This window comes from Clostridium sp. BL-8 (assembly GCF_002006495.1).
Lineage (GTDB): Bacteria > Bacillota > Clostridia > Clostridiales > Clostridiaceae > Clostridium.
The window spans coordinates 1-40,688 of record NZ_LZZL01000056.1 but is presented as its reverse complement, the minus strand read 5'-3'; the positions used below and the strand labels follow the sequence as shown (position 1 = coordinate 40,688).

The window sequence follows — 40,688 nt, the reverse complement described above, 5'->3', positions numbered from 1 at the left end:
GAGTAAGCGACCATCATCAAATCATAGATTTGAGATGTCTGCTTAACCGATTCACGCCAAATCATAGATTTGGGTTCTCTGCTTAAGAACCTTTAACAGCTCATTTTTAAATGTTTTCTTCACAAAAATATTTATGATTTCTAGTGAAGATATCAACTTAAGATATAGCATAGATACAAAAATGTTCATTTAATAAGTTAAATATAGAATGAGGCCACTAAAAAATATTAGTAATTTAGATATATCTATATATTATTATAGATAAATTATGTCTAAAAACCGTTACAAGGCTATTTAGAAGACTTTTTTAGTATCAGGTTTATTTTTCTAAACAATTTGTGCAAAGAATATAAAGGATTTTTTATCGACCTCATATAGAATTATGAAAGTAGAATCAAAGGAAAGGAGTTATTATGATGTATGATTATCCATTGTACAGGCCGCCAAGTGAGGCTAATAGTTTAATAATACAAGTTACTTTGGGGTGTTCTCACAATAAATGCAGTTTTTGCAGTATGTATAAGTCTAAGAAATTTATGATAAAATCTTTAGATGATATTAAAAATGATATAAATTATTTTAGACAAGTATATAAATATGTAGAGAGAATATTTTTAGCAGATGGAGATGCTTTAATTATTCCTACGGAGAAGTTAAAAGAAATATTCTCATATATAAAGGAAGTATTTCCTGAGTGCAAAAGAATTACTCTTTATGGATCACCTAAATCAATTTTACTTAAAACCACTCAGGAATTAAAGGAGCTTAAAGCTTCAGGTTTATCCATGATATATATGGGCGTTGAAAGCGGAGATGATGAAGTTTTAAAAGATATAAATAAAGGTGTAGATGGTGAAACTTTAATAAAGGCTGGAAAGATGGTTAAAGATGCAGATATTTTACTTTCAGTAACCGTTATTGCTGGTATAGGTGGAAAAAAATCAAGTAGAAATCATGCAATCAAAACTGGGAAAATAATAACTGAAATGTCGCCAGATTATCTAGGTGTATTGACGCTTATGATTGAAAAGGACACGGTTTTATATAATAAAATTTTAAATAAAGAATTTGAAGTTTTAAGTGATAGAGAAATTTTAAATGAAATCAGGCTTTTAATAGAACAAATTAATGTTAATGAACTAATGGTATTTAGATGTAATCATGCATCAAATTATATTTCATTAAAAGGGAATTTACCGCAGGATAAGGAAATGTTATTAAAGCAAATTGATCATTATATGAGAAATAACAGGTTAAAAGGTGAGGAAGAAAGAAGATTATAAATATATATAACTATTTTAAATAATGTTTTTTATAAGAATATAAGTAAACAGTTTCTAACTTAGAATTAGAAGCTGTTTTTTACTAGAAATTATTAGTATAAGTATTTTTGAAATGTATATATTCTTAAGCTGAGGTTAATATAGTAAAGACTCCGTAAATAAACATATGTAAAGGGGAGCAGGTTATGAATATATTTAATACAAAATTGTTTGATAGCCTTATAAAGCTTATTGAAAAATTGTATTGTATTATTTTTATAGTTATATTAATGGTCGCTTTGTTTAATGTATTTTTCAATTTGGGAATCGTGCCTATAGAAAGTTTTGATGAAGCAAGGCATGGTGTTAGTGCCTATGAAATGATGAAAAGAAATAATTATGTAGTAAATACTTATGCTTATAATAATGACTATTGGAACTTAAAACCTCCAATAAGCTTTTGGATAATAGTCTTAGGGTATAAAATTGCCGGATTTAATCCACTAGGACTTAGATTGTTTTCAGGATTAGCAGCAATGTTAACCATATTAATTATAGGAATTTTTAGTTTATGTAAGTATGGAAGGCTGGCATCATTAATTTCTACAATTGTTATGGCTACAACAATACCATTTATTACAGAACATTGCGCACGTACTGGGGATGCCGATTCTATTTATGTACTATTCTTTACAATGGCAATAGTATCATTGGCATTAGTAGAAAAGAATAGCAAATGGATATATGCTTTTGGAATCTCTTTTGCTTTAGCATTTTTAAGTAAGAGCTGGCATGCAGGTAATATAATTGTAATAGGAATAATTTATTTATTATTGAGTAAGTTTTTATTTAAGCTAAAAGTAAAACAAATATTTTTATTGGTTTTAAGTATCTGTGCACCTATATTTATATGGATGATATTAAGATACATCAATGATGGTATAACCTTTTTCAAAACCATGATAGAATTTGATTTACTGAAAAGAACATCAGAGGTTCTAGAAGGTCATATTGGTGGATACTGTTTTTATTTAGAAGGATTGCAATGGTCGTATTTTTATTGGAATCTTCTTTTTGTTGCAACATCTATGGCATACATAGTTCTTATATATAGATATATAGGAAATAAGGAAACGGTTAATAATGGCTTGATTATAGGTACATGGATAGTTGTACCATTTCTATTGTATACTATGGCGAAAACGAAAATATCATGGTATATGCTTCCGGTATATCCTGCTATAGCCTTAAGTATAGGTGTTACAACAAGTTTTCTATTAAAAGAAAAAAATAGAAATTTAATTACTCAAATTATATTAATTGTGATGATGGCAATATCTATATATAAAAGTGAAGAAGTTATAGTAAGTAGAATTTCAAATCCTGAGCCAGAGCTTAATCAAGAATTAATCAAGGATATTGGAAGTATGCAGCAATATAAAGGAAAAAGAATATATATAAATCACTATGATCAAAGCTACTGGTTAAGTGCTGAATTATATGATGATTTAACTCCAATAGAAGGAGGAGCAGAAGGTTTTTTGGAAGATAATGCAAATGATTCACTTTTATTTATTACAAAAGATGATGTTAATATACTTGGAGATAAAAAGAATGATTTAAAGGTTCTTTTTGAAAATGAATCAGCCTATATATTTACAAAATAAGCTTAAGCAGACGTTTTTTATGTGTGTTTAAGTTTATTTTTTTGGAAAATTTTAATTATCGTGTTCACCTTTGAAGGAGTAAAAAGTTATATATGTGTGGTACCATTAAAAAGTGGACATAAGGGGTGAGTAAAAATTAAGGATGATATATGCAGTTTAATAAAAGAGGATTTAGCTATAATTTACAAATATTTAATTTCAATAGGTTCATCAAAGGAAGATGCAGAAGATATTGTGCAGGAAACGTTCATTAAAACTTATGAAAATATTGATATATTAATTGATGGAAATATAAAAGCATGGATGTTTAAGGTTTCTATTAACAAATTTTATACATTATATAAAAGAAGTAAAATTAATGTGAGTTTAACAAATGAACTATATGCTACTATTGAAAGTGATTTTAAAATAGTACATATAGATAATTCTATGGAGGTTAATAGAATTTTAGCATCAATGAAAGAAAGTGAAAAAAATTTACTAGTTTTAAAATATAGTTTGGGAATGTCTTATAGAAGCATAGGCAATCTACTTAATCTTGAAGAAGGATCAGCAAAGACTTTATGTTATAGAGCGAGAAATAGGTTTAAAGAAATATGGGAAGGTGAAAAATATGAATAAAGATATTGAAGATATATTTTCAAATAACATGGAGAATGAAATCAAGAAGGAAATAAAAAAGAAAAGAAAACAGTTAAATTTAAAGCTAATAACAATTTCAATAATTTCAACGTTAATTATAATTATTTTAGGAATATTGACGCTAAATTTTGCAAGTGATAAATATATAGAAAATGCTTATACCAAGGAGGAAAAGAAACTTGAATTGGAAAATGTAATAATGAATCCAAATGAATATATAGGAAAAGAAACATGTGAAGTGACAGGGTATTTTAAATACATGAGTACTTATGAGTATGGAAAGAGAATTGCAGGCAAAGTTATTTATGCTGGTTCTACTAATTATTTAGGAGGTCTTTTAAAAGATAAAATGTCAAAAGAAAGGTTGGCGATAAGCAACATCCCATTAAATGATAATATAAGTGAAAGATCCAGCGATGTTTATGGACTAAGAAAACTGCAATTTTTATATCCATATGTTAATTATGAAAAAAACATATATGATTATCAAACAGAAAATAATAAAATTACTGATAATACATCATCTTCTGATAAAGAAAATATAATAAATGATTTTCAATACTTGAATGAAATTGATAATGATAAAACAGTTGAAATGGCATTGTCCTTCAATAAAGAATATAGTTATGAAGAAGTAAACAAAATGCTAGATAGCAATTTAATAACATTTTATTGGGTTGATAATAATTCTGAAGATGAAAAAGAACATGCAGTTGAATTAAAGAATCCGGCATTTAATGTTATAGGGATAAAGTCTACTGACGGGGCTGGTGAATTTAGAGTGGATGTTGATAGCAGGATGGAAAATTTCAAAACTGCACTTAAGCAGTTAAAAGAAATAGGAGATACGCAATATATTGAAAATATAGATGAAAAGAATATTAAGATAGCTGGAGCTGTAGTTATAGGAAGTCCAAAGGAACTTAAAGGGATTCAAAATAATCCAATCATAAAACATGCCATACTTGGAACTGTAGTGGATAAATATTAATTTAAGTATAATGTGCTATGAAAAAGTAGTCTCTAATTTAATAATTAGAGGCTGTTTTTATATCGGAATTAAATATATTTAGTGATGAAAAGAATCTTTGAGTATAAAAAAGAAGATTAATAAGAATATAAATTTACATTGAGTAAATAAATAAGTATGGAATTTGTTATATAACATATATTGACTAAATAATGCAAAAAATATAAACTAAGTAAAGCGTTAAATTTAATATGTTATATAAAAAATTAAAAAGGAATGATAATTAATGAATGAGTCAAAAAATAATAAAGAAGAGATTACTAAAGCTAATGGACTCAAAAAGGAGATCGGTTTATTTGAAGCTATAACAATAGTTATAGGAGTAGTTATAGGTTCAGGAATATTCTTTAAAGCATCATCAGTTTTTAAAAATGCAGGCACACCGATGCTTGGAATAATGGCTTGGGTAGTTGGTGGATTAATAACAATAGCATCGGCTTTAACAGTAGCTGAAATAGCTGTAGCAATTCCGAAGACAGGTGGAGTATTTGCTTATATTAAAGAATTATATGGTGAAAAATGGGCATTTTTATTTGGATGGATGCAAACTCTAATTTATGTACCAGGGGTAGCAGCGGCATTATCGATAGTTTTTGTTACTCAGGCAACATACTTTATACCAAATTTAACTCCAATAGCGCAAAAAATATTGGCAATATGTATATTATTTTTTGTAATGATTTTAAATGTTTTATCGACAAAATTAGGAAGCAAAGTACAAGTTATTGCTACAATAGGTAAGCTTGTACCAATATTTTTCATTGTTATATTTGGGTTGATAAATGGGACAGCACATGATTTTACAATACCAGTTTCCTATACAAATACAGTAGGCGCAGCAGGTTTTGGAGCGGCAATACTTGGAACTTTATGGGCTTATGATGGCTGGATAAATGTCGGAAATATGGCCGGTGAGCTTAGAAATCCTAAGAAAGATCTTCCAAAGTCTATAATCATTGGGTTAATAACAATAATTATAGTCTATATATTAATCAATGCAGCTATTATAAATATTATGCCAGTGTCTAAAGTAATTGCTTCTTCTAAGCCAGCTTCAGACGCAGCTGTAATTATTTTTGGAGATATGGGAGCGGCTTTAATTGCAGCAGGGATAATGGTTTCTATTTTTGGTGCATTAAATGGATATTTAATGACAGGTGTTAGAGTTCCTTTTGCAATGGCTCAAGATAATCTTTTTCCGTTCTCTAGATTCTTTGGGAAAGTGAATGATAAATTTCAAACTCCTATCAACACATTTATTTTTGAAGTAGTATTAGCTAGTTTGTATGTATTAAGTGGATCTTTCGATACACTTACTAACCTTGTTGTATTTGTAATGTGGATATTTTTTGTAATGTGTGTATGCGGTATCTTTATATTACGAAGAAATCATAAAGAGCTGGAAAGATCATATAAAGTTCCATTATATCCAGTTGTCCCTTTGATAGGAATTATTGGAGGCTTATATATATTAATAAGTACATTTATAACAGATTACTTAAATGCAATATATGGAATAGGGATAACATTAATAGGACTTCCTATATATTTTTATATAAGTAAAAAGAATAAGAAGTAAGATTAAAGCAAGTGTGGAAAAATATAAGTTTCTATATATTGACAAGTGCTTATTTTATATAGTATGCTTTATGTAGTTACAAAAAGATTTATTATAAAAAATATAATAATGGATCTTATGAAAGGAGAAATGTTATATGAGAGCAAATGTAAAGGTGATGTTAAAATAAAACTAAATATGGGCGAGAGTGTAATTTTTTAAAGGGGAATTATACCCTTTGTTTGTGTTGCATTTCCGCAGAATATTCTAACCTTTCATAAAAGATTGACTATTATGATTAACATTTAAAATAAGTAATATATACTTATTTTATTAATTATTTATCATATTTCTAGGTGAATAGCAAAGCAGAGCGTATATCTGTTTATTAATATTCCCGCAGGTAGTAGCCATTTTAAGGTTAATGTCTGCGGGATTTTTTTACCCATTTTTAGGAAGGTAAGAAATAAAACTTATTAATTATTGAAAGGAGTGATGTGATAATGAAAGCTTTAAAACTAAAATTAAAATTTAAAATTTACTTAATTAGCATGGAGGAATTAGATGAATAATAATATAGAAAAGTACGGATATGATGATTTTTTTCAAAAGCAGGTAAAAAAATTTAAGTTATCGGCAGTAGATATTGTACCTGCGAGAGTAATTGAGGTACAAAGAGAACAATATAAGTTGATTTCAGAGTATGGAGAAAGTAATGGAAAGTTAAAAGGATCATTATTTTATAATGAAAAATTATATAAGGAATATCCTACAGTTGGAGATTTTGTTTTAATTAAGCATAATTCATTAGGAAATGACATTATATATCATGTATTTGAGAGGAAAAGTAAATTTTCAAGAATGGATTCCTTTAATGAAATAGAACAAGTTGTGGCAGCTAATTTTGATTATGTCTTTATAATGATTTCACTTAATAATGACTTTAACATTAAGAGAATGGAGAGATACTTAGCAGCTGCATGGCAAAGTGGAGGTATTCCAATAATTATCATGACAAAGTTAGATTTATGCAGTGATTGTAGTCTGCAAAGACAAAAAATCGAAAAGATAGCACCATTTGTTCCTATAATTGCAGTAAGCTCTTTAACAGGAGAAGGATTGGAAGAGTTATGGGAATATATAGCCCCATATAAAACTTGTGTGTTTCTAGGATCATCAGGTATCGGAAAGTCATCATTAGTTAATGCACTTTTAGGGGAGGAAATTATGAAGGTAAACAGTATTCGTGAAGCTGATAGCAAAGGAAGACATACTACAACTCACAGGCAGCTCATAATACTTAAAAATAATTCTATGATCATTGATACTCCTGGAATGAGAGAACTTGCAATGTGGGATGTTAGTGAAGGCTTAGATGCAGCATTTGATGATATTGAAGAATTAGCTAAAAAATGTAAATTTAAAGATTGTGCTCACGGTAAAGAGCCAGGTTGTGCAGTAAAGGAAGCACTAGAAAATAGCGAGCTTTCTAAGGAAAGATGGGAGAATTATATGAAGATAAAAAAAGAGGCGGAATTTGCACAGAGAAAAGAAAGCAAAATACTTCAAGCCAAAGAGAAAGCAAAGTTCAAGAATATATCTAAAACTCAAAAAGAATTAAAGGGGAGATTTTAAAATGCAAAACACAAAGTTAAATGAATTTATTTGCCTAAAAGAATATATAAATAAAAAGGAATATGATGAAATACAAAGATTAGAAAAGCTTTGTAATCAGGAAAATGGGGTTAATTTGAAATTAGAAGTGGATTATAAGTTAAGCCTATATGATGAGAGCAATAAAAGTGATATTGGATTAAAAAATATAAATGAATTTTTATATTATATAGATGGAGATTTGGCTGCTTATATTGGAATTTCAAGTTTTGGTGGCAGAGGCATAGGCGAAATAAACGGTATGGCTCATCCTAAATGGAGAAAGAAAGGGATCTTTGAAGAGCTTTTTAAACTTGTAATAGATGAATGTAACAAAAGGAATTTTAGAAAGATATTATTATTAACAGATGGTAAGTCTGATTCAGGAAGTGAATTTATAAAAAGTCATGGAGGAAACTATGATTTTTCAGAATACAGGATGAAGTTAACTGATAAAATTGATTTGGGCGGCGTTAATTCTGTTAATTTAAGAAAAGCTGAGAATAGAGACAAAAATGAAATTAGAAGACAGGATTCAATATTTTTTAGTGATGAAGAAGAAATTGAAGGAGTTTCAAATGAAGATGAATTAAATATCTCCATAGACGAAAAAATTTCAATTAATAATGTATATATGGCAGAGGTCAATGGAGAAGTTATTGGAAAAATTAAAATTGAATATGAAGAGAATTCAGCTTTTATATGTGGATTTGGAATTCTGCCATGGTTTAGAGGAAAAGGATATGGAAAAGAAACCTTAAAGGAAGCTTTAAAATTAATAAATAATAAGGAAATAGTAGATATTGAATTAGATGTAGAATCAAAAAATGATAGAGCTCTTAATATATATAAATATTTCGGATTTAAAGAAGTTTCTGTAATGGATTATTATAGATATAGATAATTATAATATGAAAGTTATATAATAGTGTAAAATCAAATGCATTTTTCTTTAGGAATGCATTTGATTTTTATTTAAGCTATATAAGTTGCGTTAAAGAATTCATATTGTATATTTTGTGTTCGTATCCATGCAAACAATAGTGATGTACTTTCATTATCACAACTTATGCTATGCACCTTTATCAATATTATGGCTAATGGAATTAGTCCATTTACCGCATCTATCTCCGAAACATCCAATTATAGTCTCGTCATCTTTTATTCTTACAACTTCACATCTATTAGAACAGCCATCGCATTCAAAGCTGTTAGAAATAAAATTGGAATCTGCTATATCGAAGCCTTTAAAATTTGTTGAACCAGTTTTAAGAACAGTTTCTTTTGCAATTATTGCTGCACCTATAGCACCCATAACATTATAATGTTCAGGAATATAGACTTGACAGCCTAAAGCTTTTTCAAAGGAAGCTTTCATCCCTTTATTTGCAGCTACACCACCTTGAAAGAATATTTTAGGGAATATGTCTTTTCCTTTAGCAATATCATTGAGATAATTTCTAACAAGAGCTTCACATAAGCCATTTATTATATCCGATTCATTATAGCCAAGCTGTTGTTTATGTATCATATCAGATTCTGCGAAAACAGCACATCTTCCAGCTATTCTTAAAGATGTTGTTGATTTTAATGCATAATTTCCGAATTCTTCTATTGGAATACCAAGCCTTTCCGCCTGCCTATCAAGAAAAGAGCCAGTTCCTGCTGCACATACATTATTCATTGCAAAATCTATAGGTATTCCTTCCCTTAAAATTATAATTTTTGAATCCTGACCCCCTATCTCTATAATAGTTCTTACATCTTCATCAATGCTAAGAGCTGCACACGCATGAGCTGTTATTTCATTTTTTACTGCATCTGTACCTATTATAAATGAGGAAATCTGCCTTCCGCTGCCTGTAGTTCCAACAGCTTTTATTTGCTCATCCGAATATTTTTCTTTTAAAATTTTGAAGCCTTCTTGAATGGCATTTATAGGTTTGCCTTTTGTTCTTAAATATAGTTTATCTATAACCTCAAGATTACTATTTAAAAGAACAATATCTGTACTCACTGATCCAACATCAACACCTAGATAATACATTTTGTTTTCTCCTTTCTAATAAGTCTAAAAATGCTTCTATTCTTGTAATATATCCGCCTTCCCCTGTCATTTCATCAACGACTAGGGTTAAGATAGGAAAATCTTTATCTTTAGATATAGCAGGAAGCAGAGCTTTACATACAATTTCAGGCATGCATCCCATGGGGAATATTTGAATGGCACCATCGAAGCCTTCTTTAGTTGCCATTACTGCTTCGCCAATGCATTCTCTGCCATGTCCTCCAATATATAAAGGTAAGTATTCCTTAGAGGCTCTTCTTATATCTAAAGAATTAAGGTTAAAAACTGACATTAAACAATCTTTTGCCCACCAGCTTGGAGTTAATCTCCTTTTAGTTGAAACCCCATAATCCATAAGTTTATCTTCAATATAAAGATTGGAAAATGGTTCTATGATAGTGTATATTTCACCTATTATTGCTATCTTAAGAGGTTTCTTGTCTTTACATATTTCAATAGAATCAAATTTTTTATTATAATAATCTAATATTTTTATCATTTCTTCAGGAGCGTTACTATTGACTGCATCGATTTTACATTTATTTAATAGATGCTTACATTCATGATTATTCTTTTCATAACCAGCTAGATAATGTGCTTTAGCTTCTATCTTATCAGTTAGATTTAGAACCTTATATCCCATACGCAAAGCATTAAGTTTTTGAATTGTTGTTTTAGTACTATTTGAAGAAACAAAGGATATCCTTTTTAAAAACTCATCTATTCCTATTGCTGATGGTTTATCTAGAACTATAAAATTTAAATTATGCCCTAATTTTTTTAATATGCTGATTTGTAATTCACAATATTCACCGTATCTACATGGACCGCAGCTTCCAGTAATTATTATTGTATCTACCCCTTTTTCGATGCCTTGAATATAATTACCCATCATGAGCTTAAATGGAAGGCACATATCTTCTGGTGAGTACTTAGAACCTATTTCTAAGGCTCTTTTACTATTAAATTCTGGAATTATATAATCCACACCTAGTTTATCAAAGACAGCTTTGGCCACAAGATATGTATTACCTAAATGAGGAGCCATAATTTTCATACAGTTGCCTCCTTTCTAACATGTCAACAAAGGCTTCTATTCGTGTATCAAAGCCTGATTCACCTGTATGTTCATCAACTTTTAGAATTAAAAAAGGAAAATTTTTTGTCTTTTCTTTTATAAGGTCTATAACTACAGAATCTATACCGCATGCAAAAGATGATATATATATTATTCCATCAACTTTTTTATTTTCTGCGAGATATATTGATGCACCATAGGCGTTTCTTGCAAAAGTCCAAAAAGGTCGTTTAAATAAGTATTTTACTTTATCATTTATAAAAGTTTCATCTATAAATTCTTCTGTTATAACTCCTATACCTAATTTTTTGAGTTTTTTAACTAAATTCATATTTATGAAATTATCATAAATATTATAAGGGTGTCCAATCAATGCAATATTTATTTCACAATCCTGTGTTTTAATTCCAAGATTAAGTTTATTTTGTTCACTTAGTGCTTTTAAATAAGCCTTTTTAATTTTATTTTTATTAGTAGTAATCATTCTTCCTGTGTCTTTAACCCACTTATACAAATTTTCTTTTGAAGTAGCATAAATAGGAGCCATAGTAGTTTTGGGCATATTTGGTATACTGCTTATAATCATTTCTGGCAGACCACAAAATTTAGGACAAATAAATTCATGTTCGCATATCTGCATAATTCTAGGTATAACTATTAAATCGCACTTATCTTTAATAGAGGCAACATGTCCGTGAAATACTTTAATAGGTAAACATGCATCATTTACACAATATTTAACACCTTCATCGAGTATTTGTTTATTTGTATCTGGTGAAGTAATAATTTCAGCTCCAAGCTCATGAAAAAACTCTTCAAAGAATTTATAATACTTATAATTCAATAATCCTTTGGGAATTCCAACCTTCATATACATTTACCTCCTATAAAAATAAATCTCATTCATATATAGTTCTCAGAAATTTTAGAAATATACATAAGAGTTAAATAAAATTATTATATTAATGAACCTATCAGTGTAAATGTTAAATACTAACTTCTTTTTAGTGTATTCTATATAAATTGAAAGAGTGATATGTATAAAATGAAACGAAATTTAGAGAAAACAATTGAATTGTAAATTAGAAGTGATACTATAATCTTATGGGTATTATTTACTATTTATGGATAATATACAATAAAATAAATACTGATTAGGGGGAAGTAGGAATGCTAAAACGTAGTAATTATTTAATAGGTTTATTGATTGCAATATTTAGTGTAAGTATTGTAAATTATAAAGTGGCACTGGCAGCAGTGAGTAAATCTGAAACAACAGCTCAAGTAGCACCAGATTATTACGGAATTGGAAAAGTAGGAACAGATAAAAATAATATTAAATGGTCGTACGAGCTATGTTCTGATGGAACTATATCAATTTGGCAATATGAGGATTTAAGTGGAAAAGTTGAGATACCAGAAAAAATTGATGGATTTACTGTATCAAAAATAGCGGACTATGGAATTGTAGGATGTACAACTATCACTGGTATTAAAATTCCAAGTACTATAAAATGCATTGGAAAATTTGCATTTTTTGGATGTACAAGTTTAAATGACATTGAGATACCAGAGAGTGTAAATGAGATACATGAAGATGCTTTTGAAAATACACCATGGCTTACTAATCAAAGAAAATTAAACCCACTTGTAATTGTGAATGATATATTAATAGATGGGAGAGATGCAACTGGAGATATTGTCATTCCATCTAATGTTAAGGTCATAGGAGATGAGGCTTTTTGTTATATTGATATAGATGGTCAAGCTAAATATCAGTATCGTTATGGAAACAGTATAAGTATAACAAGTGTTGTAATTCCAAATGGTGTAACGAAGATTGGTAAGGGTGCTTTTGATAATTGTGTTAATATAGCTAATATTAAAATTCCATTTACTGTAACAGAGATAGATGATTATGCATTCGGTGGTTATAGAGGAAAAAGTATTGATATTCCAAACAAAGCTGTTAAAATAGGGGAAGACATATGCGGACCGACATCAAGTGCAAAAATTAATATAGGATCTTCTGATGGTGAAAATCAAAATTTTAAAGGACAAGGCTGGTATAAAGATGAAGACAAGTGGTATTGGTTATGGAGTGATGGATCATATAGATATGGATGGTACAATGAAGGCGATAACTGGTATTATTTTTATGGAAATGGTCAAATGGCTACAGAATTTATAGATCTTGGAGGATATTCGTATTATTTTGAACCAAGCTCAACTGATGGTAAGGCAGTCATGCTAACTGGGTGGAAATATATAGATGGAAAGTGGTTCTACTTTAATCCAAATTCAGATGGCTATAAGGGGCTTATGAAAAGGGCATGCTGGGCTTATATAGATGGATATTGGTATTATTTCTATTATGATGGGACAATGGCTTATAACACATATATTGATGGATATTACGTTAATTCTAACGGTGCATGGGTACAATAAGCGTTGTGAATTATTAGATTATATAGATGATAATTTACAAAGAATTTCAGCAATAATTGGTAACCAATTAACCATAAAGGGGATTAATTGTACATTGTAAATTGTTAATTCCAACATATATATAAAATATTGTACGTAATTTGATTTTATAGTATACTTTCATTTGGTAGTTACTACAAACTCTAATATTAGGGGCGCTATTACTAGTGTCCCTTTACATTTTCTATGTAAGATTAGTAGTAAAACATATGAAGAAGGGAATAAAATTAACATGAATAATAAATCACATATAATTCCATATCTCACAGCTATAATAACTAATTTTATATTTGGACTTAGTTTTTTGTTTTCAAAGCAAGGTTTAAGCACAGCTGATCCAATGACATTACTCTCATTTAGATTTTTAACGGCTTTTATTGCGATGACGATTCTTATAGCTTTAAAAATAATAAAAGTAAACTATAGAAATAAGCCAATGAAATGGCTGATTATTTTAGCATTTATAGAACCTATAATTTATTTTGTGTTCGAAACTTATGGACTTCAAAGAATTTCTACATCCTTAAGCGGCCTTATGATTGCACTTATACCAATTATAGTCACAATTTTAGCAGTATATTTATTAAAAGAAATGCCGTCAGTAAAACAGACAATTAGTATAATATTATCTGTAGCTGGTGTTGTTTTAATAATTTTAATGGAAAATTCAGATAATGGAGACAGTACTCTTTTAGGAATATTATTACTCGGTGGAGCTGTGTTTTCAGCAGCATTATTTAATATAATAGCAAGAAAAATATCTAAAGACTTTACAGCTATAGAAGTGACATATTTTATGATGTTTTTAGGAGCTATTTTTTTCAATGGAATTTCAATTATTCATCATATAATGGATAAAAGATTACAGGAATATTTTTTACCGTTAAGTAATACAAGCTTTATAATTTCAATAATATATCTTGGTATATTATCATCAGTAGTGGCTTATTTCTTAGCAAATTATACACTTTCAAAAATAGAAGCATCTAGATCATCAGTATTTGCAAATATATCGACTATTGTGTCTATAGCAGCTGGAGTAATATTTTTACATGAAGATTTTCACCTTTATCATCTTATAGGTTCAATTATGATTTTAGTAGGTGTATGGGGGACAAACTATTATAAAAATTAGACAAGATATCTTAACGTACTATTTAAAAAGTATTTTGCTTCTTTAATTTGGCATACTAATAAAAATCATAATAAAGCAGGAATTATAAAGATATTATAGAGAATCTCTAAAAATAATTATTCTGAAGATTATGGACTAAAAGACAAATTATTCAACTTTTTCTTTAAATATGTAAATATATGTGTTATATTTAATATAAATGAATGTAGAAAGTTTAATTCATTTGAAGAAATTTAGGGGAATAAGTTATTGTTAAAGAAATTATATATTATAAAAGAAATATAAACGCATATTAGTGATAAATTAAAAGAATAACTTTAAAAGGAAATTATTAAGTTGTAATGTAGTTATGGGTAAATATAATTAAGAAGAAAGTAGTGGCAAGTGTAGTTTATGATTTTGAGGAGATGGTACTGCTACTGTACCAAGGCAATATGTTAGTAAACTAGAAATAGTTTGAAATAGGGGGAAATATAAAAGCTACTTATGAAAAGATAATCATAAGGAGTGCATATAATGATAATACGACATAATATTAGTGCAAGTAATGCAAATAGAATGCTTGGAATTAATAGCGAAAATTTATTAAAATCAAGTGAAAAATTAAGTTCTGGATATAGAATAAATAGAGCTGCTGATGATGCAGCGGGTCTTGCAATATCAGAGAAAATGAGATGTCAAATAAGAGGATTAGATCAAGGGTCAGTAAATTCACAAGATGGAATTTCATTATTGCAGACTGCAGACGGAGGAATGAACGAAATTCATAGCATATTACAAAGATGTAAGGAATTAGCGGTAAAGTCTTCTAATGGAATTTATAGTGATGACGATAGAAGCTTGATGCAAGGTGAAATGACACAATTAACAAATGAAGTAGATAGATTAGCAAATGATACTGAATTTAATGGATATGCACTACTTTCAGGTAATAAGACTAAAGATGGACAATATGGGCCATCAGATTCTTTAAGTAATTATGTACAGTATGTAACATCCAGTGGAGGAATAACTGATAAATATACATATAATGGAGTAGATTATGCAAGTGCTAGCATTGATTTTAGTAATATAAACTCAGCTAGTGATGTTGCTAATTTAGTGGGTAAAGGAGTTAATTATACTTGCTGTACCTGTAATAAGGCATATAGTATTAAGTTTGTAGATGGTAATCCGGATATGTCACGTTTAAATGATACCAATCCAGTTATGGAAGTAGATGTAAGTTCAATTACAAATGGTACTGATTTGGTAAATAAAATACTGGAAACAGCATATGGTCAATCTAATTTCGTATATAATCCGGCGGCAAATTCTGATGGATTACCTACTCCTAATAATGGCGTACCAGGTAATGCAACTGCGTTTGTAGAACATTATTCGCAGTTAGCGGCAGTCGGAGCAAAACTATATATTTATGACGATAGACCATCAGAAGCCAATATAAGCTGGCCACAAAATGGTAGTGGAGAATTTAATCTAAATGTATATGGTGAAGTGACGCCAGGAAAAGATAAGTTCTTCTTTGCAGATATACAAGTTGGTAGTGAAGCTGGGCAGTATGTTAGGGTGGAAGTACAAAATGTAACGGCTAAAGAGCTTGGAATTGATAACTTATTGATAGATACTCAGGATAATGCAGAGTCAGCTATATCTACAATTGATAGTGCAATTAACAAAGTATCGACATCTAGAGGAGTTGTTGGTGCATATCAAAACAGATTGGAACATGCGATTAAAGCAAATGACAATACATCTGAAAATTTGCAAAATGCAGAAAGCAGGATAAGGGACGTAGATATGGCAAAAGAAAACATGGAAATGACTAAAGACAGCGTCCTTCAACAGGCATCTGAAAGCATGTTGAGCCAGGCTAATAAAATGTCTGAAAGTATTTTAAATTTAATTAAGTTATGGGGGCAAAGCTAACTTATGTTATTTCATATGTTTTAAGCGAAATAATTTTTATAAAATTAAACGTTAATTATTAATAAGTTTTATTAAAGATTTTAGAATACATATTTAATATTTAAGTAAATTGAAATTACGGTAATATAAATTCATTATCGCAACTTATATAGTTGCATTAGTAGTAGGTCGAGAAGATAATTTTCTCGACCTACTCTGCTAAGTCACTTTTTAATTTGAATTATTATCAGTAATAGATATGATGAGACAATCAAAAGTCAATATTATTAGATTTCATTAACTGATTTTAAAATATCAGCCAGCATTTCGTCTGTAAAGGTTCCATTGCTTATGGTTATTAATCTCTTTATTGGAATGTTATCTAAATAACCTAAAAATTCATCTCTATCATCCTCGTTAGGAATTACAGCTTTTGCAATATTTGCAAGTGCTGTGTCAACAATAGGCTTGGACTTTGAATTATTAAGAAAATCGCCTACAGGCGTATTTTCTGTGTATAGAATTTTTGAAACATATGATGATTGAACAAATATATTTTTAGATAAAACAATATCTCTAGAAGATTTACCAATTAAAATCTCATAAGGTCCACTTTCTATAACCCAATTGTGTAAGATGACATCATAATGTGAAAAATTTTCTGAGTTAAGTGTAAAGCTTACTTCTTTTTCTTCTCCAGGGAAAAGAGCTACTTTAGTAAAAGCTTTTAATTCCTTTTCTGGTTTTGGAGAAGTGCTTATAAGATTTTTTATATAGAGTTCAACGATTTCTTTGCCAAAACATTTACCTGTATTTTTGATCTTAAGTTTTACTTCTAATGTATCAGTGTCTTTAATTACGTCTTTGTTTAATATTAAATCACTATACTCAAAGGTAGTATAAGATAATCCAAATCCAAAAGGATATTCAACATCTATATCTTTTTTATCATAATATCTATAGCCTACAAAAATACCTTCTTTAAATTCCAAGTTATTTTCTGAATCTATATAATCTAAATAAGCAGGATTATCTGATAAATTTATTGGAAATGTTGAAGTAAGCTTTCCAGATGGAGTTGCTACTCCAAATAGAATATCTGCGATGGCACCACCACCCGCTTGGCCAGGAAACCATGTTTCTAAAATAGCATCAGCATATTTAGACCATTGGGACATAATAACAGGAGAACCGTTACTAAGTACTAAAATAAGATTTTTTTGTAGTTTACCGATTTCTTTAATCAATTTTGTTTGATTATCAGGTAAATTAGCATTTCGCTTATCTGCATCCTTCATATTATTAAGTTCTTGAATTCCTACAAACAATATAACAACATCAGATTCTTTTGCAACTTTTCTTGCCTCTTTAATAAGAAAATTATCATCCTCTGTATTTTCTTCTGAAGTATTATAGCCCTTTGCGTAATAAACTTTAATTGAATCACCAACTAATTTAGTTATTTCATCATAAGCATTTTCAACCATAGTAGGATCAATATGATAGCTGCCTTCACCTTGATATAATGGTTCCTTTGCATATGCACCAATTATACCTATTTTCTTGTTTTTTAACTTTTCTCTTTTTAAAGGCAGAAGATTATGTTTATTTTTTAGAAGAACCATAGAATCTTCAGCGGCTTCTCGTGCCAAGTCATTATGTTTTACTTTGTCATATGTAGCGTATTCTTTTGTACTTGGAGCAACTTTAAAAATAACATTTAGTATATCTTCGACTGCTTTATCAAGAACTGAAACATCTAAGTTACCAGTTAATACAGCTTCAACTATTTCTTTATTATGAAGGCCGTAAGAATAAGGAGTTTCTAAATCTAGACCTGCGTTTAGTGCATCTATTATTGAATTTACTGCAAACCAGTCAGAGGCAATAAGTCCATCAAAATTCCATTCATTTCGTAGAACATCAGTTAATAAATATGAGTTTTCTGTACAAGGTATTCCATTTACACTATTGGAAGCAGCCATGACAGCAACAGGTTTTCCTTTTTTGATAGCAATTTTAAAGTTAAGTAGATAAATTTCTCTTAATGCCTGTTCATCAATTATATTATTTATAATTTGCCTGTAATATTTTTGATTGTCAGCAATATAATATTTTACACAAGCACCTACGCCTTCACTTTGAATACCTTGGATAAAAGCCGCACCAAATTCACCACTTAATACTGGATCTTCTGAATAATATTCGAAATTTTTACCATCTAGAGGATCACGCTGAATATTTATAGCAGGTCCAAGAAGCAATTGAACATCCTCTGTTAAGCATTCCTCTGCAATAGCCTTACCTATAGAATAAGCTAGGTCTGTATCCCAAGATGAAGCTAAAGCAGAAGATGCAGGAAAACAAGTGGATGGAATAATGTCGGAAAAATTAGATAATCGTTTAGCAAGTCCATAAGGTCCTTGTGATAAAGTTATTGATGGAACTCCAAGCCTTGGAATATCTTGAGTTTCCCAAAAGTTTTTCAAAGAACATAATGATGCTTTTTCTTCTAAAGTTAACTGATTAATTATATTTTTTATATCCACTCAAGTACCACCTTATCTTTCTTAGTAGTTTAATTTATATATTGAAAATTAAATTTCATATATTTAATTAAAAAATAATCTTATTATTATACTATTAAAAATAAGCAACATATATTACATTTTTTATAGGAGTTATTGTATTATAAATAGTAAGGAGTATTTAATTTTTAAAATGTGGAGGGAAAGATGAAGAGAAAGGCAGTATTTTTTGATATAGATGGAACTTTATATAATCCAAGTATAGGGGTTCCTGAGAGTACAGTACAAGCTATTAAAGAGTTGAAGGAAAATGGGCATCTTGCTTTTATATCAACAGGAAGAGCAAGAGCTATGATTCCACAAGAACTAGTTGATTTGGGGTTTGATGGAGTACTTGCTGCGTGCGGGGCGTACGTGGAATTTGAAGGGGATGTGGTCTATAATATAGATTTAGAAAAAGAAATATCTGATAATGTAATAAGTATCTTGAAGGATCATAATGTTTTTTGTGTTTTGGAAGGAAAGGATTATTTGTATATGGATGATGATGAATCTGAAGGCGATAAATTTTCAGTGAAAGCATTTAAGAAAAGATTTGGAGATAAAATAAAGCCAATAACAGGCGTAGATTATCATTTTAATAAAATTACATGCAGAATAGAGGAGTATAGTGATTTTAAAAGAGCATATGAAATTTTGGAAAAGGATTTTGACTGTATTTATCATAATCCGAAATTTATTGAATTGGTTCCAAAAGGATTTTCAAAAGTAAAAGGAATAGAGGCAATAATAAAGCAGTTAGGAGTAGATCTTGAAGATACATATGCATTTGGTGATAGCTTAAATGATATTGATATGCTTAAGTACGTAAAATATGGGATAGCAATGGGAAATAGCAGTCCGGAAATTCTTGAAATAGCTGAATATAAGACGGACAATATTGAAAATCACGGTATATATAATGGATTAAGGAAGTTTAAATTAATATAAGTATTTATATGATCATTGAAGAACTATCTGGTTAAAAATTACTAGATAGTTTTTTGTGATTCAATACCATTATTCTTAGAAAGAAAATAGATAAAGACAAAATACTGCAATTTGAGAAATGATAAAGAAAATTGGAATTAAAGCAAAGAAAGAAACACACAATACTATATAGCACAATTAACAAATGAAAATGTATGACAATTATGCTTGCTAAAGTGTTTCGGTATTTCTTAAAATTTAATTATTCTATAATACAAAATTTAAATTGTAATTTATATACTTCTTGTTAAATAATATTTTAAGAGATTTTTATTATGGATAAATGATTGAGATTTATTAATATTTTTTATAAAAAATCTTTATATTATTATTATAAAGATGTATAATTCAATTGAGGAATAATCATTATTAATAAGTAATTTTTATGAATTATAAGGAGGACATTATATGAAAGTTATCGTAATTGGCTGTACTCATGCAGGAACAGCTGCCATAGTTAATCTAAAAGAACTCCACCCTGATAGTGAAATTGTAGTTTATGAAAGAAATGATAATATATCGTTTTTATCTTGTGGTATAGCTTTAAGTATTGGAGGAATAGTTACAGAAACTGAAAAGTTATTTTATAATTCTCCAGAGAATTTAAGTTCTATGGGAGTTGTAACTAAAATGAAACACGATGTTTTGGACATAGACTTTGATAATAAAAAGCTTAAAGTTAAAAATTTAGAAACTGATGACGTTTTTGAAGATAACTATGATAAATTGGTGTTAACATTAGGATCATGGCCAATAGTACCTAAATTTGAAGGCGGAAATTTGGAAAATATACTTTTGTGTAAAAATTATAATCATGCAAAGGAAATAGAATCTAGACGAAGTAATGCAAAGAATGTAGTGATAATTGGAGCAGGTTATATTGGCGTTGAACTTGCAGAAGCTTTTAAAATACAGGAGAAAAATGTAACTCTAATAGATGCAGAAAAGAGGATAATGTCAAAATATCTAGATAAAGAAATTACAGATATTGCAGAAAAAGAGTTTGAAGAAAAAGGAATAAACTTAGTTCTAGGTGAGAAAGTAAAGTTGTTCAAAGGCCAAGATAACAAGGTGACTCATGTGGTAACTGAAAATAATGAATATGAAGCAGATTTGGTTATATTATGTATTGGTTTTGCACCAAGTACTGCTCTTGTAAAAGGAAAGCTTAAAACATTAGATAACGGTGCAATAGTGATTGATGAATATATGCAAACAAGCAGAGAAGATGTATTTGCAGCAGGAGATTGCTGTGTTGTTAAGTTTAATCCAGCCGATGATACAAGATATATACCTTTAGCTACTAATGCAGTTAGAATGGGGACCTTAATCGCATATAATATAATTAAACCAACATTAAGATACATGGGAACACAAGGTACTTCTGGGATTAAGATATATGAAAAATGTATAGCATCAACAGGCCTCACAGAAGAGGTAGCAAAAAATACTACATCATTAAATGTGGATTCTGTTACTGTGACTGATAATTACAGACCAGAGTTTATGCCAACTTTTGAAGAAGCAATGTTAAAGCTTATATATGATAGGGATAATAGAAGAATATTGGGTGGTCAAATAGTTTCTAATTTAGATTTAACACAGTTTATGAACACACTATCAGTAGTGATTCAGAATAGGATGACAGTAGAAGAACTCGCTATGACAGACTTCTTTTTCCAGCCACATTTTAATAAACCTTGGAGCTTATTAAATATAGCAGCATTACAGGCATTAAAGAAATTATAGTAAAGAGAAATAGAAATTAAGAATTATTTTATGCATATGCAGAGCCAATATAATTTTATTTTTGATATGAAAATTGACTGACTATATTAGATGGTCAGTCAATTTTTTAAGTCTGTATCTAATGCGTTTGTAGAAGTTTGATATTCTCTCCAATTATTTTTATACCTTTTATTATGTCAGCATCACTTACTCTTCCAAAACCAATCCTAAATGTATCAGAGCCTCTTAAGTTATTTTCTTCATGTTTTAGAGAATCTTCTTCACAATTTTCTAAAATGTTTTTTGAGTCTTCATAGAAAATATCACCAGGCATAAAAAGTACATTATCTTTATAACAAAGATCTAAGAGTACTCGAGCATTTATATTGCTTTTTAGTTTTATGAAGATGTGGAGGCCTCCTTCGCCAGTTATATAGTCATAGGGTATGTATTTCTCAACCATTTCCATAACGAGATTATATTTATCTCTATAATATTTTCGAACATTTTTTACATATCGGCTGAAGGCACCACTTTTAAGATAATAATAAAAAGCACTTTGATCTAAGAAAGATGAATGAATGTTTCGGCCACGCTTTACGCTTTCTAAAACATCTATAAGTTTTTCATCACCTAAGATCCAGCCAATTCTAAGGCCTGGAAATAGAATTTTTGAAAGACTTCCTATATAAATGACTCCATTCCCATTTCCACATAGAGAAGCTATTGGGTCAATAGGGGAACTTGAATATAATAATTCTTCATTAAAACCATCCTCTATTATAGGCACAGAATACTTTCTAAATAATTTATAAATCTCTTTTCTTCGTTCAGTTTTAGTTACAATTCCTGTTGGATTATTATAAGAAGGTATCAAATATCCAAACTTAGGAGCGTATTTACTTAAGGCATTTTCAAGATCTTTTAAATCCAAACCTTCTTTGTCCATTTTTACTTGAAGAATTTGAAGATTATAAGCTTTCATAATTTTCAAAGCGGTATTATGAGTAGGTTCTTCACATATAATAATATCGCCTTTAGTAGTTAATGAACTGATAAGTATGTCAAAAGCTTCGGTAAAACCATTGGTAATTAAAATATCCTTATTTGATGTATTTACACGCTTTTCTTTCATATAATCAAAAAAGTAATCTATTAATGGCTTATAACCTTTTGCATAACCGTAATTTAATAAATTTGCTTCTTCAAATGTCCAAGCATCCAGAAGGGACCTCTTAAAATCATCAAGATTAAAAAGATGGCTCTCAGGTGAAATGGATTTGAAAGATATCATTCCCTTCTTATAAGGTAATTCGCTTTTTATAATATCAAATTCTTTTAATGTATTTCCATAGTCATTAATTCTTTCGATGAAATCTATATTATATTCATAACTTTCATTTTCACCCTCTATTGAGATAAAAGTTCCTATACCTCTTTTAGTGACTATAATACCCATGCTTTCAAGCTCTTCATAGGCAGAAATAACGGAATTTCTACTTATATTTAAAAATTTACTTACTTCTCTAGTTGAAGGAAGTTTACTATCTTTTTTTAATTCGCCATTTTTAATTCCCTGCTTAATATGTCTTTCTATTTGAAGATAAATAGGTTCTTCAGCATTTATAATAAGATTAGAAAATATCAATATTAAATCACCTCTTTCTTAAGGCTAGTATCTCATTTAGTATTATAACAATTATTTTATAAGTTTGTGTATTAATTTATTTAACCATATGAATTTAGATATGGTTAAAATATTGACAAAACAGACAAAGTAGTCTAGCATTAAAACAAATTATAAATTTAAATAGATCTATTTATATAGACAAACAAATTATAAACTTTACTTATATATAGAATAATTATCTATTTAAGTTAAGCTTTGGTGTGATTTTGATAAGATACCACATAAGTTTAAGTTAAAAGCTAGATATCTATGGAATGGAGTATAAAATGGCTGGTAAAATCACTAAAGGTGAACAAACAAAAAACAGAATAATTGAGTGTGCAGCAGAATTATTTTTTAGAAATGGATATAACTCAACAGGAATAAATGATATTCTAAAAATTACTAAGCTGCCTAAAGGTTCTTTCTATTTTCATTTTGAAAGTAAAAAAGAATTAGCTATTGAAGTTAATGCTTATTTTCAAAAAAAATTAGGAAAGTGGATTTCAGATACAGCAAAAAATAAGCAATGGGAAGAGTTTGTAAATAACCTAGTGAATGATATGATTAATGGAGTAGAAAGTGGAGTTTACTTTGGATGCCCATTAATTACTTTAGGACAGGAACTTGCTTTTTTTGAACCAGAGATTGCAAGTCACTATCATGATTCTTTGAAGAAATTAATTGATTTATTTACATGCATTCTTGAAAATTCCGGGATAGCTAAAGAAAATGCAGCAAGGCTTGCAAGGCGTGTATTTGCTATATATGAAGGAAACTTAGTATATTATAGAATAAGTAAGAATAAAGATGTCCTAAGAAATATGGGAGAAGATTTAATAGTAATATACCAAAATTATCTTGAAACAGGAAACTAAATTTCTAAATAAATATTAATTAAGATGTCCTTTGAAAGTAGAAAATGGATTTTAAAGGGCATCTTTATTTTATAAATTTATATCGTATAGAGATTAATAGTCTACTGAAAATCCCATCAATTTTTTTACATTGTTACAATTTTCTTTAGAAGTCAAAAGTTCTAAAAGCATAAAAGCAACGTCAAAAGCTGTAGATGGGTTATAGGATGTTATTATATTTTGATCTACGACAATTGGTTTATCAGAGATAACATTTACGCCTAACTCTTTTAATTGTCTTTGTCGTATGCTAGTTGGAGAATTATAAGTTGTAGCACTTCTTCCACATAATATACCGCTCTTGGCTATTGGAAGAGCACCAACACAAATGGAAGCAATTATTTTTCCTGCCTTATTAAATTCTATAATTAAATTTAAAAAATCTTCATTATAAGCATCTTCATAAAATCCAGCTTCTTCAAAGCCGCCAGGAATCGCAAGTGCATCAAAATCATCAATATTAACATCATTAATATTTATTTCTGGAATTATTGTAAAGTTCCATGTACATTTTATTTTGTCATGTAATCCCGCAGTTACTAAATTGGTAGTTTTATCACCTTCAAGACTATTCCAACCTATAACATCTGTGAAAACACTTGCTTCAACTGCCTCAAAACCATTTGCAAGTAGTAATAATACTTTTTTCATAACTAGACATCTCCTTATTTTAGTTTTTTTAATAATACAAGTGTATAAAATCTTAACACTTTAAAATTAATTTTTAAGGTATGTGTTTTTATATTTTTAGTATAGTAGTTAAGAAGCAATCAGTAAAATTGAAATGATTGAAGTTAATAATCGGAATATCTGATATTATAATAATATATTGATATCATGGAGGTGATAAAATTGGAAATCAGACATCTGCAAACATTTATTGCTATAGTTGAACTTGGAGGTTTTACGAAAGCAGCAGATAATTTAGGCTATGCTCAATCTACTATAACATCACATATTCAGCTTTTAGAAAATGAACTTGATACTGCTTTATTTGATCGTTTGGGAAAGAAAATTGTTCTTACTAATATGGGAAGGCAGTTAGTGCCACATGCTAAGAAAATGCTCGAGATATATAAAGAAATAAAAGACATGACGAATGAAAAAGATCAAGTTACAGGCGATTTAGTCATAGGAGCAAGTGAATCTTTATCAATATATCGCTTGGGAAAAATACTAAAGGAATATAAAAGACAATATCCTAAAGTAAATATTATCTTGAAAAATTCAATTTGCAGTGATTTAAGAAAAAGGCTATATACTGGGGAATTTGATCTTGTATTTACAATTGAGCCGGAAGTAAGAGATGATAATTTAGAGGTTAAAAATTTAAAAGATGAAACTATGGTAATTATCGGTGAACTGAATTCAGATCTAGGATTTTTTAAAAGAAATTCCGAGGAGCAGGTTTCAAAAGAAAATGTAATATTTAGCGAAAAAGGATGCAGTTCTAGAATATCTTTTGAAAATTATTTGAAACAAAATAAGATAAAGTATGTAAATACTTTAGAGTTTTCGAGCATAGAAGCTATTAAAAAATGTGTGATTAATGGTCTTGGAATTTCTATTCTTCCTCTCTATGCTGTCGAAAAAGAAATATTTGAGAATAGTATTAAAACGATGGAGCTAGATGAAAACTTTGATAAATATGCAACTCAACTTATATATCATAAAAATAAAAATCAATCAACTGCAATGAAGAAACTAATTGAAATAACTTTTGAAAACTGTAATGGATGGAGTTAGAATAGTTAAAAATTAAGAAGTAAAAGTTGAAAGTTTTGGATAAAATCCCTTATGGGGATTTTTTTATTTAAGAAAAGTCATAGAATTTTTTTAACAAATAAACACAAATAAATTTTAAGGTTTAATTGAAATAGGTATTGTATTTATATATCAGAGTGATATAATGTATTTACAATATATCAGAGTGAAATATATCAGAGGTGAGTACAAATGGCAAAGGTTAACAAAACGAAATACGCATTATTAGGAGTACTTAATATAATGTCTGGATCCGGATATGATATTAAAAAGTTCTGTGATGTGTCTATAGGATATTTTTGGAATGAAAATTATGGACACATATATCCAGTACTTCAGAAAATGGAAGATGAAGAATTAATAACAAAAGAAGTGACACAAACAGAAGGACGACCTTCTAAAAATATATATTCAATTACACAAAAAGGTAGAGAAGAATTAGAAGAATGGCTTAAGCTTCCGGTTGAAAATGATCCAATTAGATCAGAGTTTTTATTAAAGATGTTTTTATCTAAAGATATCCCAATAAAGAGTGTTCTTGAAAAAGTTGAAAAGTTAAAGGAGCAGTGTGAAGAAGAACTGAAGAAGTATTCAGAAATTGAGAAATTTTTTAAATTTGAACAAACGGATATGAACAAAAAGGAATTAACATTGTATTTAAGCACCGTTATGTATGGAAAACTAGGAGAAGAAGCAAGAATAAGATGGTGTGAGGAAACAATACAACAATTGAAATCATTAAATAATTTATAAAATTTTTGAGAGGTGTTTTAAATGAAAGTTTTGGCGGTAAATGGTAGTCCAAGAGGAGCAAAAGGGAATACAGAAGTTCTTTTAGTAGAATTTCTTAAAGGATGTGATGAGGCAGGTGCAGAAACAGAAACAGTTTACTTAAAGGATAAGGACATTAAGCATTGTGAAGGATGTTTTACCTGCTGGACAAAAACTCCAGGAAAATGCATTCATAAAGATGACATGGAAGAATTATTAGATAAAGTATCAGAAGCTGATGTAATTGTTTATGCTACACCGTTATATGTATTTACTGTTACTGGCATAATGAAAGATTTTATGGATCGTAAAATTCCATTAATTAAAGGAAATATAATTAAAGTAGGAGATAAATATAGTCATCCTAAACGCTATGAAAAAGAGTATCCTGTTAAAAATGTGTTGATCTCAAATTGTGGTTTTCCTGGAAAGTATAATTTTTCTGGATTAGTAGAAACCTTCAATGTTATGACAAAGGGGAATTTAACAGCGGCTATTTTGTGTGGACAAGGCGGAATATTAAATGCTATAAAGACTAATAGTGAACTTCAAAAATTATACGAACCATTTTTTTCAGCTTTAAGAAATGCTGGAAGAGAGGTAATCAACTTAGGATACGTAAAAGCTGAGACACAAGCTATACTTGATAAGGAAGTAATTGATTCTGAACTTTATGTGAAAAATGCCAATGAAAACTGGGCAAAATAAATAAAAAACTAAATTTACGATAAGAGGGGAAATATATTATGGAGGGGCCATCTAAAGAGAATCCAAGTAAAAAATATTCAGTATTAAAAAATATATTTAACAAAGATTTCGTTATAAGTGCTATAATTCCTATTATAATTTTTTCAATATTAGATAGGTATGGAATGACTTTTGAAGGAATAGTTTTATCAGGAGGGTGGAGCATAGGTGTAGTTTTAATCAATTATATTAAGGATCATGAGTTAAATGCTCTTGCTACAATAAGTGCAACTTTTGCTGGAGTAGGTTTAATTGGAACTGTTATTTCCCAAAAAACCACCTTTTATTTAGTAGCTCCAATAGTGCAAGATATTTTACTTGCAGCTATGTTCTTTGGATCTTTGTTTTTTAAAAGATCATTAATTCAAATAATAATTGAACAAAGCTATTTAAAAAATGATTCTGGAGAGATAAAAAACAGTAAAAAATTTAAATTAACTTGTAGATTACTTTCTATAGCATGGGGCGTTTTAACTGTTAGCCAAGCAACAGTGAGAATTGTATTATTGCATTCTGTTTCAGTAAGTATTTATTATACTATAAGTACCGCATATGGAAATATTTCAACTCCTCTTATGATAGCTTTTTCTATTATGTTTCCTAAATGGTATTCTAAAAGAAAAAGCATATCAAAGGAAATGGAAATCTTATAATTATATAGAATTGACTTCGAGGGCTATACTAATAATGATATATCTGTGTCATATTTTTGAGTAGTTTGAGTTATTTTGAGCGAGAAAGCATAGGTAATATAGATATCTATACTTTCTTTTTTGTTGTACTATCTAGTTAATTCCGTACTTTTTACTTTCAGGATCCATAAATATGGGGAATTTAGGTGGATTAAGAGTAAATAATGTAAAACAAATAATGACTAATGTACCGATAATAATAGATAAATAAAAGTCAAGAGCAGTTAATCTAGCATGATTGTATATATATAAGGATAAGCATTGAGCAATTGAAAGTCCTAAAAATAATGAAAATATGTCAAGAAATAATGAATGAATTCCAAAGGCGCCTGTATAAGTGTAGTAAAAAGAAATTATAACAGCCATACTTACAATAATTGAAATAATACAACAGATATACCATCTATATAAGTTTACTTTATTTCCTAATAATACAAAGCCTAAGAAGTACCAAAGAAAGATAGGATAAGTGGAAAGTTTCAGATGTTCCCAGATACTTTCATTGACTGGGGTGAAAATTCCTAAGATAATTGATTTACCACTCCATTTATATGCAAAATGTGCTAAAGAACCAAGTATAAAGATGAATGGAATGCCGAGAATGAACCAAGAAGCTGGATTAATAAGAATGTTTTCCATGATTTAAGTTATGCCTCCAATAAAATTAATTATTTATTTGTGTTAGATTTGTAACCAATTAAAATAAATATTTTTAAATAATTATATGTAATGTGCATATAGTTTAGGACTCAAATTAGTCTTAAGAGATATTATGGCGAGTGTGATTATTAAAATCAAATATAGTATATATGTTGCAATTAGTATTTTACAAAGTACAATTAGCAATATCACTTGCAATCCTTATAAGATTTTTTGAATTGTAATTTTATTATTGCAACATATATAAATAAAATTATTATTATAAATACTTAAACAAACCATTCGATTTTTCGAATGGTTTATTATTTTGGTCATTGTTTAGAATGTTTATAGAGCTTAAAAATGCGCATTTATAAGTAGTAAGAACATTGTTAAAATAAATACAAAGTATTTTTAATTTACAAAATATATTTTAAAGTTGCTAAATATTTTAAATTTTCAGATAAAATGATACCATCTACTTACACCAAGCAATAATAAAATATCATGTATAAGATGTAAATGTTTAAAATAAAAGGAGTGTTTCAAATGAATTATTTTGAAGAAAGTTTAAAGTTACATGAAGAAAAACAAGGCAAGATTTCAGTTACATCAAGAGTTAAGGTTGAAACAAGAGAGGATTTAAGTCTTGCATATACTCCAGGAGTTGCAGAACCTTGTAGAAAAATTCATGAAGATGAAGAAAACGTATACAGATATACTTCAAAAGGTAATTTGGTAGCTGTAGTTACAGATGGTTCAGCAGTACTTGGACTTGGAGATATAGGGCCAATGGCTGGAATGCCAGTAATGGAAGGAAAAGCAATATTATTTAAAGAATTTGCAGATGTCGATGCATTTCCTATATTAGTAGATACTAAAGATGTTGATGAAATTGTAAATGTAGTTAAATTAATAGCTCCAACTTTTGGGGGGATAAATTTAGAAGATATTGGAGCTCCAAGATGTTTTGAAGTTGAAGAGAAACTAAAAAAAGTAGTTGATATTCCAGTATTCCACGATGATCAACATGGAACAGCAATTGTAGTACTTGCAGGTGTTATAAATGCACTTAAAGTAGTAGATAAAAAGCTTGAAGATATAAAAGTAGTAGTAAATGGAGCTGGAGCTGCTGGAACTGCAATAACTAAATTATTATTATCTTCAGGAGTTAAAAATCTAATTGCTTGTGATAAAGTAGGGATTTTATATAGAGGAATGGAAAAAATTGATGATGCTAAGGAGGCCTTGGCTGAAATAACAAATCCAGATAACATAAAAGGAAGTCTTGCAGATGCTTTGGTTAACGCAGATGTATTCATAGGAGTATCAGCTCCAGGAATATTGAAAGCTGAAATGGTTAAATCAATGAACAGAGATGCAATAATATTTGCAATGGCAAATCCAACACCAGAAATAATGCCTGATGAAGCTAAAGCAGCAGGGGCAAAAGTCATAGGAACAGGACGATCAGATTTTCCAAATCAAATAAATAATGTTCTAGCATTTCCAGGAATATTTAGAGGAGCGTTAGATGTTAGAGCAAAGGAAATAAATGAAGAGATGAAGATTGCTGCTGCATATGCAATTGCTAATTATATAAAAACTGAAGAGTTAAATGAAAATAACGTAATTCCAAGTGCTTTAGATAAAAATGTTGCTGTTAAAGTAGCAGAAGCAATTGCTAAAGCAGCAAGAAAAAGCGGAATTGCTAGGAAATAATGAGCACATTGATAATTCTACAAATCCTAGTAATAAAAATATAGAGCTTATATGTTGATAAACAGTTAATATAAAAGTGATTTGCAGCTACATAAGCTCAAACATAGAATTCATGTAGACGATAACAGAGATTAGAAAGTAAGAGAATCCCACAAGGTTATAAGAGAGTTTTACAAATTAAAAAATTATAAATTTAAAATACAAATATTTAAGATCATAAGATTTAGGAGGTATAAATATGCAAATTCCAATTAAGAAAACCCTTGATAAAATCCCAGGTGGTATGATGGTTGTTCCACTTTTTCTAGGAGTATTAGTCAATACTTTTTTTCCACAGTTTTTAAAAATCGGAGGATTTACAACAGCATTATTTAGTGCATCAGCATCATCACCAATTTTAGCTTGTTTTATGTTTTTAATCGGCTCACAAATACATTTTAAATTGGCACCAAAAGCATTAAAGAAAGGAGTCCTGTTAATAGTAGGAAAATTTATTGTAGGTGCTGGTATAGGTATAATTGTTGGAAAAGTTTTTGGTCCTGCCGGGGTGCTTGGATTATCACCACTTGCAATTCTTGCAGGATTAACAAATTGTAATGGTGGATTGTATGCATCTCTTGCTTCACAGTATGGTGATGAAACTGATGTAGGTGCGTATGCTTTATTATCTTTAAAGGATGGTCCATTTTTTACATTAGTTGCATTAGGTGCATCAGGACTTGCTCAAATTCCGTTTATGTCACTTGTAGCAGTGTTAGTTCCAATATTAATAGGTATGATACTTGGAAATATTGATGGAGATATGAGAAAATTCCTTGGAAGTAGTAAGTTATTATTAATTCCGTTCTTCTCGTTCCCATTAGGTGCAGGAATGAATCTTTCAACTATTATAACAGCAGGTGGACCTGGTATATTATTAGGAATAATAGCTGCATTTACTGGAATAGGTGCTTTCATGCTTTTGAAAATATTTAAAGAAGAGCCAATAATTGGACTTGCGACAGGATCAACAGCAGGAAATGCAGTAGCGACACCAGCAACTGTAGCGGCAGCAGATCCAACATTAGCAACAATAGCAACAATAGCAACAGCGCAAGTTGCAGCAGCATGTGTAGTATCTGCAATAGTATGTCCATTTATTGTTTCTTATGTGTTTAAATTTCTTAGAAATAGAAAAATGAAAAGTCAGGAGAAGGTATTAGAACAAGCATAATAGATGAAAGTACAAGTATTAGTGATATCTAACTTATAGTAACTGCAATTTATTAACAGGAATATTAAAATACATGTAAACTTCGCTCTCTTGTATATTATTCAATATTTTGAGAGCAAAGTAAATTATGTTCAATATTTGTATACATATATAACTAACTTGTATCTTAGGTTTATATGGTGATTTGTTAAGGAAATATATGTATTTATTTCAGAGAATTTATAAAATTTTCATCAATATATAGGATTTTTAGTATAGGTTATACAAAAAGATTACTAATAATTAGAAAGCATAACATATATGAGTAAAATATATGAACGAGATGTTTATATAAAGAATAAAGCCATGAAATTTGTGGAATGATGTTCCATAAAAATATTTGCAAAAAGATAAAAATTTTGCTTGAAAAAAAACGTTTAACACTATACAATGAGTACGATACAAAACCGAAGGGGAGGAAATGATGTGAATTATAAATTATTAATAATAAACCCAGGATCCACGTCAACTAAGATAGCAATATATGAAAATGAAAAGGAAGTTTTTGAAGAAACACTTAGGCATTCTTCAGAGGAAATAGGGAAATTTAAATGCGTAGCAGATCAGGAAGATTTTAGAAAAGACATTATATTAAATGCACTGAAGAAAAATAGCATAGATGTAAGAGAATTAGATGCAATAGTTGGAAGAGGTGGTCTTTTAAAGCCTATACACAGTGGTACATATGCTGTAAACGATGTGATGTTAAAAGATTTAAAAGAAAATATACAAGGGGAGCATGCGTCCAATCTTGGGGCAATTATAGCAGATAAAATTGCAAAATCAATTGGAAAAGAAGCTTTTATAGTAGATCCAGTAGTTGTAGATGAAATGGAACCGATTGCACGATTTTCAGGTGTACCTGAGCTCCCGAGAAAGAGTATTTTCCATGCATTAAATCAAAAAGCAGTAGCGAAGAGATATGCAAAGGAAAATTCTAAGAATTATGAAGATATAAATCTTATAGTTGCTCATATGGGAGGCGGAGTTTCAGTAGGTGCACATAAAAAAGGAAAAATAGTTGATGTAAATAATGCACTTGATGGTGAGGGAGCTTTTTCACCTGAAAGAAGTGGTGGAATTCCAGCTGGTGATTTAGTCAGAATGTGCTTTGGCGGACAATATACATTAGAAGAAATTTTAAAGAAGATAACAGGAAAAGGTGGATTTGTAGCCTACCTTGATACAAATGATGGAAGAGTAGTAAGAGATGCAATATTAAATGGCGATTCAAAAGCAAAATTAATACATGATGCCATGGGATATCAAGTTGCAAAGGATATAGGAGCGGCAGCAGCAGTGCTAGATGGAAAGGTAGATGCAATAATTTTAACTGGTGGTATTGCTTATGAAAAGATAATGATAGATTTTTTAAGACCTAAGATAGAATTCATAGCACCCATAACAGTTTATCCTGGCGAGAATGAAATGCTTGCCTTAGCAGAAGGGGTAATTAGAGTTTTAGATGGTCAAGAGGAAATAAAAGAATATAGGTAATTTTAAATTAAATATTAGAGAGCGGCTTTATAAGGAGTACGCTCTTTAATTTTGAAGGTATAATTTTATTTGGAATAAGTGAAAGAATATAGATGACTTTAAATTTTCATTGAAGAACAAGCTATTTATTATATATAAAGTAAATTACTATATTTACTGTAGAATTAAGGAACAGTATATAGTATCATAAAAATATTGAGACAAGAAAAAGTAAACTAAAGATTTATATAATGCTTTATTAAGGGTGATGAAATTGAAATTAAAAGAGAAGATAACATCATTTGTAATAGTTATTCTGATAATATCAATTGGAAGCATAACAATACTTTCATTTAATGAGATGAAAAAATTACTAAGGGAACAGATAGATAGAAATATGTTAAATATAGCAGATTCTTTTGCATCAACATATGAGGTGAAGGAATATTTAAAGGGTAATAAAAATATTTCGAGTGAAATGTTAAATGATGAAATTGAAAGAGCTAGATTAAAGACTAATGTAGAATTTATAGTGGTTATGGACATGAATGGAATAAGATATTCTCATCCAGTGAAAAGTAATATTGGAGAAAAATTTGCCGGTGGAGATGAAGAAAGAGTATTAGAAACTGGGGAACAATATATTTCAACAGCAAATGGTACTCTTGGAGTTTCTGTAAGAGCCTTTGCTCCAATTTTTGATGATGACAATAAACAGATAGGTGCAGTAGCAGTGGGAATGTTATACAATAAATTTGATAATGAAGTGTATGCAGCAATGTATAAATTTATCCCTATCATAATAATGGGATTAATTCTAGGAGTCTCAGGTGCTATTGCTCTTTCGTATAACATAAAAAAGGCAATATTTGGACTTGAACCAGAAGAAATAGCGTTAGTATTAAAGCAGAAAGAGATTGTAATCGAAAACATAAAGGAAGGCATAATTTCTTTGGACATTAATGGGTTTATAACTTTATTTAATGAAGAAGCTAGTAGAATTTTGAATTTAGAAGAAGGTGATATAGGAAAACCTATCACTGAGTTCACATATGAAAGCATGGCTCTAACAGTGTTAAATAGTGGTAAGTCTATGACGAATGTAGAAATAAAAGTGCGCCCAGGTTTAAATATTATGTGTAAGTATAATATAATTAGAGGTTTCAAAAATCAAATCTTAGGATTAGTTGTAACCTTTGAAGATTTAACAGAGGTGCGTAAGATGGCAGAAGAGTTAACAGGCATTAAAAAAATGGCGTGGTCTCTTAGAGCTCAAAATCATGAATTCATGAATAAGCTGCACACAATTTCAGGACTTATTCAATTGGAAGAATATGATGAGGTAATTAAGTTTATAAATGTTATAGCAGAAAGCAAAAATAATATAACAAATATAATATCAGATAAAATAAAGAATGTTTCTTTAGCAGCATTAATATTATCTAAGTATAGTAAATGTGAAGAAGCTAGAATTAACTTATTAATAGATGATAATTCAAGAATAACTAAATTGCCGGAATATATGACCTCAGAGGAACTTGTATCGATTGTTGGAAATTTGATAGATAACTCTATAGATGCAGTTAAAAATGATGGAACAGGTGAAGTTTATATAAAAATTTTTGAAGATAATGAAAAAATGGAGATTATCGTAAAAGACAATGGACCTGGAATACCTGAAGGTATCGAAGAAAATATTTATCAAATGGGAGTCTCTAGTAAAGAGGGCAGCAGAGGCTTTGGAATGTATATAGTAAAGAAGATTATTGATGAAGCTAATGGAAATATTGATTTTAAAGTAGATGAGGGAACTAAATGGAGTATATCTATACCTATGAAAAGGAGTTAAATACATGATTAAGACTATGATTGTTGAAGATGACCCGATGGTTAGACAGATAAATTCTAAATTTTTAAATAAAGTCAAAGGTTTTTCACTTTTAAAAGCCGCTACCAATCTTTCAGAAGCAAAAGAATTCTTGGAAAATAATACTGTTGATCTGATTCTTTTGGATGTTTTTCTTCCAAATGAAAATGGAATAGATCTCTTAAAGTGGCTAAGAAAAAATGAAATATTATCAGATGTTATATTAATCACTGCAGATAAGAGCATAGATAGAATAAAAGATGCTTTTAGGTATGGGGTTGTGGATTACTTAATTAAACCTTTTACTTTTGAAAGATTTCATGAAGCATTAGATATTTTTAAGGAAAGGCTTGATAGTTTTAATAGTAGTGAAACTATTGAACAAAGTGAACTTGACAAGCTTATCTTAAGTAATAAAAATAAAGAATCAATTGAAGAAGAATCAAAATTTAACCTTGAAAAAGGGTTTAATAAATATACATATAATGCAATAGCAAACGAACTTGAAAATATTACGGAGGAATACTTTACTACGGAAGAATTATCTGAAAAGCTGGGTATAGCAAAAGTTACTGTTAGAAAATATCTTGATTATATGAGTAAACAAGGGGAATTAGTAAAGATAATTGAATATGGGAAGGTAGGAAGACCATTATATAAATATAAACTAAAATTATAGTTATAATATACATAGGTTAATATGTTCTATTGAAATATATATGCTGCAATAATAGTTATAGATTATAAATTCAAGAAATTATGTAAGGATTTTTATCAGAATTATTAATTGTACATTCTTAATTGAAATGTATATAGGCTAGGTAAGTTTTATGCTTTCTAGCCATATTTTTTATAGAAATAGAATTTAAATGGGAATGACTTTATTATTGGGGTATATCACCATTTTTGATGAATTGTCCGGTTTTGCCCATTATATAAGCAAGCTTTATTATTGATTTTTCCTCTTCTGTCATTTCTCTATTATACATCTTTTCAAACTGATGAATTAAGGAAGTCATATCAATATCTTCTTTAGGTTTTGAGATTCTCTTTGGAGGTGCAGAAGTGTATACTGATGGTCTAATTATTTCATTATTATAAATAAATTTAAAAATTTCTGCAGTATAATAAGCATCATTAAAGGCATCGTGGAATTCACCATTAATAGGTATATTCAAAAGTTCAATTGCATTTCTTAAACCAATTCTAGATTTATTTAAGGTCTTTAGATGCGTTGAAGCATATTTTTGAACATCAATATATTTAGAAATATTTGAAATAGGAAAGTTATAGAATTTTAAATTTCTTATTAATTCTTTAATATCAACAGTACCCCATACACATAAAGTTATTTCTCCATCTCCAATAAATTCTAGAAAATCTTCATATACATCAGGAAAATATCTGCAGAAAGCAACTTTTTCATCTGTAATTTGGGTTAAACTCTCTACATGAGGATGGATAGACTTATATACAGTTGGCTTAATTAGTGAATTAAAAGTAGAAAGTGTTTGAAAATCATTATCTAACTTTAAAGCACCAATTTGAATGATTTCAAAAGGCAGGTCAGATACGTTTTTTGTTGATAAGTCTGTGTTATTTTCATCAGACCTTTTATCTTTTTGATTAAATTCTAAATCGTATATTATATAATTCACATTTTCACCTGCTTGCCTCATAAAAAACTAGTTTAAATATTAAACCTAGTTATATTATAGCCAAAGTTGCAGAGAATATATAGATACATAAATCAGAAATTTAATTTATTATTAGAGTATTTTATCTATTATTCCATAGTCTAAAGCTTCCTGAGCAGACATGAAATAATCTCTTTCCATATCTTTTTCTATCGTTTCAATTGGTTTTTTAGTCTTTTCACTATATATTTTATTTATCTTGTCTTTAGTTTTTAATAACCAATCTGTATGAATCTTTATATCTGTAGCTTTGCCTGTAAGACCGCCATATACTGATGGCTGGTGAATGAGAATTTCGCTATTTGGAAGAGCAAATCTCTTGCCTGGAGTACCTGATGTAAGTAGGAATGATCCCATACTTGCTGCTATACCAACACATATTGTAGATACATCTGGTTTTATATATTGCATTGTATCATATATTGCCATTCCTGCGGTTGTGGAACCACCAGGACTGTTTATATAGAAATTAATATCTGCATCAGGATTATCAGCTTCAAGAAAGAGCAGCTGAGCCACAATTATACTTGCGCTTGCATCAGTTACCTCTTCACTAAGCATAATTATCCTATCTTTAAGTAGTCTGGAATATATATCATATGAACGCTCCCCACGATTTGTTTGTTCGATTACCACTGGCACATAGCTCATAAAATCACTCCTAAAAATTATTTTTATATAAAAATTGATTTCTATTGTATTTAATAGTTTTTAACTGCTGCATTTAATGGTTTTTAGTCGGGTTAATAATAGAAAAACTGTAAGCTTTTCTTCAGTAACTGTAAACTTTAAATTGTCCACAGGACACTCTAAAGGGCTAAACTATGAACCGCTCTTTATGCGGCCATAGAAAGTGTGTTTATAGACTTCTTCTTAGAATGTAGTAAAGTTATATTTGCTCTATTTTTTCTAAATTCTTTAGGTGGAATCCCATAAAATTTTTTAAAGGCTTTCGTAAAAGATTCTTGAGTACTGAATTGATAATTTAATGCTATATCTATAATTTTATTTTCTGTATTTAATAATTCATTAGCGGCTTCTATTAATCTTCTTCTTCGTACATATTCAGCTACAGATTCTCCAATTGTGGCATGAAAAATTCTATGAAAGTGATACTTTGATAAAAAAGCCTTATTTGCAATCTCTTGTAATTCAATTTTTTTATTTAAATTGTCTTCAATATACTCAATAGATTTTTTTATGCATTTATCATAATTCATTTTAAATACCTGCCTTATCTAAGCTTTTTTCTATATTATATATTAACCATTAATAGAAATCCTGTCTTTTTTTGCTCATTAATATTCATATAATCAGCTTGTTAGTAATAAGGTGATAAAAAGAATGTTTTGGAGAATTATATGGGAAAGTCAAAGAAAAGTAATAGAACTGAAGAAGATAATATTATGCAAATAGATAAGAAAAAATGCATAGGGTGTACAGCTTGTGCATTTACATGTGCTCAGGAGACAAAGATATCTATATTAAAGAAAATAGATATTGGAAGAAGAACAGTTGAACCCAAACAAGGAACTTTTGAAGATACAGGATGCATATATTGTGGACAGTGTGCTACAGCTTGCCCAACTGAAGCTATGAAGGTACGAAATGATGTAGAATTAGTGAAAGAAGCCCTAAATAGTGGTAAATATTTAGTTTTAATTTCATCTCCTATAGTAAAAGCAACTTTGGGAGAAGAATTCAAGCTTCCTGCAGGAACTTATGTAGAAGGAAAGATAGTGCCATCAGCAAGGAAACTAGGTTTCCAAAATGCATTTAATACTGAATTCGGTGCTGATATGACGGTTGTTGAAGAAGCAACTGAGCTAATAAAGAGAATTGCAGGTAAAGAAAAACTGCCTATGTTTACTTCTTTTTGCCCAGCATGGATACGCTATGCTGAATTTTTTCATCCAGAAATATTAGAACATATTTCAACGGCAAAATCTCCACAGCAAATGATGGGGGCAAGTGTAAAAACATATTTTGCTGATAACTATAATATTTTACCTACTAACATTTTTATTGTTTCTGTTAACTCTTGTGCCGCTAAAAAATATGAAGCAGAAAAAGCAGAAATGGGAAGAGATAACTATAAAGATATAGATGCAGTTTTAACTACAAGGGAATATAGTGAGTTATTAAAAGAAAATGGAATTGATATAACAGCTATAGCAGATGAATCGAGCACTTCTTTTATGAATGAATACACAGGAGCAGGAACAAGTTTTGCTATAAGTGGTGGGGCAATGGGATCTGTTATTAGGACAGTTGCCAGTTATCTAAACAGTGATGTATTTGAAATTGATAATGTAGCTTTTGAGAATGTTTTTGGATATGAGTATATAAAAGAAGCAAATATTAATTTAGGCAGTCAAAGGTACAAGGTAGCAATAATTAATGGGTTAAAAGAAATTGACAAATTTCTAAAGAGCCAAAAATGGAAAGAATATTTATTTATTGAAGTTATGACTTGTAAGGATGGCTGTATGAATGGTGGTGGTGCAGTAAGAATGGAAAAAAAGGCTAAAACTGACGGGGATTTATGCATAAGCTGTGGAACCTGCATAGATAGTTGTCCTGTTAGTGCTAGAGAATTTGATGAAAGAGGAGAAGCCTTTGGTGATATTAGAAAATGTATTGGCTGCAAATTATGTGCGAATATTTGCAGAGCTAAGGCCACAAGTGTTCAATGCTTTGATAAAGCAGCTAATAAATTTTTAGACACAGATTATATAAAAATTAGAATTGATTCTTTAAGAAACATAGATAGGACATGTGATAAAAGAGTTTCAGATGAAAATTATAGTCTTCAAGAGATGTACAAAAATTACATGGGGGAACCAGGAGGCGTAAAATCAATTAATTTGCTTCACACAGGTTATACAGATAAATCTAATAATATAAAGAATAAAGATACTAAAAAGCGGAAAAAACATTAAAGCATGAAGAAGTTTGCGTCTTGATTCTCTATGTTAAATCTGAAGGTTAAGAAAATATTTTGTTCACAAAAGATACTTAGGAGTAATAGAGTAAAACAATGGAGATAATAAAAATGAAATGATAAGGCACATGAAAATAGGCTGGCAGATGGGCTTGTTATTTTATTGAATGTGTCTAAGATACAAAAGTTTATAGGAGGTGAAATAAAGATGAAAAATTTAGAGTATGAAATAGCATATTCTGATTTAGATGCTCAGAAACTAATAAGAGAGAAACGTTTATTTGATCTAAAAATAATAGCAGCATATATTAAAGAATATAAAAAAGGATTTAAAGTTAAAAGTATCAGTAAAACTCATAAAAATGGAACAAAGTTTACGTATGTAAAAATTAATAATGATGATGAGTTAGATGATTATAAAAGATTCTTAATTGAAATGATAAGAGAATATAATAATAAATATAATGAAAGAGTAACTATAGATGAGATAAGCTGATAATTTGATTATTTGTAAATTGGGGGTAACCACTAAAGTAATATGGTTACCTCTTTTGAATTTAATAGTAGGGAATATAAAAACTTATGCAATAATATAATTCACAATAATTCTAAATAATATGCAAACATATTAAATATATATTATATTTATATGGGAAATTAATTTGAAGAGAAAAAATATGATATAATTTACTAATTAGCAATAAGGCATATGAAAATAAATAACGAGTCCCAAATAGCCTTGCAAGTGGACTTGTTAT

General features: G+C 29.2%; 34 protein-coding genes. 24 read left to right on the top strand and 10 right to left on the bottom strand.

The genetic code is table 11. From position 1 onward, the window contains the following. Positions 1–416 precede the first annotated feature (416 nt). From CLOBL_RS18105 to CLOBL_RS18075, 7 genes are all read left to right on the top strand, one after another. Positions 417–1,283: a radical SAM protein gene (locus CLOBL_RS18105; RefSeq protein WP_077860307.1), complete on the top strand. Its 867-nt coding sequence runs from the start codon at positions 417–419 to the stop codon at positions 1,281–1,283. Positions 1,284–1,468: 185 nt separating this feature from the next. After that, positions 1,469–2,929, top strand: a complete 1,461-nt coding sequence (locus CLOBL_RS18100; protein ID WP_077860306.1) for a glycosyltransferase family 39 protein — start codon at positions 1,469–1,471, stop codon at positions 2,927–2,929. A gap of 135 nt (positions 2,930–3,064) precedes the next feature. After that, positions 3,065–3,550 carry a sigma-70 family RNA polymerase sigma factor gene (locus tag CLOBL_RS18095; protein ID WP_347472879.1) on the top strand — a complete coding sequence of 162 codons (486 nt, stop codon included), beginning with the start codon at positions 3,065–3,067 and terminating at the stop codon, positions 3,548–3,550. Next, positions 3,543–4,562 carry an anti sigma factor C-terminal domain-containing protein gene (locus CLOBL_RS18090; protein ID WP_077860304.1) on the top strand — a complete coding sequence of 340 codons (1,020 nt, stop codon included), beginning with the start codon at positions 3,543–3,545 and terminating at the stop codon, positions 4,560–4,562. The genes CLOBL_RS18095 and CLOBL_RS18090 overlap by 8 nt, the downstream gene beginning before the upstream one ends. 265 nt (positions 4,563–4,827) lie before the next feature. Then, entirely contained in the window at positions 4,828–6,180 is a 1,353-nt protein-coding gene (locus CLOBL_RS18085) for an amino acid permease (protein ID WP_077860303.1), read from the top strand. A gap of 543 nt (positions 6,181–6,723) precedes the next feature. Continuing rightward, the gene (rsgA, locus tag CLOBL_RS18080; protein WP_077860302.1) at positions 6,724–7,794 is read left to right on the top strand and encodes a ribosome small subunit-dependent GTPase A; all 1,071 of its coding nucleotides are present in this window, start codon (positions 6,724–6,726) and stop codon (positions 7,792–7,794) included. A 1-nt stretch (position 7,795) separates the two neighbouring features. Continuing rightward, entirely contained in the window at positions 7,796–8,716 is a 921-nt protein-coding gene (locus tag CLOBL_RS18075; RefSeq protein WP_077860301.1) for a GNAT family N-acetyltransferase, read from the top strand. A gap of 168 nt (positions 8,717–8,884) precedes the next feature. On the opposite strand, the gene CLOBL_RS18070 is transcribed toward CLOBL_RS18075, so the two are convergent. The 3 genes from CLOBL_RS18070 to CLOBL_RS18060 are packed head-to-tail and all read right to left on the bottom strand — an operon-like array spanning position 8,885 to position 11,829. After that, positions 8,885–9,859 carry an acyl-CoA dehydratase activase gene (locus CLOBL_RS18070; protein WP_077860300.1) on the bottom strand — a complete coding sequence of 325 codons (975 nt, stop codon included), beginning with the start codon at positions 9,857–9,859 and terminating at the stop codon, positions 8,885–8,887. Further along, on the bottom strand, positions 9,840–10,937 hold the full coding sequence (locus CLOBL_RS18065) for a 2-hydroxyglutaryl-CoA dehydratase (RefSeq protein ID WP_077860299.1): 1,098 nt from the start codon (positions 10,935–10,937) through the stop codon (positions 9,840–9,842). The genes CLOBL_RS18070 and CLOBL_RS18065 overlap by 20 nt, the downstream gene beginning before the upstream one ends. Then, on the bottom strand, positions 10,909–11,829 hold the full coding sequence (locus tag CLOBL_RS18060) for an acyl-CoA dehydratase activase-related protein (RefSeq protein ID WP_009171912.1): 921 nt from the start codon (positions 11,827–11,829) through the stop codon (positions 10,909–10,911). Before CLOBL_RS18060 ends, CLOBL_RS18065 begins: the two co-directional genes overlap by 29 nt. Before the next feature lie 299 nt (positions 11,830–12,128). Between CLOBL_RS18060 and CLOBL_RS18055 the strand changes: the two genes are divergently transcribed. The 3 genes from CLOBL_RS18055 (at position 12,129) to CLOBL_RS18045 (ending at position 16,509) form a co-directional block, all read left to right on the top strand. After that, complete coding sequence (locus CLOBL_RS18055; RefSeq protein WP_077860298.1) at positions 12,129–13,406, top strand: leucine-rich repeat domain-containing protein; 1,278 nt, start codon at positions 12,129–12,131, stop codon at positions 13,404–13,406. 271 nt (positions 13,407–13,677) lie between these two features. Continuing rightward, positions 13,678–14,580: a DMT family transporter gene (locus tag CLOBL_RS18050; RefSeq protein ID WP_077860297.1), complete on the top strand. Its 903-nt coding sequence runs from the start codon at positions 13,678–13,680 to the stop codon at positions 14,578–14,580. Positions 14,581–15,096: 516 nt separating this feature from the next. Then, complete coding sequence (locus CLOBL_RS18045) at positions 15,097–16,509, top strand: flagellin (RefSeq protein WP_077860296.1); 1,413 nt, start codon at positions 15,097–15,099, stop codon at positions 16,507–16,509. Positions 16,510–16,775: 266 nt separating this feature from the next. Here the strand turns inward: CLOBL_RS18045 and CLOBL_RS18040 are convergent, their stop codons facing one another. Beyond that, positions 16,776–19,037 carry a glycoside hydrolase family 3 C-terminal domain-containing protein gene (locus CLOBL_RS18040; RefSeq protein WP_077860295.1) on the bottom strand — a complete coding sequence of 754 codons (2,262 nt, stop codon included), beginning with the start codon at positions 19,035–19,037 and terminating at the stop codon, positions 16,776–16,778. Positions 19,038–19,223: 186 nt separating this feature from the next. Here CLOBL_RS18040 and CLOBL_RS18035 point away from each other — a divergent pair, with 186 nt between their 5' ends. Together CLOBL_RS18035 and CLOBL_RS18030 are read left to right on the top strand one after the other, a co-directional pair. Continuing rightward, positions 19,224–20,006 carry a Cof-type HAD-IIB family hydrolase gene (locus CLOBL_RS18035; protein ID WP_077860294.1) on the top strand — a complete coding sequence of 261 codons (783 nt, stop codon included), beginning with the start codon at positions 19,224–19,226 and terminating at the stop codon, positions 20,004–20,006. Between the two features lie 447 nt (positions 20,007–20,453). Next, entirely contained in the window at positions 20,454–21,794 is a 1,341-nt protein-coding gene (locus CLOBL_RS18030) for an FAD-dependent oxidoreductase (protein WP_077860293.1), read from the top strand. A gap of 118 nt (positions 21,795–21,912) precedes the next feature. Here the strand turns inward: CLOBL_RS18030 and CLOBL_RS18025 are convergent, their stop codons facing one another. Then, a complete protein-coding gene (locus tag CLOBL_RS18025; protein WP_077860292.1) occupies positions 21,913–23,421 on the bottom strand; it encodes a PLP-dependent aminotransferase family protein in 1,509 nt (502 codons plus the stop codon). A gap of 308 nt (positions 23,422–23,729) precedes the next feature. Between CLOBL_RS18025 and CLOBL_RS18020 the strand changes: the two genes are divergently transcribed. Further along, the gene (locus CLOBL_RS18020; protein ID WP_077860291.1) at positions 23,730–24,320 is read left to right on the top strand and encodes a TetR/AcrR family transcriptional regulator; all 591 of its coding nucleotides are present in this window, start codon (positions 23,730–23,732) and stop codon (positions 24,318–24,320) included. 93 nt (positions 24,321–24,413) lie between these two features. Here the strand turns inward: CLOBL_RS18020 and CLOBL_RS18015 are convergent, their stop codons facing one another. Continuing rightward, a complete protein-coding gene (locus CLOBL_RS18015) occupies positions 24,414–25,010 on the bottom strand; it encodes a DJ-1/PfpI family protein (protein ID WP_077860290.1) in 597 nt (198 codons plus the stop codon). 201 nt (positions 25,011–25,211) lie between these two features. Between CLOBL_RS18015 and CLOBL_RS18010 the strand changes: the two genes are divergently transcribed. From CLOBL_RS18010 to CLOBL_RS17995, 4 genes are all read left to right on the top strand, one after another. After that, complete coding sequence (locus tag CLOBL_RS18010; protein WP_077860289.1) at positions 25,212–26,105, top strand: LysR family transcriptional regulator; 894 nt, start codon at positions 25,212–25,214, stop codon at positions 26,103–26,105. Between the two features lie 210 nt (positions 26,106–26,315). Next, positions 26,316–26,876 (top strand): PadR family transcriptional regulator, encoded by a 561-nt coding sequence (locus CLOBL_RS18005; protein WP_077860288.1) that lies wholly within the window; start codon positions 26,316–26,318, stop codon positions 26,874–26,876. 21 nt (positions 26,877–26,897) lie between these two features. Further along, complete coding sequence (locus tag CLOBL_RS18000; protein ID WP_077860287.1) at positions 26,898–27,602, top strand: flavodoxin family protein; 705 nt, start codon at positions 26,898–26,900, stop codon at positions 27,600–27,602. Positions 27,603–27,640: 38 nt separating this feature from the next. Continuing rightward, positions 27,641–28,294 (top strand): VC0807 family protein, encoded by a 654-nt coding sequence (locus CLOBL_RS17995; RefSeq protein ID WP_077860286.1) that lies wholly within the window; start codon positions 27,641–27,643, stop codon positions 28,292–28,294. 132 nt (positions 28,295–28,426) lie between these two features. Here the strand turns inward: CLOBL_RS17995 and CLOBL_RS17990 are convergent, their stop codons facing one another. Then, positions 28,427–28,972 (bottom strand): DUF6512 family protein, encoded by a 546-nt coding sequence (locus CLOBL_RS17990; protein ID WP_077860285.1) that lies wholly within the window; start codon positions 28,970–28,972, stop codon positions 28,427–28,429. Positions 28,973–29,521: 549 nt separating this feature from the next. Here CLOBL_RS17990 and CLOBL_RS17985 point away from each other — a divergent pair. The 5 genes from CLOBL_RS17985 to CLOBL_RS17965 all read left to right on the top strand — a co-directional run bounded on the left by CLOBL_RS17985 (position 29,522) and on the right by CLOBL_RS17965 (position 35,968). Next, the gene (locus CLOBL_RS17985) at positions 29,522–30,694 is read left to right on the top strand and encodes a malic enzyme-like NAD(P)-binding protein (RefSeq protein ID WP_077860284.1); all 1,173 of its coding nucleotides are present in this window, start codon (positions 29,522–29,524) and stop codon (positions 30,692–30,694) included. Between the two features lie 238 nt (positions 30,695–30,932). Then, positions 30,933–31,907, top strand: coding sequence for a 2-keto-3-deoxygluconate permease (locus CLOBL_RS17980; RefSeq protein ID WP_077860283.1), 975 nt, complete (start codon positions 30,933–30,935; stop codon positions 31,905–31,907). A gap of 465 nt (positions 31,908–32,372) precedes the next feature. Next, positions 32,373–33,443 (top strand): butyrate kinase, encoded by a 1,071-nt coding sequence (gene buk, locus CLOBL_RS17975; protein WP_077860282.1) that lies wholly within the window; start codon positions 32,373–32,375, stop codon positions 33,441–33,443. A 247-nt stretch (positions 33,444–33,690) separates the two neighbouring features. After that, positions 33,691–35,271, top strand: coding sequence for a sensor histidine kinase (locus CLOBL_RS17970; protein WP_242953873.1), 1,581 nt, complete (start codon positions 33,691–33,693; stop codon positions 35,269–35,271). Positions 35,272–35,275: 4 nt separating this feature from the next. After that, positions 35,276–35,968: a response regulator gene (locus CLOBL_RS17965; RefSeq protein ID WP_077860280.1), complete on the top strand. Its 693-nt coding sequence runs from the start codon at positions 35,276–35,278 to the stop codon at positions 35,966–35,968. 205 nt (positions 35,969–36,173) lie between these two features. Here the strand turns inward: CLOBL_RS17965 and CLOBL_RS17960 are convergent, their stop codons facing one another. The 3 genes from CLOBL_RS17960 to CLOBL_RS17950 form a co-directional block, all read right to left on the bottom strand. Further along, positions 36,174–36,947 carry a 3'-5' exonuclease gene (locus tag CLOBL_RS17960; protein ID WP_077860279.1) on the bottom strand — a complete coding sequence of 258 codons (774 nt, stop codon included), beginning with the start codon at positions 36,945–36,947 and terminating at the stop codon, positions 36,174–36,176. Between the two features lie 111 nt (positions 36,948–37,058). Continuing rightward, positions 37,059–37,637 (bottom strand): ATP-dependent Clp protease proteolytic subunit, encoded by a 579-nt coding sequence (locus tag CLOBL_RS17955; RefSeq protein WP_077860278.1) that lies wholly within the window; start codon positions 37,635–37,637, stop codon positions 37,059–37,061. A gap of 185 nt (positions 37,638–37,822) precedes the next feature. After that, positions 37,823–38,206, bottom strand: a complete 384-nt coding sequence (locus CLOBL_RS17950) for a helix-turn-helix transcriptional regulator (protein ID WP_077860277.1) — start codon at positions 38,204–38,206, stop codon at positions 37,823–37,825. A gap of 141 nt (positions 38,207–38,347) precedes the next feature. On the opposite strand from CLOBL_RS17950, the gene CLOBL_RS17945 reads away from it, so the two are divergent. Both CLOBL_RS17945 and CLOBL_RS17940 read left to right on the top strand, forming a co-directional pair. Beyond that, complete coding sequence (locus CLOBL_RS17945) at positions 38,348–39,928, top strand: [Fe-Fe] hydrogenase large subunit C-terminal domain-containing protein (RefSeq protein WP_242953872.1); 1,581 nt, start codon at positions 38,348–38,350, stop codon at positions 39,926–39,928. A 210-nt stretch (positions 39,929–40,138) separates the two neighbouring features. Then, positions 40,139–40,426: a hypothetical protein gene (locus tag CLOBL_RS17940; RefSeq protein WP_077860275.1), complete on the top strand. Its 288-nt coding sequence runs from the start codon at positions 40,139–40,141 to the stop codon at positions 40,424–40,426. Positions 40,427–40,688 lie beyond the last annotated feature (262 nt).

What these genes read in the sequence shown, in the direction of transcription:
- CLOBL_RS18085 (WP_077860303.1), top strand. Translation starts at nt 4,828, where the DNA reads ATGAATGAGTCAAAAAATAATAAAGAAGAGATTACTAAAGCTAATGGA.
- CLOBL_RS18075 (WP_077860301.1), top strand. Translation starts at nt 7,796, where the DNA reads ATGCAAAACACAAAGTTAAATGAATTTATTTGCCTAAAAGAATATATA.
- CLOBL_RS17965 (WP_077860280.1), top strand. Translation starts at nt 35,276, where the DNA reads ATGATTAAGACTATGATTGTTGAAGATGACCCGATGGTTAGACAGATA.
- CLOBL_RS18055 (WP_077860298.1), top strand. Translation starts at nt 12,129, where the DNA reads ATGCTAAAACGTAGTAATTATTTAATAGGTTTATTGATTGCAATATTT.
- CLOBL_RS18005 (WP_077860288.1), top strand. Translation starts at nt 26,316, where the DNA reads ATGGCAAAGGTTAACAAAACGAAATACGCATTATTAGGAGTACTTAAT.
- CLOBL_RS17945 (WP_242953872.1), top strand. Translation starts at nt 38,348, where the DNA reads ATGGGAAAGTCAAAGAAAAGTAATAGAACTGAAGAAGATAATATTATG.
- CLOBL_RS18035 (WP_077860294.1), top strand. Translation starts at nt 19,224, where the DNA reads ATGAAGAGAAAGGCAGTATTTTTTGATATAGATGGAACTTTATATAAT.
- CLOBL_RS17995 (WP_077860286.1), top strand. Translation starts at nt 27,641, where the DNA reads ATGGAGGGGCCATCTAAAGAGAATCCAAGTAAAAAATATTCAGTATTA.
- CLOBL_RS18065 (WP_077860299.1), bottom strand. Translation starts at nt 10,937, where the DNA reads ATGAAAATTATGGCTCCTCATTTAGGTAATACATATCTTGTGGCCAAA.
- CLOBL_RS18050 (WP_077860297.1), top strand. Translation starts at nt 13,678, where the DNA reads ATGAATAATAAATCACATATAATTCCATATCTCACAGCTATAATAACT.
- CLOBL_RS18070 (WP_077860300.1), bottom strand. Translation starts at nt 9,859, where the DNA reads ATGTATTATCTAGGTGTTGATGTTGGATCAGTGAGTACAGATATTGTT.
- CLOBL_RS18030 (WP_077860293.1), top strand. Translation starts at nt 20,454, where the DNA reads ATGAAAGTTATCGTAATTGGCTGTACTCATGCAGGAACAGCTGCCATA.
- rsgA (WP_077860302.1), top strand. Translation starts at nt 6,724, where the DNA reads ATGAATAATAATATAGAAAAGTACGGATATGATGATTTTTTTCAAAAG.
- CLOBL_RS17955 (WP_077860278.1), bottom strand. Translation starts at nt 37,637, where the DNA reads ATGAGCTATGTGCCAGTGGTAATCGAACAAACAAATCGTGGGGAGCGT.
- CLOBL_RS17950 (WP_077860277.1), bottom strand. Translation starts at nt 38,206, where the DNA reads ATGAATTATGATAAATGCATAAAAAAATCTATTGAGTATATTGAAGAC.
- CLOBL_RS18045 (WP_077860296.1), top strand. Translation starts at nt 15,097, where the DNA reads ATGATAATACGACATAATATTAGTGCAAGTAATGCAAATAGAATGCTT.
- CLOBL_RS17980 (WP_077860283.1), top strand. Translation starts at nt 30,933, where the DNA reads ATGCAAATTCCAATTAAGAAAACCCTTGATAAAATCCCAGGTGGTATG.
- CLOBL_RS17990 (WP_077860285.1), bottom strand. Translation starts at nt 28,972, where the DNA reads ATGGAAAACATTCTTATTAATCCAGCTTCTTGGTTCATTCTCGGCATT.
- CLOBL_RS18060 (WP_009171912.1), bottom strand. Translation starts at nt 11,829, where the DNA reads ATGAAGGTTGGAATTCCCAAAGGATTATTGAATTATAAGTATTATAAA.
- CLOBL_RS17940 (WP_077860275.1), top strand. Translation starts at nt 40,139, where the DNA reads ATGAAAAATTTAGAGTATGAAATAGCATATTCTGATTTAGATGCTCAG.
- CLOBL_RS17970 (WP_242953873.1), top strand. Translation starts at nt 33,691, where the DNA reads ATGAAATTGAAATTAAAAGAGAAGATAACATCATTTGTAATAGTTATT.
- CLOBL_RS18105 (WP_077860307.1), top strand. Translation starts at nt 417, where the DNA reads ATGTATGATTATCCATTGTACAGGCCGCCAAGTGAGGCTAATAGTTTA.
- CLOBL_RS18100 (WP_077860306.1), top strand. Translation starts at nt 1,469, where the DNA reads ATGAATATATTTAATACAAAATTGTTTGATAGCCTTATAAAGCTTATT.
- CLOBL_RS18020 (WP_077860291.1), top strand. Translation starts at nt 23,730, where the DNA reads ATGGCTGGTAAAATCACTAAAGGTGAACAAACAAAAAACAGAATAATT.
- CLOBL_RS18000 (WP_077860287.1), top strand. Translation starts at nt 26,898, where the DNA reads ATGAAAGTTTTGGCGGTAAATGGTAGTCCAAGAGGAGCAAAAGGGAAT.
- CLOBL_RS18090 (WP_077860304.1), top strand. Translation starts at nt 3,543, where the DNA reads ATGAATAAAGATATTGAAGATATATTTTCAAATAACATGGAGAATGAA.
- CLOBL_RS17985 (WP_077860284.1), top strand. Translation starts at nt 29,522, where the DNA reads ATGAATTATTTTGAAGAAAGTTTAAAGTTACATGAAGAAAAACAAGGC.
- CLOBL_RS18015 (WP_077860290.1), bottom strand. Translation starts at nt 25,010, where the DNA reads ATGAAAAAAGTATTATTACTACTTGCAAATGGTTTTGAGGCAGTTGAA.